Genomic DNA, 57,671 nt, shown 5'->3' with positions numbered 1-57,671 from the left:
ACCACCGCCAGCACCAGGGCCAGGCCCTGGATCAGCCGTGATGCCACGGCGCGGGCGAGGCTCACTTCAGGTACACCTCGTCGTACGGTGACATCGGGCCCCAGATGGTCATCGGCACGTTGCCTACCTTCTTGCTCGTGACGGTGCGCGCCGGCACCGTGTTGATGAAGACGATGGGCGCGTCGTCGGTCACGATCTTCTCGAAGGTCGCGTAGTAGGCCTTGCGCTTGACCGGGTCGAGGATCTGGCCGGCGCTGTTGAGCAGCTCGTCGACCTTGGGGTTGTTGTACGACTGCGTGTTGGTCCAGACGATGGGCTTGATGTTGGTCGACAGGTAGGTGCGGTGCACGCCGATGATCGGGTCGCCCCAGTTGTAGACCTGGTCCATCGACATGTCGAAGTCGTGCGTGGCCATGCGCTTGGCCCAGGACGGGAAGTCGGCCGAGGCGCGCACTTCCACGGTGATGCCGACCTTCTTCAGCGTGGTGCGGATGTACTCGGCCACATTCTTCTGCTGGTCGTCCACGCCCGGCAGGTAGTCGATGGTGAGCTTGAAGCGCTCGCCGCCGTCGTTGACCTTGTAGCCCGCCTCGTCGAGCATCGCGGCGGCCTTCTTCAGGTCGAAGGGATAGAGCGTGACGTCCGCCGAGGCCAGCGGGCTGCTCGCGGAGATGGGGCCGTTGGCCACCTGCGCGAAGCCGCCCATCAATGCCTTGGTGATGAAGTTCTTGTCGATGGCCGTGGCAATGGCCTTGCGCACCTTCACGTCGTTGAGCGGCTTCTTCGTCGTGTTGAAGGCCAGCCAGTTGATCGAGCCGATGCCCTCGAAGCCCTTGGCCGTGACAACAGCGTTCGGGTCCTTCGTGACGCGGGCGATGTCGGTGGGTGCGGACACCTGGATCATCTGCATGTCGCCGCGCTCGAAGGAGAGGATCTGGCTCGCCATGTCGGGCTGGATGCTGAAGATCACCTTGTCGAGGTACGGTTTGTTCGGCATGAAGAATTTGTCGAAGCGCTCCAGCACCACGCGCTGTCCGGGCTTGAACTCGACGAACTTGAAGGGGCCGGAGCCGACCACGTCGGTGCTGTTGCGCGGATGGGTCTTGAGGTCCTGGCCGTCGCCGTAGATGTGCTTGGGCAGGATCGGGCACAGGGCCGGGCTCATCGCCAGCACGATGGCCGGATGCGGCACGCTCATGCGCACGATGGCGGTGTAGGCGTCGGGCGTGTCGACCTTGTCGACCGGGCCCATCATCGTGGTGAACGGGTGGTTGGCCTTGATGGCCATGATCGAGAAGGCCACGTCGGCCGAGGTGACCGGCTTGCCGTCATGGAACACCGCGTTCTTGCGCAGGTTGAGCGTGAGGGACTTGCCGTCTTCGTCGAGCTTCCAGGTCTCGGCGAGGTAGGGCTGCGGCGCCCACTTGTCATCGAAGCGCAACGGGCTCGCGAAGAGCTGCGTCGACGGCTCGGCCGTGGCGAAGCCGGATTGCACGGCACCGTTCAAGTGGCGCGGCGCCTGGGTCAGGCCGACGACGAAGGTGCCGCCCTTCTTGGCCTCCTGCGCCTGCGCCAATGGCAGTCGACCGAGCATGAAGGCACCGGAGCCAGCCAGGCAGAGCGTGCGACGGGTGATGAGACTTGAGTTCAACGAGACCTCCTTGAGTTCGGACGTGATGCACGAGGTTTGCAAGATACGGTCCAGCGCCGCGCGCATCGTGGAGCCAGATGCAAGCGATCGATGGGTCCAAGGGTTTTCACATACTCAGAGCACCTCGTCACGTAGGTAATACCAGCGGTACAGCATGCTCTGTCCGAAGCGGCGGAAGGGCGCGGCCCACTCACCTTGTCGCGGGAATTGCAAGGGGCTGTTGTAGATCGGCAGGTCGAAGGCCGCATCGCCTTCGCCCGCAATGCGTTGCGCCATGCGCCGGCCCGCATGCGCGGAGAAGGACACGCCGTTGCCGCCATAGCCCAGCGCATAGAACACGCTCTGCTTCGGGTCGGGCTGCACCACGCGCGGCATCATGTCGTGGGCCACGTCGACCCAGCCCCACCAGGAGTAGTCGATGGGGATGCCCTTCAACGGCGGGAACTTGCGTGCGAGGCCGTCGACCAACAGCTTGTAGTGCGCGTCGCGGCTCGCATCGGCGCCGGTGATGGCGCTGCGGCTGCCGATCTGCACGCGCTTGTCGGGCAGCAAGCGGTAATAGAAGCGCAGCGTGCGCGTGTCGGTGATGGCTTCGTGCGTGAGGAAGTTGGTGGCCTTCAATTCGGCATCGGTGAGCGTGCGCGTGACGATGGAATTCGACAGCACCGGGAAGTAGCGATTCGTCAACGTCGGGTGCAGGCCGGGCGCTGTGTAGGCGCCTGTTGCGATGCCCACCGTCTTGGCGCGCACCGTGCCGCCGGGTGTCTTCAGGTGGTGCGCGCCGTTCTTCGTTTCCCAACCGATGACAGGGCTCGACGGATGCACGCGCGCACCGCCGGCACGCGCACGCTTCAGGTAGCTGTACGCCAGCTTGAGCGGGTGCACGCAGATGCCTTCGGCCTCGTGCATCGCGCCGGCCGCGTCCTGGTCGTTGCAGTACTCCTCGCGCACCTGCTCGGCCGTGAGGATGCGCGTCGCATAGCCGAAGTGATCGGCCATCACGCGTGCCTCGTTGCGCAGGAAGGCCATCTTCTTCTCGCGGTGCGCGATGTAGAGATGGCCGCCGGGTTGCGGGTCGCAGTCGGCCTCGGCGACGAGTTCCTTGAAGGTGTCGAAGCCGAAGCGGATCTCGGCATCGAGACGCTGTGCGGTGGCCAGGCCCCAGCGGTCGATCCACTGGGAGCGGTAGAGCCGGCCGCTGGCGTTCTGGCCCTGGCCGCCGTTGCGGCTGGTGCAGCCCCAGGCGACGCGGTTGGCTTCCAGTACCACCGCCTTGATGCCGTGTTCCTTGGCGAGGAAGAGCGCCGTCGCAAGGCCGGTGAAGCCGGAGCCGATGATGACCACGTCGGCATCGACGTCGCCTTGCACCGGGCCGTCGTCATCGGGTGCCGGCCCGGCGGTGGCGGCCCAGTAGGTGGGGGCGTAGTCGCGGTTGCGGCCGGGGCCGTCGGACACCAGCGGGTCGTAGGCGGGGTCGTAGGGCGCGAAGAGTTCGCGCGGGGTGGCGATGCTCATCCGGGGGCCCTCGTTCAGACCGCTGGAAGCAGCGGGCGCGCCTTGCGGAACACGTTCTTGACGAGGATCTTGCCGTCCTTGAAGGTGAACAGGTCGACGCCATCGGACTCGCTGCGCTGGCCGTCCGGAGCGGTGCCGGTGAAGGTCCATTCGGACATGCCGCGATCACCCATCACGAGGTGTCTGCCGTTTCGCCACTGCGCATCCGGGAAGTTCGTCCACGCAGCGGCGAAGGCCTTGGCGACCGCTTCATGGCCGGTGTGGCGCGTGCCCCAGGCGTCGTTGCCGGCGGCGGTCTCGAACACGCAGTCGGGGTGCATGAAGGACATCAGCGCGGGCAGGTCGTGGCGGTTCCAGGCGTCGGAAAAGGCTTCGAGTGTGGCGGTGGTGACGGCGGTCAATGGGGCTCCTGCGGCGGGTCGAATCTTGCGCAAAGGTTAAGCTCGCCTCACCCCTCGTCATAGAGCCAGTCGAGCCTTATCGTGAAAGCCAGATGCACATTTGCAGTGCGCCGATGAACGCCACCGTGAACCCCAAGCTCCCCCCGACGACACCTTTGTGGGCGCAACTCTTCGCGCTGGACGACCACACCGGGTTGCCCCTGCAATCGCGCCTGCGACTCAAGGTGGTGCAGGTGATCCTCGATGGCCGGCTGGCGGCGGGCGCGGCTTTGCCATCGTCGCGCGACCTCGCGCAGGCGCTGGGCCTGAGCCGCAACACCGTCACCGCCGTGTACCAGCAACTGGTGGACGAGGGCTACCTGGAATCGCGTCCGCGCTCGGGCGTGTTCGTGAATGCGGGCGCGTTGCCGGCATCGATCGTCTCGGCCGACAAGTTCATCGACCCGTTCAAGGGCGACGGTGCCGGCGCTGGCGCACCGCCGCAATGGGACGCGCGCGTGTTGCGTTCCCTGCGCGAGCAGCCGACGCTGTCGAAGCCCGCGCAATGGCGCAAGTTCCCGTACCCCTTCGTCTACGGCACGCACGATGCGCAGCTCTTTCCGACCGAAGACTTCCGCGAATGCTGCGTGCGCAGCTTGGCCCGCTCGCAACTGCCGAACTGGACGCCGGACTTCGAGACCGACGACATGCCCGACCTGGTCGAGCAGATCCGCATCCGCCTGCTGCCCAAGCGCGGCGTGTTCGCGCGGCCCGAGGAGATCCTGGTGACGGTGGGCGCGCAGCATGCGCTGTACCTCGTGGCCGAGGCGCTGTTCGACCGCGGCACGCGCATCGGCTTCGAGGAGCCCGGCTATCCGCATGCGCGCAATGCCTTCTCGCTGCGCACCTCGGAAATGATCGGCATCCCGGTCGATGACGAAGGCCTGGTGGTCGATGCACTGCCAGCATTGGACTATGTGTTCGTCACGCCCTCGCACCAGAGCCCGACCACGCGCACGCTGAGCCTGGAGCGACGCCAGTGGCTGCTGCGCAAGGCGGCGCTGCAGGACTTCGTGGTCATCGAGGACGACTACGAGGCCGAGAACCTCTATGCCGGCGAACCCACGCCCGCGCTCAAGAGCCTGGACAAGACCGGGCGTGTGATCTACATCGGCTCGCTGTCCAAGAGCCTGGCACCGGCCATGCGGCTCGGCTACATCGTGGCCTCGAAGGAATTGATCAGCGAGTTGCGTGTGCTGCGGCATGCGATGGTGCGGCATCCGAGCGCCTTCCTCCAGCATGCGTATGCGCTGTTCCTGTCGCTGGGGCATCACGACTCGCATGCGCGCCGTGTGAACCAGGTGCTGCGGCAGCGCATGGATGCGGTGATGCAGGCGCTGGCGCGGCACATTCCCGAGTTCGAGGCGACGGTGCCGAACGGCGGTGCCTCGGTGTGGGTGAAGACGCCGGACTGGCTCGATGGCGCGGCGTTGTCCTTGCGTGCGCGTGCGCATGGCGTGCTGATCGAGCCGGGCGATGTGTTCTTCGCGCAGCCGCCGCGGCCTTGTCCTTACTTCCGGCTGCGGCTGTCGTCGATCGACGTGGCGCAGATCGAGCTTGGCATTCTTGCGTTGCGGGATGCGGTGCGGGCGATGGCGGGCGAACGCTGAGCGGCACGCCTTGCTCCTCGCCCGATTGCAAAGTCGTACGAAACCCCGCGAAAGTCCCGCGCCAAGCGCGCGCAAGGCGGCCCCGATATAAAGGCATCGCTGTGCAGGCCGTCCGGGCTTGACGCGCACTTTTGCAGCGATGCCCCAACCTGTCACTTCGCGACCAGGAATCCCATGAGCTCACTCTTCTCCGCCGGCGCGCTCGGCCCGCTCGAATTGCGCAACCGCATCGTCATCGCGCCGATGTGCCAGTACACCGCGCAGGACGGCAATGCGGGCGACTGGCACCTGATGCATCTCGGGCAGTTGGCGCTGTCGGGTGCGGGGCTGCTGATCATCGAGGCGACCGCCGTGGAGGAGATCGGCCGCATCACGCGCGGCTGCCTCGGCCTGTATTCCGATGACAACGAGGCCGCGCTCAAGCGCGTGCTCGACGCGGTGCGCGCGCATTCGAAGATGCCCATCGGCATCCAGCTCGCGCATGCGGGCCGCAAGGCGTCGAGCCACAAGCCGTGGGACGGCGGCCAGAGCCTGCGTCCGGACGAAGGCGCATGGCAGACGGAAGGCCCATCGGCGCTGCCGCATGCCGCCGGCGAGCCGCCGCCCCTTGCGCTCGACGCGGCAGGGCTGGCGCGCGTCAAGTCCGCATTCGTGCGCGCTGCGCAGCGCGCGGTCGCGCTGGGGCTCGACGCCATCGAACTGCATGCGGCCCACGGCTACCTGCTGCACCAGTTCCTGTCGCCGATCGCGAACCAGCGCACCGACGAATACGGCGGCTCGCTCGCCAACCGCATGCGCTATCCGCTGGAAGTGTTCGATGCGGTACGTGCCGCGGTGCCGGCGCACATCGCCGTGGGCATGCGCCTTTCGGCCAGCGACTGGGTCGACGAAGGCGAGACCTGGACGCTGGACCAGAGCGTGCAGTTCGCCAAGGCCCTGGCGGCGCGCGGCGGCAGCTTCATCCATGTGTCCTCGGGCGGCGTCTCGCAGAAGCAGAAGATTCCGCTGGTCGACGGCTACCAGGTCCCGTTCGCCGAACGCATCCGGCGCGAGAGTGGGCTGCCGACGATCGCCGTGGGCCTCATCACCGATGCAAAACAAGCCGACGCCATCATCGCCAACGGTCAGGCCGACTTCGTGGCGATTGCGCGGGCGATCCTGTTCGAGCCGCACTGGCCGTGGCGCGCTGCCGCGGAGTTGGGCGCGACGGTGGAGGCGCCGCAGCAGTACTGGCGCTCGCAGCCGCGCGAGATGAAGGGGTTGTTTGGCGAGGGCGCGAAGATCGGAATGCGCTAGGGGCGCAGCGCCGTCGGCGCACGTGCAGTCGACGGTGTGCCTTGGTAGTCTGGAGAGTGGCTCGCCCTGTACGTCCGCGGTGATGCGGCATGCAGGCCTTGTCCGCTTCAAGCACGGCGAAGTGGCTCAGAATGGAGCGCCATGAAATCCAGACGCCTGTATTGGGTTGCAGCGCTTGTAGCGGTGCTGGTCGCCGCGGCGCTCTACTTCGGCCCGCACTGGACCGTCTATCGCATGCGCAAGGCCATCGAGGCCCGGGATGCCACGGCTCTTGCCAGCCAGGTTGACTTCCCCGCGCTCAAGGAAAGCGTCAAGGCGCAGCTCATGACGAAGATGAGCGGCCTGATGAACTCGAGCGGCTTGAAGGACGGCCCGCTCGCGGGCGTGGGACAAATGCTCGGGACGGGCCTGATCAACCAGACGGTCGACGCACTGGTCACGCCCACGGGTGTCATGCTGCTGATGCAGCAGGGCAAGTTCCCCGCGCCCGGCACGCCCGGCACGCCCGGCACGTCGCCGCCACCGGCGTCGAAGGATCCTTCCACCGCACCAAGGTATGCGCTCGACTTCCTCGACTTCTCGACGGTGGAGATTCGCGCGCGAGACGGATTGCCAGCCAGATTCGTCCTTCGGCGACACGGCGTTTTCTTCTGGAAGCTCTCGGCAGTCGAACTGCCGATGTGAGCAGGAAAGGCAAAGCCAGGCGCCTTGCGCCATTCGCAAAGCTGAAATGAGCGATGTGCGCTTGCAGGTGCGTGACCCGTACCTAGACTTCCTTGCATGAATGTCAACGCACACTTCCATGTATCGCTTGGCGAATGCCCGGTGGCCACGAGCATTGCATACAAGAAATGGGGCGATCTCGGGCACCCGCTGGTCCTGTGCGTGCATGGCCTGAGCCGCAATGCCACCGATTTCGATGAACTCGCCCAGGCGCTGGCCGGGCAGTACTGCGTCGTGTGCATCGACCTGCCCGGCCGCGGCCAGAGCGACTGGCTGTCCAATGCCAGCCTCTACACCAACCGCACCTACCTGAGGGTGCTGGAGGAGCTCATCGCGCACCTGGGCGTGCACGCCGTGCATTGGGTCGGCACCTCGCTGGGCGGCCTGCTCGGATTGCAGATGGCGGCGCGTCATCCGCAGCTCGTGCGCTCGCTGGTGCTCAACGACGTGGGGGCCGAACTGGATGGCGGGGAGCTGCAGCGCCTGCGCGACCAGGCCGCCACGCCGGTGGAGTTCGAGGACCTGCGCGAAGCCGCGCTGTACTTCCGGGCCACGCTCGGCGGCTTCGGCAAGCTGGATGTGGCCCGCTGGGAAGCGCTGGCGCGTTCCAGCGTGGCGGCCGACGTGCGGGGCCGCCTGTGCAGCCGCTTCGATGTGCGCGCCGTGCCGCCGGAGCCGGTGACCAGCCGGGTCTACCTGTGGTCGATCTGGAACGCCGTCGCGTGCCCGGTGCTGATCCTGCGCGGCGAGCATTCCAGGCTCCTGAGCCGGGCGGTGTGCATGCGCATGGAGCACGAGCATGCCGACGCGCGCTGGCTCGAGATTCCCGGTACGGGCCATGCCCCGCTTTTCGTCGATGAGAGGACAATCGGGCCGATCGGCATGTTCCTCCATCGCGCCATGCGACTGGCGCACTACCAGGACGCATTACAGGGTTGAAGTCCAGTCCACTGCTGCTTCTCGTCCTCACTGCCGCGCTCGCGATCCCGCTCCAGGCCCTTGGCGCCGACGAGCTCGCCGCGACGCGCATCGTCGTGGGCTACCCGCCGGGTGGCGGCGCGGACGGCCTGGCCCGCGCGTATGCGCAGGCGATGAGCAAGACGCTGCGCCACCCCGTGATCGTCGAGAACCGGCCCGGCGCCGGCGGCACCCTCGCCGCTGTCGCGGTGAAGACCGCGCCGGCCGATGGCACGGTGCTGCTGCTGGGCAACATCCTGACAAACGTCCTCGCCGAGTTCACCTACGAGAAGCTCCCCTACGACGCCAAGGCCGATTTCGTGCCGGTCGGCCAGGCCGCCCGGCTGGAGATTGCGATGGCGGTGCCGCCCGGCTCCGCCGCCCGGACAGTGGCGGACTACGTGGCCGCCGCGAAAGCCGACCCGGACAACGCCAGCTTCGCGTCACCCGCGGCCGGCAGCCTGCCGCACTTCTTCGGCCTGCTGCTGGGCCGCGCGGCCGGCGTGGCGCTGATGCACGTGCCCTACAAGGGCGGCGCACCGATGAACATGGACCTGATGGCTGGCCGTGTGCCGGCGGCGTTCAGCGCCGCGTCGGAGTTCGTGCAACTCCACCGCACGGGACGCGTGCGCATGCTGGCCACCAGCGGCGACACGCGCGACGCCCAGACACCCGACGTGCCCACCTTCGCCGAGGCCGGCTATCCGACAGTCCACGGCAGCAGCTGGCTCGCCCTGTTCGCGCCCGCCGGGATGCGGCTGGAAACGCTGGCACGGATGGCCGCCGCGGTGGAAGCCGCGTCCGCGGATCCGGAGGTGCGCGGCGCGATCGACAACCTGAACATGGAATATCCGAACGTGTCGCTGGCGGCGTTTGGCCCGCAAATCGAGGAAGAGCGGCGACGCTGGGGCGCGATCGTGAAGGCTTCGGGATTCAAGGCGGACTGACAGGGCGACCCTCCTCGCGTCACGCGCGGCCCGCGTCGGCCATCAGGGCGCCTGCGCACCTTCCTGCGCCGCCCCCGACGCCAGCTCCACCAGCAGCCGTTGCACCACCCGCGCAGCCGCATCGACCGGATGTGCGCTCGTCGTCGCCAGCCATGTGTACTGCACCAGCGTCGGCTCCACGATCTGCGACCAGGCAAAGCGTTCCTCGCCATAGTCGCGCAACGCCACATGCAGCGGCACGATGGTGAACAGGCCGCCGCTCCCCACCGCGCTGCGGATGATCGTGTCGGAGGTGCTCTCGAAAGCGAAGTCCAGCGTGATCTTGCAGCGCTTCGCAGCGCCTTCGAGCAAGGTCAGCAGCGCGTTGGGCTTGTTCGCAATGGCCAGCGGCATGCCATGCAGCTTGCGGAAGGCGGTCGTGGGCGCGGTCTTCACGCTGTTGCGCAGGCCCAGCACGACCAGTGGCGCGCGCAGCAGGGCATCCGCGTTCTTGAGCGGCGCCGGGCTGTAGCGGTTGAACATGCCGATGTCGACCTTGCCATTGGCCAGCCAATCCTCGACCTGCCCGCTGTAGGCCTCGCGCGTGCGCAGCTTGATGCGGGGATGCTTCGCCTGCAGCGCCTTGAACACCTGCACTGCCAGCGGCCGGACCGAAGGAACCGTCGCCAGTTCCACCAGGCCGGCAGGGTCGGCGCGCTCACCGCGCATCTCGGCGACCAGGGCATCGATGCCGCGCAGCAACTGGGCGGCCTGCGGCAGGATACGCAGGCCCAGCTCGGTGGGAGCGACGCCGCGCCCGGTGCGGTGCAGCAGCTTCGCGCCGACATGTGCCTCCAGCGCCGCGATCTGCCGGCTCAGGATGGACTGGGTCACGCCAAGCGCCACCGACCCGCGCGTCAGGCTGCCATGTTCCGCGACGGCGCAAAGCGCCTTCAGGCTGCTCAGGAGGTCCATCGAGCGAGAGGTCGGTTCAGGAAGACGCGATCCTAGCGAGGGTGGGCGGGTTGCGCCAGAAGGCGCGACACCCATGGCCTATCGCACTCCATGCCGCCGGGATTCAAAAACGGAGAACGGATCCTGATGCCGTGGGTACCGGGCCCTGCACGCGGCGCGGCGCTCGGTCAGGTCACGCCAGCAATCGCTTCAGGTACTTGCCCGTATGGCTCGCCTCGTTCGCCGCGATGTCCTCCGGCGTGCCCTCGCCCACCACCGTGCCGCCGCCCGCGCCGCCTTCCGGCCCCATGTCGATGAGCCAGTCAGCCGTCTTGATGACGTCGAGGTTGTGCTCGATCACGACGATGGTGTTGCCCGCGTCGCGCAACTGATGCAAGACCTTCAGCAGCAATTCGATGTCCGCGAAGTGCAGGCCGGTGGTCGGCTCGTCGAGGATGTAGAGGGTGCGGCCGGTGTCGCGTTTGCTCAACTCCAGCGCGAGCTTCACGCGCTGCGCCTCGCCGCCTGAGAGCGTGGTCGCGGCCTGGCCGAGCTTGATGTAGCTCAGGCCCACGTCCAGCAGCGTGTGCAGCTTGCGCTCGATGGTCGGCACAGCCTTGAGGAATTCGTAGGCCGTCTCGACCGTCATCTCGAGGATCTGCGCGATGTTCTTGCCCTTGTACTGGACCTCGAGCGTCTCGCGGTTGTAGCGCTGGCCATGGCAGACCTCGCAGGGCACGTACACGTCGGGCAGGAAGTGCATCTCGACCTTCACGACGCCGTCACCCTGGCAGGCCTCGCAGCGCCCACCTGCCACGTTGAAGCTGAAGCGCCCCGGGCCGTAGCCGCGTTCGCGTGCGGTGTTGGTCTCGGCCATCAGTTCGCGGATCGGCGTGAAGAGACCCGTGTAGGTCGCAGGGTTGCTGCGCGGCGTGCGGCCGATGGGCGACTGGTCGACGTTGATGACCTTGTCGAAGTACTCGATGCCTTCGACCGACTCATGCGCGGCCGGTTCTTCGTGCGCGCGGTAGAGCGTGCGGGCGACGGCGGTGTAGAGCGTGTCGTTGACCAGCGTCGACTTGCCCGAGCCCGACACGCCCGTCACGCAGGTCAGCAGGCCGACCGGGAAGGCAACGCTGACGTTCTTGAGGTTGTTGCCGCTCGCGCCGATGACGCGGATCTCCTGCAAGTCGGTCTGTGTCGCCAGATGCGCGGCCTCGCGTGCCTGCCGCTTCAACGCGGCTGGGCTCGGCGGGAACTTGGGCTTGATCGGCGCCTTCTTCGCTTCGTCCTCCGGCTTGCGCAGCACCGGCAGCCAGGGCGTGCGGCGCTTGGGCACTTCGATCTTCTTGGTGCCGAGCAAATATTGGCCGGTCAGCGATTCGGGGTTGTCGCGCACCTGTTCGAAGGTGCCCTGCGCCATCACGCGTCCGCCATGCACGCCGGCGCCCGGACCCATGTCGATGACGTGGTCAGCCGAGTGGATCATGTCCTCGTCATGCTCGACCACGATCACGCTGTTGCCGATGTCGCGCAGGTGTTTCAGCGTGCCGATGAGGCGGTCGTTGTCGCGCTGGTGCAGGCCGATGCTGGGTTCGTCGAGCACGTACATCACGCCGGTCAAGCCGGAGCCGATCTGCGAGGCCAGGCGGATGCGCTGCGCCTCGCCGCCGGACAGCGTTTCCGCACTGCGGTCCAGGCTCAGGTAGTTGAGCCCTACGTCGTTGAGAAACTTGAGCCGCAGCCCGATCTCGCGGATCACCTTGTCGGCGATCTCCGCCTTCGCGCCGCGCAACTTCAGCGTCTGGAAGTAAGCGAGGCTGTCGCGCAAGGTGACGTGGCTGATCGCGAAGATGCTCATGCGCTTCGATTCGCCGCCCGTCTCGTCGACGAGGAACACGTTGCGCGCCTCGCGCCGCAGCCGCGTGCCGTGGCAATCCGGGCAGGGCTGGTTGTTGCGGTAGCGGGCGAGCTCTTCGCGCACCGGGACCGAATCGGTCTCGCGGTAGCGGCGCTCCATGTTCGGGATGATTCCTTCGAAGGGATGCTTGCGCGTGAGCTTGCGGCCTGCGTTGGCGCCCGACTCCATCACGTAGCTGAACTTGATCTCTTCCTCGCCGGACCCGTGCAGGATCGCGTTGCGTGCGTTCTCCGGCAGGTCCTCGAAGGCCTTGTCGATGTCCACGCCATAGTGCTTCGCCACGCACTCCAGCATGCTGAAGTAATAGCCGTTGCGACGGTCCCAGCCCTTGACCGCGCCGCTCGCGAGCGAGAGCGACGGAAACGCCACCACGCGGGTCCAGTCGAACACCTCGCGGTTGCCCAGGCCGTCGCAGCTCGGGCAGGCACCCACCGGCGAGTTGAAGGAGAACAGCCGCGGCTCCAGTTCGGCCAGCGAGTAGTGGCAGATCGGGCAGGCGAACTTGGCGTTGTAGAGGTGCTCCTTGTCGGGTGCGCCCTCCGCGCCGAGTTGCAGCGCGATCGCGCGGCCATCGGCCAGGCGCAATGCGGTCTCGAAGCTCTCGGCCAGGCGCTGCTGCACGTCGGGACGTGCGCGCAGGCGGTCGATGACGACGTCGATGTCGTGCTTCTCGGTCTTCTTGAGCTTGGGCAGGTCGTTGTATTCGTAGGTCTGCCCGTCGACGCGGAAGCGCACGTAGCCCTGCGCCTGCATCTCGGCGAACAGCTCCAGGAATTCGCCCTTCTTCTCGCGCGCGACGGGTGCCAGGATCATCAGGCGCGGCTCGTCGGGGATGGCCAGCACCGCATCGACCATCTGCGACACGGTCTGCGCCTGCAGCGGCAGGTCATGGTCGGGGCAATACGGCGTGCCGGCGCGCGCATACAGCAGCCGCAGGTAGTCGTGGATCTCGGTCACCGTCCCCACGGTGGAGCGCGGGTTGTGGCTGGTCGCCTTCTGCTCGATGCTGATCGCCGGCGACAGGCCCTCGATCACGTCGACATCGGGCTTGTCCATCAGCTGCAGGAACTGCCGCGCATAGGCCGACAGGCTCTCGACATAGCGGCGCTGGCCTTCGGCATACAGCGTGTCGAAGGCCAGGCTCGACTTGCCCGAGCCCGACAGGCCGGTGATGACCACCAGCTTGTTGCGCGGGATGTCGAGGTCGATGTTCTTGAGGTTGTGCGTGCGCGCGCCACGGATGCTGATCCGCTGCTGCGCGAGCAGGGCGCCGAGGTAGGCGCGATCGATGTGATCGACGTTGTCCGGGGTGGGGAGATTCACTTGGCGGTCGGTTTTGGGCAACCGAGCATCATAAATCCCCGGGGCTTTTCAGCGGGTCGGGCCGGATTCGGGCTCCGGTGGGGGAAGGGTATCGATGCGGGGCGCGTCCGGGCCGACGCCGAGGCTGGGGCTGGGGCTGGGGCTGGGGCCGCGATCGGGATCGGGCGAAGAGGCTGACTCTGACTCGGGCTTCAGCGCAGCGGGGGATTCGGGCGCGGCACTGACCGGCATCGGCGACCCGATCGCCGCCGCCACCATGTGCTCCGCCAGCGTGTCGTACAGCGGCCGGCTGATCATGCGCGACACCAGGCTCGCCAGCATCGCTCCCGCCATCAGGCTCAGCACCATCGCGTGGCCGTCGACCATCTCCATGACGATGATGAAGGAGGTCAGCGGCGCCTGCGTCACGGCGGCCAGGAAGCCGGCCATGCCGATGGCGATCAACGCAGGCGCGAGGTTGGCGCTGGAGACCTGCGACACCACCTGCCCGATGCCCGCGCCGATCGACAGCGATGGCGCAAAGATCCCGCCCGGCACCCCGGCCCAGGCGCTGAGCCAGGTGGCGACGAACTTCAGCAGCGTGTCGATGGCCGGCATGCGGTCATGACCCTCGAGCATCTCCTTGACCGCCTCCGAGCCTGCGCCGAAGGTCGTGCCGCCGGTGGCCACGCCGATGACCGCCACGCCCAGCCCGCAGGCCGCCGCAAAGCGCAGCGGAAAGCGTGCGCGCCATTGGTTGAACCGCCCCGGCACCCCGGTGAGCGAAGCGATGAACAAGCGCCCGAACAGCCCGCCCGCCAGCCCGCTCGCCAGCGTCACCAGCAGCCCGGGCAGCAGCGCCTCCCAGCCGAACGGCGGCACCTTGATCACGCCGAAATAGCTCGTATTGCCGAAGGCCGACACCGCCACCAGCCCGGCCAGCACGATGGCCGTGATGATCAGCCCGCTGGCGCGCGACTCGATGCGCCCCGACAGTTCCTCGATGGCGAACACCACCCCGGCCAGCGGCGCATTGAAGGCCGCCGCGATCCCGGCCGCGCCGCCGGCCATCAGCAGGGCGCGCGAGTCGATCGTGGTGTTGGGCGAGAGCCAGCGGCGCGCATGCTGCATCACACCCGCGGCGATCTGCACCGACGGACCCTCGCGCCCGATCGACAACCCCGCCGCAAAGCCCGCGACCGTGAGCCCCATCTTGCCGGCCGCGAGCCGCAGCGAGACGAACAAGACGCGCCGCTCGGGCGGCAGGGCCGGATTGAGCGCCGCCTTCACCTGCGGAATGCCCGACCCGCCGGCGGCCCCGAAGAAGCGCCGCGTGGCCCACACGATGCCGACCGTGATCAGTGGCGTGGTGATGAGCGGCAGCCACGGATGCAACGCAAAGGTACGCTGGAAGTGGCCGAAGACCCAATCCACCGCCATCGTCAGCGCCACCACCGCCAGCCCCGCCGCGACCGCATAGCCCAGCACGATGGCCCGGTCCAGCCACATCCGGCCGCCGCGCAACTCGTTGCGCAGGTGCTCGAAGAAGTCGGGTTCGTGGTTCATGCGGCGGGAGCCATTCTGACCGTGCGCATTGGTTGTGCCCATCCCCAGAAATAGACGGCCCCGTCGATCGGGCACAATCCTGCCTCGCGTTTTCTCGTTAAAACCTCCTCTTTCATCCATTCATCAGGGGCAGTGCACATGGCATCGGTCAATAAAGTCATCCTCGTCGGCAATCTCGGGCGCGACCCGGAAACCCGTACCTTCCCAAGCGGCGATTCGATCTGCAACGTGACGATCGCAACCACCGACAAGTGGAAAGACAAGCAAAGCGGCGAAATGCGCGAGGCCACCGAGTGGCACCGCCTCGTGTTCAACGGCCGCTTGGCCGAAATCGCCGCGCAATACCTGCGCAAGGGCTCGCAGATCTACGTCGAAGGCTCGATCCGCACCCGCAAGTACCAGGACAAGGACGGCGTCGAGAAGTACGCCACCGACATCCGCGTCGACCAGATGCAGATGCTGGGCAGCCGGCAAGGCCAGGGCGGTCCGTCGTCCGGTGGCGGCGGCGGTGGTGATGACGAATACGGCCAGGGTGGCGGTGGCGGCTACTCCCAAGGTGGCGGCGGTGGTGGCGGCAATTACTCGCGCCCCCCGGCAGCCGCACCGCGCGCACCGGCACCGGCTCCGCGCCAGGCCCCGGCCAAGTCGTCGTCGGGATTCGACGACATGGACGACGACATTCCGTTCTGAAGCCGACTTTCGGTCTTTCTGACTGAGGCCCGCAGCGTTGCCGCTGCGGGCCTTTTTCTCGTGCGGCGCGAGATCGCCAACTTGATGATCCGTTGTGCCGAGAGCGTTGCCGATCTGCATCGTGCGCCGGGGCATCGCCCCGGTCGAGCGCGCCTCAGGGTGCAATCTGACGCGCATTCCCGGCGCTTGTCATCCCCACGCGTGAGTACTGCGATCGGCGGATGACGTCGGGGTTATGGACCATCGCGCTTCGACAGCCCACAGTGCCCCCACGTGCCCTACCGTCGGCACGGAGGAACGACGCTGTGGCGGCTGAATTTCAGATCAAGAGCGAATCGCCTGTTGCATCAGACTTGATGTTCTGGAGCATCGCGGGGCACGAAGGGCTCTCGCGCGCCTCGTTCTACGAATTGACGGTGCTGTCCGAAAACGGTGCCATCACGGCCAAGGACATCCTTGGCCATGCCTTCGACATCGTCATCCAGTTCCAGGACAGCGAGAGCACGGCGCATCAGCGCCATTGCCAGGGCCATGCGACGCGCTTCATCCGCCTGAACAGTGTCGGGCGCTACTTCGAATACCGCATCACGCTGCGCTCCTGGTTCTGGCTGCTGACCAAGCGCACCAACTCGCGCATCCTGCAGGACAAGGCGGTGCTCGCCGTGATGGACGAGGTGATCGAGGACAGCCCCATCAAGCGCCTCAAGAAGCTCAAGTCCAAGGACGTGATCGGCACGCACAAGCCGCACACGTACTGCGTGCAGTACCAGGAGAGCGACCATGCGTTCCTGTCGCGCCTGCTGGAGGAAGAGGGCATCTACTACTGGTTCGACGCGCACGATGCGCCGGGCACCATGTACCTCTCCGACGCGATCGACCTGGCGCACGAAAAGCTGCCGGCTGCGGACACGCTGAAGTTCGATCCGCACGGCGCCAGCGAGTCGCGCTTCAACGAGATCACGCGCTGGGCCAGCATGCGGCAGTTCGACACCGGAAAGTTCGCTTCGCGCGACAACGACTTCACGGTCGTCAGCAAGGAACTCAGCGCCGACAAGGGCGACCCCGATTCGCATGAACTCGCCGACCTGGAGGCCTTCGAATTCCCCGGCGGCTACATCGATGGCGACGACACCGACAGCATCGCAACCGTGCGCGTCGACGAACTGGTGGGCCGCCGCCAGCGGCATTGGGCCTTCACCCACTGGCCCGACGTGGCGGTCGGCAAGCGCTTCGAATACAAGGGCAATGGCGACGGCTCGAACGACGGCGAATACGTCATCGCCGGCTGCACCTTCGTGGCCAGTCACCCGGGCCATGAAGGACTCCAGCCCAACGATGTCGCGCGCTCGCTGGTGGCCGTGCTGCAGGGCGCGCTGGACGACGACGCGGTCAATGCAGATTCACGCCGCGCCTTCGAGGACCTGATCGACGAACTGCCGGAACTGCGCACAGGCATCCAGGGCAGCAGCGCCTTCCTGCTGACGCTGTTGCCCATCGACATGCCCTGGCGCCCGCCGCGCCTCACACCACGCGCGCGCATGCCGGGCCCGCAGTGCGCGATCGTCGTGGGCAAGTCCGGCGAGGAGATCTGGACCGACAAGTACGGCCGCGTGAAGGTGCAGTTCCATTGGGACCGCTACGGCAAGCGCGATGAAAACAGCTCGTGCTGGATCCGCGTCTCGCAACCTTGGGCCGGCAAGGGCTGGGGCTCGGTCAGCATCCCGCGCATCGGGCAGGAGGTGATCGTCGACTTCCTCGAGGGCGACCCCGACCAGCCCATCATCGTCGGGCGCTTCTACAACGGCGAGAGCATGCCGCCCTACAACTTGCCGGGCGATGCGGTGGTCAGCGGCCTCAAGACCAACACGCACAAGGGCAAGGGCTACAACGAGATGTCGATGAACGACACGGCCGGCAAGGAGGGCATCACGATCCACGGGCAGTACGACATGAACACCACCGTGGAGCACGACCAGAGCAGCACGATCAAGAACGACAAGACCAACACCGTCAAGAACAAGTTCACCGAGACCATCACCAGCGACACGAAGATCACCGTCGAGAGCGGCACCTACACCCACGACGTCGCGGGCAACGCGGCCAGCTATCACGTGAAGGGGCCGCTGATGGAGAGCTACGACAACATCCAGACGACGGTCGTCAAGAACAACATCACCACCGTCTCGACGGGCGGCGCCATTGCCATCGCATCGGACACGCAGCACATCTACATCCACGCGGCGACCAGCATCCAGCTGCATGTCGGCGAAAGCATGATCTGGATGGACAGCGGCGGCCAGATCAAGATCAAGGGCGTGAACGTGGCGATCGAGGGCTCGTCGATCGTCACGATTGCAGGCGGCATCGTGCATTCGGAAGCCAAGGACGAGAACCAGACCACCGGTGCGATCGTGCTGTCCAAGGCCACGGGCAGCAACACGATCGTGGGCAACATGGTCATGCTGAACCCCTGAATGGGAAGGCGGCGCAAATGTCCGAAACCTTGCTCAGACCCGATGCCGGCGTGGTGCAGGTCGTCGCCGGCCGCACCCGTTCGGGCGAGTGCACGTTCAGCGTGCTGGTCAAGCGCAGCTACAACATCGTGCATGGCCGCGCCGCCGCGCGCAGCGAACGCGATGCGCCGCTGCGCCTGATCGACCAGTACTACGACGGCGGCGATCCGGAGTGGTCTGTGGTCGAGCACGAGTACGACATGGCGCCGGTCAAGGCGGCCACCGACGTCGTCGTCATCGGCAAGGCGCATGCGCCCGGCGGCCAGCCGGTGCAGGCCATGTCCGTGGGCGTGCGTGTCGGCACGCAGAAGAAGGTGCTGCGCGTGACTGGCGACAGGCGCTGCATCTGGCGCGCCGACGATGTACCGCTGTTCTCCGAGCCCGAGCCGTTCGTGGACATGGAGATCCGCTACGACCGCGCCTACGGAGGGCGGGACACGGTGAGCGATCCCAATTTGCCGTTTTATTACCCGCGCAACGACATGGGCCGCGGCGTCGCGCTGCGCAACGTGCGCGAAGTCGTCGATGGCCTTGCGCTGCCGAACATCGAAGGCCCTGACGACCTGCTCACACCCGAGCGAGTCGTCATCGAAGACCCGCTGCGATGGCCCGAGCAGCCCTTGCCGCAGGGCTTCGGCTGGCGGCAGCGCACCTGGTATCCGCGCAGCGCGCTGCTCGGCTCGCTGCCGGCCTTCCTGCAGCCCGGCACGGTCACGGCGGAAGAGCGCATGAAGATGCTGCCGGCCAACCATGTCGCGCTGGCACGGCGCATGCGGCTGCCGCCGTTCGAGGCGCAGTTCCTCAATGGTGCGTCGATCGGGCTGGTCCTGCCGGGCCTGAAGGATGACGAGACGATCTGCCTGCGCGGCCTCACGCACACCGGCACGCTCGACTTCCAGCTGCCGGGCGAGACACCCCGCATCGGGCTCGACACCGGCGCGGGCGCGCAGGCGCTGGAGACCCGGCTGCATACCGTGAGCATCCGGCCCGACGACCTGGCCCTCGACATGGTGTGGGCCGGTGTCATGACTTTCGGTCCGGCTTCAAGACTCTCGACCCTCCGCACGCTGGAGGCGCACGTGCAATGACTGCCGATACCGCCACCGCCATCGACGGCCGCTACGTCGTGCTTCCCGGACAGACACCGGAGGGCGGCGAGATCCTCAGCGTGCTGCTGAAGCGAACTTTCACCATCGAACATGGCCGTGACTGTGTGCGCGCCGACGAGGACCAGCCGATCACGAGCGGCGAGGTGTTCTGGGACACGCCGATGAACTCGACCGTGCGCTTCGAGAGCGACTTCGCACCCTGGAAGCCGCAGACCGACGTGGTGTTCATTGCCCGCGCCTGGGCGTCGGACGGCGAGCCCGTGCAACGCTGCGACGTCAGCGTGCAGGTCGGCGATCGGCGCAAGGTCATCCAGGTCACCGGCGACCGCCGCGCCTTGTTCACCGGCCCCGACAGCGACCCGGTCTTCACCGACCCCGAGCCCTTCACCGACATGGGTCTGCGCTACGAGCGCGCCTATGGCGGCATCGATGTGTTCAGCGACAAGTCCACGCTCTATCCGTACCCGCGCAATCCGATGGGCAGCGGCTTCGTGCTGCTGAACACGAAGGAATCGGTGGACCAGATGCTGCTGCCCAATCTCGAAGACCCGGCCGACCCGCTCACGCCGCAGCGCCTGTGCATCGGCGAATTCGCCCGCTGGTCCGGCCAGCCGATGCCGATGGGCTTCGGCTGGGTGCCCAAGACCAACCAGCCGCGCAGCCTCCTCGCCGGCATCCTGCCCGCCGACCGCGCCGTCGAACAGCAGATGCGCGCCGCCTACGCCCTGCTCGTGCCCACGGACCAGCGCGAGGCCTACCTGCAGAACGGCCTCCCGGACATGGACTTCCGCTTCTTCAACGGCGCGTCCGAGGGGCTGGCCTTCCCGTACCTGCAAGGCGGCGAAGTGGTGCGCACCGAGAACCTGTCGCCGGAAGGCCGGCTTGCCTTCAGGCTGCCCGCGGACCGGCCGCGCATCGGCCTGCACATCGGCAAGGGCATCGAGTCGCCCGAGGTGGTCCTGCACACCGTGCAGGTCCGCCTGGAGGAGCGCGAGGTCGACCTGGTCTGGCGTGCCGCCGTGCCCTACCCGGGTCGCGACTGGCTGCCGCAGATGCGCAAGTTCGAGGTCTTCGTGGAGTGACGGCGATGACGAATCCCGCCAGCAACAAGCCGATGACGCCCTTCACCGCGAACCCCTTCATCTTCATCTTCAGCGTGGTGCTGCTGGTGGCGGTGCTGGGGTACTACGCATGGGGCGCCGTGGATCATCTCGGCCTGACCCAACAGCAGGCCAGCGCGACCGTGGTCGACAAGCACTACAACCCGCCGGGCGAAACCTACCGCACCACCATCGCGGCGGGCCGGGCCTGGACGCAGGCCGACCCGACCCCCGACACCCATGTCCTCGCGCTGGATGTCGCCGGCCAGGAGCCCACGGTCGCCATCGTCGGCAAGGACCTGTACGACGCGCTGCAACCCGGCGACAAGGTCAATGTGCGCATGCACCGCACGCGCCTGACGCGGCGGCTCGAAGTGACCGACGTCACCCGGTGAAGCAAGGAGACCGCCATGCTCTTCCCCGCCGCCAAGATGAACGACATGGTGATCGGCCTCGACTTCCACGCAGTGATCATCCCGCCCGTGGTGGCGCCGATCCCGATGGTGCCGCACCCCTACTTCGGCCCGATCTACCTGTGGATGACGCCGACCTTCCCGACCTGCAACGTGCTGATCAACGGCCAGCCGGCGGTCACGGCGGGCGGGATGGGGTACTACGTGCACATCCCGATGGGCCTGCCCGCGCCGCCGTCGGTGCTGAACCTGGCCTACTGGACGCGCTATCTCACGAACATTCCGAAGTCGTTGATGCTGGTGGCGCTGACGCTGCTGGCCAACCTCGCGATCTCCGGCATCTCGTCGATGTTCGTCAAGCCGGACTCGGCCACCGGCCAGTTCGTGAAGGACGTGACGGGCGTCGATACCTCGAGCTGGAGCGGAGTGTGGGACACGATCAAGGGCAGCTTCGCGGCGTACACGAAATGGCAGACCTGGGTGAAGCTGCTGATGCCGCCGGTGCCGTACCCGGGCGGACAGGGATCGGCCGCGATCGGCAGTCCCAGCGTCACCGTCAACGGCGGCCCGCTGGGCTTCGTGTGCCCGCTGATGGCGACCTCGTGCAGTGACCTCCCGATCGTGCCGAATGCGGCGACGGTGGGGTTCAGCAATGTGATGGTCGGGGTGAGCCTCGGGGCGATGGTGCGGGCGCTGGCGGTGAATGCGGCGCAGGGGGCGGTGAGCGCCGGGGTCTCGAAAGGGGTGGAGAAGCTGGGCGAGCGTGGCAAGCGGCAGGGCGCAGAGGGTTGCGGTTGCGAACCCCCAGCGTGAGCCAGCCATGCCCATCGACATCGCCTCGGGCAACGTCTCGGGGGAATTCATCGATCTTTCAGTCCCGGGCAAGGTCGCGCTGGTTTGGCAACGTCGATACAGCGGCGCGCTCATCCCCTTCGCGCCAGGAGCGCTGGGTAGAGGCTGGACGCACTCGTACGCGAGTTCGCTGACAAGATTCTCTGGAGGCTTCAGATTCATCACGCCTTCGGGTGCAACCGAATTGCTTGCCGATGCGGACGGTGCGGTGGAACGAGGTGGACGCGTCAGACATCTTGGCGCCTTCTTCGAGATTTTCATGCGGGAGCACCGCTACGTCGTCCAGACCTGGGATGTGGACAACGGTGAAGTGCTTCGATACATCTTCAAGTCCGGGGAGCAAGGCGTCGCCATGCTCCTGGACAGCGTGGAGGATGTCAGCGGCCAGGGACTTGACCTGGAATGGGACGAGTCTCGGCAACTGAGATGCGTGCGTCAACGCCTGGAGCGGCGGGAACTGGACCTGAGCTACAACCGCCAGGGCCTGATCGATGCACTGACCCTTGTCTCGCCGAACGGTGAGCGGCACGGCGTTGCGAAGTACGAATATGACGCTGCGGGGCGGCTGGTTGCCGCATACGATGCGGCCGATTTCGCCGACCGGTTCGCTTACGACGAGAAGCATCGATGGGCCCGGCAGATCATCAAGGACGGCGGTGTCTTCAGCTATCGCTATGACGGCAAGGGCCGATGCGTCCTGCGTACCGGGCTGAACCACTACGATGAGAAGCGGCTGCGCTACCTCGAAGCTGTGCGGATCACCGAGGTCACCAACAGCTATGGCGCAACATCGCGATTCCTGGCCTTGCCTACCGGGCAAATCGTCGGCGAATGGAGCGCCACCGGTGCGCAACGCCGGACAGAGTACGACGAACACGGTCGCATCAGCACCATCACCGACAGCGTTGGAGGCACGACGCGCTACGGCTATGACGAAGACGGCAATAGAGCGGTCGTCGTTGATGCGCTTGAACAGGTTACGCACCAGAACTTCACGCCAGACCACTTGCCGCAGACGCTGACCGATGCCGCGGGTCAGGTCTGGCAGCGCCACTATGACGTCGCAAACCGCCTGGTTGCTTCCGTCGATCCAGACGGGCATCGCTGGGTGTATGAGTACGACGACGAAGGCAACGTGAGCGCGCTCGTCGACCCCTTGGGCGCACGCATATCCCAGACCTTCGACGCCGGAATCCTGAGTGCCGTCACCGATTGGATTGGCAATCGCCGGGAATTCGAATTCGATGCGTTCGGCCGGGTAGTGATGCGTCGTGACGCGATGGGCGAGGTCACGAGGATTCGATACGACGACCTCGGACGCCCGATTCAGATTGCGCATCCGGACGGGTCGTTGATCCATGCCACCTACGACCATGCCGGCAACCTGACGCGGTACATCGATCCGAATGGCAGCGTCACGCGCTGGCGCTACGGCCCCTGCAACCGACTCATGGAACGCGTCGATCCAATCGGAAACAGCGTGCGCTATGTCTGGGGAAGCGAGCAAGGACGACTGGACGAAGTGATCAACTCGAACGGCGACCGCTTCCAGTTCTTTCGCGACGACGGCGGACGTGTCGTGCGCGAAATATCGTTTGACGGGAGGGAGCGCCGGTTCGAGTACAACGGCGAGGACCGCGTCACCCGCTTCGTGAACGGCAACGGTGAAGCGGTGGTACTGGAGCGCGACCTGCTTCATCGCATCGTTGCACAGGTGCTGCCCGATGGCGACACGGTTCAATTCCGGTTCAGCGCGGTTGGCCTGTTGGAGCACGCGCAGACTGCCGACATTGCGATCGGTATTGAGCGCGATGCGGCAGGTCGCGTGACGCGCGAGGTCCAGGGCGACCAATGGGTCCGAAGCCGCTACGACGCCGCGGGCAGGCTGATCCAGACGACAACCAGCCTGGGGCTGGAGGTTGGCTACAAGAACGATGGCAACGGTGGAGTGGTTGGCATCGCAGTCGGCGGGCAGGTCTATCACATCGAACGCAATGCGCATGGCCATGAGACTGCGCGAACGCTCGCCGATGGGTTGTATCTCGAGCAGCGTTTCGACAGTTTGGGCAGGATGGTGGAGCAGGTCGCGGGCGACGCGTCCGTCCAAGAGAGCCTGGTACATCGTCGCTACCTCTATGACCCCGCCGGGCAACTGCGGGCACTGGATGACGCGCGATGGGGCCGTACCGACTACGTCTATGACCCCGCGGAACGTCTGATCCAGACCTTGAAGTCTCGGGGCGGCAGCGAAAGCTTCGAATACGACAGCACCGGCAATATCACTCACATGCGCGCCGCGGGTGCGCATGCCGTGGACGAGGCCAGGCTCTACGCACAAGGCGATCAACTGATCGAGCAGGGTGACACTCGTTTCGAATACGACGCCGAAGGGCGGCTGATCAGGAAGACAGAGCATTCGCAATCCGAGGAGCCACGCCTCTGGACCTACCAATGGAATGCCCTGGATCGACTGAAGAGCCTGACCGACCCGGATGGTCAAACCTGGCGATACGGCTATGACGCGCTCGCGCGCCGGGTTTCAAAGGAACGGGTCGGCGACGCGCCAGCGCTCAGGCGGACCTTCCTGTGGGACAAGGAGCGCGTGATCCATGAGGCGGATGCAGCCCATGGGTCGCGCTCGGCCTGGGTCTATGGCGACGCACGGTATGCGCCGCTGCTGACCGTTCAGAACGGGCAGGTCTTCAGTATCGTGCTCGACCAGATCGGCACGCCCCGCGAGTTGATAAGTCCGGATGGCCGCGTGGCACTCAGCCGCACCTACACCGCCTGGGGAACGATCGACGCCGAGTATGTTTCGACGCAATTCAGCGTGCGTTGTCCCGTGGGCTTTCAGGGACAGTGGCGCGACGAGGAATCAGGCCTTTGCTACAACAAGTTCAGGTACTACGCGCCGGAGAGTGGTCGCTATATCTCGCAGGATCCGCTGGAATTGCTGGGGGGCGCCAACTTCTACGCCTATGGTGCGAATCCAGTCAACTGGCTCGATCCGCTTGGGCTGTGCGCGTCGCACGACAGCGGCAAGCGCGGAACCGATCAGGCCGAGAAGGACTTGATTGCCAATGACCACGAGATCCTGGCCCGCGAAGTGACCATGGTCGTCAACGGTCAGCGCGTGCGGGCCGACTTCGTGACGCGCGGGCCAGACGGCGTCACCATCCACGTGTTCGAGGTCAAGAACGGCACTGGCAGGCTCACGCCGAACCAGGACAACTCCGGGGTCTACAACGCGGGCATGGACCACCCGGCCAACTCGTCTCCCAGTGGGGGAGGAACGATCGATACCAAGGGCCCCGGAAGCAAGGCAGACACCCTGACGGTCGCGACGGGGAACCCTGCCAAGACGACAGCCGCGGGCCTGCCGGCCAAGGGTGGAACGCAGCCGGCCACGTTCTCGGTGTTGAAATACGATGTCTAGACGCCGTCGGGCGGTCCGATTTGTTGAAAGGTCAAAGATGCGGGATCTTGCCGAAACGAAAAAGAAAATGGGCCAGGCCATCAAGTCCCATTTCTCGAGCTTGACGCTTCCTGGCGGCGTGTCGGCGAAAGTCAGCACGAAGATGCTATTGGAGGCCAAGCTGGAGTCGGGCGCCGACCTCCTCATCGCCTGCGCCGACTTCAAGGGTGGACGTGCCCCCGGCTACTACGGTCTGTACTGGATATTCTCAATCGGCGGTGGCGTCATTTTCGACGCGATGGCGGCCTGCGGCCTGAGTGAACATCCCGGATTCCAGCCCCCCATCATCTTCACGTGCACCTCGCACTACCTGGGGGAGAGCGCACATTTCGAGGTCGGCCCCAACGCGGATGTCGATGCCATTGCCTCAGCAATCTGCCAGAGCATCCGCACACATGCCGTCCCGATCATCGAGGCGTTCGACAGCAGACCCAACGATGCGCTCGATTACGTTCTCGCTGGCCGCCCAGGCTCGGTACGCAATCCCTTCACCACCTGCATCATCCTCATGCATCTGGGAAATCGACGCGACCGACTGGAAGAGATCATCAAGGTCGCCTCCACCGCAACAAAGGGCTTTCATGACTTCAAGGGCGCCGCTGATCCGATAGCGCAGATCGTGGAGCCGCTGGCCAAGTGGTTTGAGTCACAGCGCTGAAGCATGGAGCGCGGCGAGGGCGATCGTTCGGCGAGCCTCTACGCCGCCGCCATCGATGCAACACGCGATACGCTGAGGCAGCGCGCCTCCCGCTACCGATGGTTGGTGGTCTCGATCGCGATCCTCTTCGTGACGTCACTCATTGGCGCGGTGGGCTGGCGCGACTGGCGACCGCTTTTTCTTCTCCTGTACCAGCCCAGCGCAGTGCTGCTCTTCTGCGCAATCGACACAATGGCGGTGCAGCGTTGGCGCGCCGATGTCCTTGCCGGCTGGTTCGACGGTCGCCTCGGCTTGAATGTCCTCGTCAGTTTCCTGCGCCAAGTCCCAGGATTGCCGCCGAGAACGCTCGAGGGCATGCTGGCCAGCTTGCCGGCGCAGCACGCGTGTGAAGTCCCGATTCCGGTACGTTTGTCGTTGAAATTCGCGCAAGCCGACATCGCCCGCGGCGCATCCGCGCGACTTGTCGGATCCGCCTTGGGCTGGGCGATCGCTGCAACGGTTCTGGGCGCCGCGTCGATTTGGAGGACCCCGCTTTTGCTGCCACCCATCGTGGTGGCGCTCGCGATTGCAATTGCGATGGCAGTGCGCCATCGTCGGCGGCTGCGCGATGCGAGTGCTACGGTCGAACGGGCATGCCGCGATGCGGGCCTCGACACGACAACCGCCAGCGCATTGTGGGGTCATCCGGATTGGCGCGGCGTTGACAACAGCCGCACGTGATGCGAGGCAAACCGGGTGGCTGGCGCGGCTGGGTCAGAACTTCAAATTCGACTGGGCGAAGCCTCATCGTCGGGCCATACTGAACCCCAACTGCTTGCAAGTGCCGCAAGGGCTTCCCGTGATCGATCTGCTCGCCTGGACCATCGCCGCCGTCATGGTCGCCGTCTCCGTGCTCGTGCACTTCGAGACGATGACGCTCATCTCCGACCGTGTCGTTCCCTGGGGCGTCCGACGCAAACAAGGGCGCCGTACCCTCGTCTTCGCCTTGATGGCCCTCATGCTCGGCCACGTCGTCCAGATCTGGCTGTTTGCCGTGGCGATCCGCGTGATGCTGTGGTTCCCCGCATTCGGCGGCATCGGCGGAGGCTTCGAGGGCAAGGTCGGCGATTACCTGTATTTTTCGGCCGTCAACTACACGTCGCTGGGCTATGGCGAGGTGTTTCCGGTCGGCAGCATCCGCGCACTGGCCGTGACCGAGGCTTTGACCGGCCTGATGATGATCGGCTGGTCCGCCTCCTTCACCTACCTGAAGATGGAGCAGCTCTGGCAGTCGCGCGCTACCCGTCCCAAGGACCATCCCGGACATCGACCGTGACGGGGCGCCGGGCATCGCCGGTGCCGGGGCGACGACCATCGTTGCATGCGGCGATGCGCATGCGGTCGGTGCAGTGAAGGGGCACTGGCCAGCGCGCCGGAACAACGTACGGTGCATGTCGTCGAACAGCCGTCCCGCGCGCCGGCATCCCGATTCGGCTATGGTGCCGGCTTCGTCCGACTTCGTATCAACCTCGCGGAGACCCCATGCCACCTGACCTGCTCCCCCACGAGAAGTTCGACCAGGAACTGCTGACCCTCTTCGACGCCTACGTCCATGGCGACGTCGACCGCCGCGGCTTTCTCGACAAGGCCCGCCGCTTTGCCAAGGCCGGCATGACGGCGGCCGGCCTGCTGGCCGCGTTGAGCCCCGACTTCGCGGCCGGCCAGCAGGTCAAGCCCGACGATGCCCGCCTCAAGATCGAATGGATCAACGTGCCATCGCCCGCGGGCAACGGCACCATCCGCGGCTACCTGGTGCGGCCCGCTTCGGCAGGCACATCGAAGCTGCCCGCCGTGCTGGTCATCCACGAGAACCGCGGCCTGAACCCGCACATCGAGGACATCGCGCGCCGCCTGGCGCTGGACGGATTCATGGCTTTCGCGCCCGATGCATTGACGACTTCAGGCGGCTATCCCGGCGACGAGGACAAGGCGCGCGACGCCTTCGGCAAGCTCGACCAGACCAAGACCCGCGAGGACTTCCTGGCCGCCGCCGGCTGGCTGCGTGGTCGCCCCGATGGCAACGGCAAGATGGGCGCGGTCGGCTTCTGCTGGGGCGGCGGCATGGTGCACTTCCTGTCGACGCGCCTGCCCGACCTCAATGCCGGCGTGCCCTTCTACGGCAACACGCCCGCGCCCTCGGAGGCGGCCAAGGTGAAGGCGCCGCTGCTGGTGCAGCAGGCCGCGATCGACGAGCGCATCAACGCGGCCTGGCCCGAGTACGAAGCCGCGCTGAAGGCCGTCGGCGCGAAGTACACGGCGTACCGCTACCCCGACACGCAGCACGGCTTCAACAACGACACCACGCCGCGCTACGACCCGGGCGCGGCCAAGCTGGCGTGGGAGCGGACAGTCGCCTTCCTGAAGGCCAACCTGGCCTGAGGCCGTCATACGACTTTGCATTCAAGCGCAGAACAAGGCGATCCAACACAGTGATGCGCTTGAAGGCGTAGTCGTTTCACCCATCCACCGGCTGCGCAGGCGTGTCCAGCACCAGCTGGTAGAAGCCCAGGTCCAGCCACCGGCCGAACTTGAACGCGGCCTGCACGATCGTCCCCGCATGCGAGAAGCCCAGCTTCTTGTGCAGCGCGATGCTGCCGGTGTTGGCAACATCGATGGCGCCGACCATGACGTGCACATCCTGCTTGCGGGCCGCCGCGATGAGCTCCTTCATCAGCGCGATGCCGATGCCCTCGCCGCGATGGTCACGGTGCACGTAGACCGAATGCTCGACCGTGTACTTGTAGGCCGGCCACGCGCGAAAGGTGCCGTAGCTCGCGAAGCCCAGCAGCCTTCCGTCCGGCCCGGTCGCGCCGATCACGGGAAAGCGCCCCGACTCCTTCGCCTTGAACCAGCCGACCATGCTTTCCGGCGTACGCGGCTTGTAGTCGTACAGCGCCGTCGAACTGACGATGGCCTCGTTGAAGATCTCCAGGATGTCTGCGGCGTGGGATGCGTAGGTACAGGCGACGATCTGCATGGGTGGGCCTCCGGACGATCGATGGTAATGAGGGATTCCGTGCGATGCCATACCTGGTCAACGGCGCAATCCTTCCGTCGCGTGTGCAAGAAAGGGCATGACCTCGGCGTGCATGGATGCCGGGCAGCGCGATGGACAGGAAGTTGCCGAAGGCATTCGCGAAACCCGCAATTTCGCTGGCCAGGCATTGATGCCGGAGCACGTCTCGTCCCCATAATCCCTGCACATCGCCACAAGGGAGGAATGCAGTGATCGATCTGCTTGCATGGGTCATCTCCATCGCCATGATCGGCGTCTCGGTCGAGGTGCACTACCGGGCCATGACGCTGATCTCGGATCGCTTCATTCCATGGGGCCTCCAGCGCTTCGATGCGCGGCGCACGTTGCTGCTGGCGATGATGGCGCTCATGCTCGGGCACTTCGCCGAGATCGGGTTGTATGGCCTGGCGCTGCACGCGATGTCCCTGTTCCCGCAGTTCGGGAGCCTCGCCGGAACCTTCGATGGCAAGGTCGGCGACTTCGTCTACTACTCCGCCGTCAACTACACCTCGCTCGGCTACGGCGAGGTCTATCCGGTCGGCCCCATCCGCGTGCTCGCGGTGACGGAGTGCCTGACCGGGCTGATGATGATCGGCTGGTCCACCTCCTTCACGTACCTCAAGATGGAGCAGCTCTGGCAGGCGCGCGCCGCCAAGGTCGCGGGCGGGCATGCGGGGCAGGACACGCATTGATGGCCTGGCCCCATCGCCGCGCGCACTACGTTCACACGACTTTGCATTCGAGCGCAGAACAAGGCGGAGCGCCGCAGACAGTGCTGTAGCACGGCAGGGCGATCCAACTCAGCGCTGCGCCTGAGGGCGAAGCCGGATCAAAGTTGCTTCCGGTAGAACACGCGGTCATACCCAGCCTGCGCGCGGCGGTCGTATTCGACGTAGCCGATGCGGGGATAGAACACCTGGTTCTCCGTCATCATCGAATTGGTGCAGAGGTAGAGAGACCCATGGCCTCGCGCACGCGCCTCGGCCTCCGCGAACACCAGCAAGGCGCGGCCCACGCCGGTGCCATGCGTGTGCGGCGAGGCCGCCACGGTGTCGATGTAGAACCCGTCCCCGGTCTCGTACTGCACCAGGACACCCACCACCTCGCCCTCCAGTTCCGCGACCCACACCTGGTGTTGCGCGATGGCGGCCGGGTAGTCCAGCAGCATCGGTGCCGGCGGCCGGCCGATGCGCGGCACGTAGCACTCGAAGGCCGCGTGGACGCAGGCCGCTGCTGCAGCCGCATCGTCTGCGCGTGCCGCGCGAACCTTCACTTCCGGAGATGTCATGAGAAAGCCTCGACCGTTTTCGCAGTTGACCCGGGGATGAAGATACCCCTTCATTCCTCTGGCGCCATCGGCCCGGCCATGGGCGCCCCTTTTTTTTCCGGGCGTCCCCGGTTCGCGCTTGCCGACCCGAGGGTTTACGCAAATCGCCAAAACGCCAAGTTGATGTCTACAATATGGACCAACATCCACAATATGGACAAACAAAATGCCCGTCGATGAATCGGACCCCAATCCCAAGACCCCGTACCAGTACCCGAACCCGCCGGATGCGCTGCCCGAGATCGTGGTGCAGCACGCCATCCCGACGGACGAGCGGCTCTGGGTGCCGCAGGCGGAGAACGTCTGGTTCCGCCCGCTCTGCCTCAACGCGAGCCAGGGCTACTGGATGAACTTGCTGCGCGTGCGCAAGTCGGGGGTGCTGAGCCGTCATCGGCATCCGCAGGCGGTACATGGCTTCGTGCTCAAGGGCCGCTGGCGCTACCTGGAACACGACTGGGAAGCCACCGAGGGCAGCTACGTCTTCGAGCCGCCCGGCGAGACGCACACACTCTATGTGCCGGAAGACGTCGAGGAAATGATCACGTACTTCCAGGTCAACGGCGTCATGTACTACACCGACCCGTGGGGCAAGGGCATGGGCTACGAGGACGTGTTCACCAAGATCGACATGTGCCGCAAGCACTTCGAAGCGGTCGGCCTCGGCGCCGACTACACCAAGCAGTTCATCCGATAGGCTCCAATGACTTACGAGGCAGGACTTTTCACGGGCAAGCGCGCGCTGGTCTCCGGCGCCACGCAGGGCATCGGCGCGGTCATCGCCAACCACCTGGCCGCGCTCGGCGCACAGGTGACGGCCATCGGGTTGGGCCCGGGTGACGGCACGCTGGATTCGGCGGTCGAGGCACGGCAGGCCGATGTGACATCGGAGGCCAGCCTCGCCGGGGCACTGGGCGACATCGACACGCTCGACATCGTCTTCAACTGCGCGGGCATCATCCAGCGCGGCGCGGAGCACGACCTCGCGGTCTTCGAGAAGGTCCTGGCCGTGAACCTCACCGGCACCATGCGCGTGTGCAGCATGACGCGCGAGCGGCTCAAGGCCAGCGGCGGCTGCATCGTCAACACCGCCTCGATGCTGAGCTTCTTCGGTGGCGGGCTGGTGCCGGGGTATTCGGCCAGCAAGGGCGGGGTGGCGCAGCTCACCAAGTCGCTGGCCATCGCCTATGCGCCAGACGGCATCCGCGTGAATGCGGTGGCTCCGGGGTGGATCGCAACGCCTCTGACGAAGCCCCTGCAGGACGACCCTGCGCGCGCCGGTCCGATCCTGGCCCGTACGCCGCTGGCGCGCTGGGGCACGCCGGACGACGTGGCGCGCGCGGCGATGTTCCTGTGCACGCCCGCTGCGTCGTTCATGACGGGGGTGATCCTGCCGGTGGATGGCGGCTACATGGTGTCCTGAAGGCGTTGCACGGGCACGCGAACCGGTGCGCGACGCCGCGTCACCCTCGCGAAACGCGCAGGGATAATCACCGGCCTTCCCCCGTCGCACGCCGGCTTCGCCCCCTCATCCTCCCTCGCCTTGGCTGTCGATCTCACAGCTCCGCCCATGCCCGCACCCGCCACCCCATCGCCCGCCGAGTCGCCCCTGCAAGCGCAGGTTGCGGGCACCGCATCCTTCTCGAAGTTCATGCATGTGCTGCAACTGGTGGCCGATGCCGAGGAACCGGTGAACGTCGCCGCACTGATGCGCGCCAGCGGCTACCCGCGGCCCACCGTGCACCGCATCGTGCAGGCGCTCATCGCCGAGCGAATGCTGGCCGAGAACCAGGGCACCGCGACGCTGGCGCTGGGCCCGCGCCTGATCCAGCTCGCCAGCCGCAGCTGGGGTCGCTCCGAGTTGCGACTGGCCGCCGTCGACGAACTCAAGCGACTGCGCGACCTGACCGGCGAGACCGTGCACCTCGCGGTGCCCAACGGCACCAGCATGGTCTACATCGAGAAGCTCGAAAGCCCGAGCGCCGTGCGCATGGCCTCGCGCATCGGCACCAGCGTGTCGCTGCATTCGACGGCCGTCGGCAAGGCCTACCTTGCCGCGCTCGACGACAAGCACTTCAAGGCGCTGGTCAAGGGACTGCCCCTGCCCCGCCATGCCGCCAACACCGTGACGGACGCCGCGGCGCTGCGCGCGCAGGTCGAGCAGGTGCGCGAACGGGGCTGGTCGGTGGACAACGAAGAAAACGAGGCGGGCATCTTCTGCTTTGGCGCGGCCATCCGCAACGCCGCAGGCCAGCCGGTCGCCGCCATCAGCGTGAGCACCCTGTTGTTCCGCCAGAAGGAAAGCCCCGAGCAAGTCTATGTCGCACCCTTGCTGGAAGCCTGCCGCGTGATATCGGAACGCATTGCGCAGACGCCGTCGCTGCAGGTAGGGGACGTGCTGTAGCGAAAGCGGCCTGCCATCGGGTCGCAGACGATGCAGTCATCAAGCAGCAGCGCGCAGACCTTGGCAAGGCCCGGGTTGAAGCGACGAACTGGAATGCGGGAGAAGTCGCCCGTGTCCTTGCGCAGCACGACAGCCGTGTCCTCGATCACCTGCGAACTGGGGGCAGATTGCGTTCCACCCAGCCGCGCTTGCTCCTTTTCGCGGACACGCCATCCCAGGCCAGGATGGCGGCGACCCCGCTGAACGGGTCGCCAACGGGCGTTGCCATCGCGTTTCGCAAGCCCCGTTGCAGGCGAACCAGTTCCTGGTGATTGCGACCGAAGTCCGCATCGCCATCCGGGCTTAGGCATCGATGGGTCGCAATGGGACAAAGGCGTGGGGTGCATGAAGGGATCGCCATGACGGAACATCGCGCGCGTGCCGCCGCGAACGCTTCCATCACGACAGGCAAACCGTCCCGAGGCTCAATAGCCGCCAAGGTTCTTTTGCACAGGAACCGAAGCGAATACCATGGCGCTCTCGCGTCCGCGAACCCGGCCGCACTGGCTCTTCCAGGAGGTTCCATGTCGAAAAAGGTGCTCTTCGTTGGCGCAATCGATGGCAAGGTCGAACTGGAGTTCCTGACCCGGATGGGGATCGAGAACTGCGAGGTCTACCTCACCTCCTACCTTGCCGGACCGGAGCTGCATACGTTGGCCGAGAAATACGACGGAAAGCACACCTTGCATGTCAAGGAGGGCGTCGACGGCACCAAGCTGGAAACCAGATTCAAGACCCGGCGCTTCGACGCCATCGCTTGGCTGGGCCCGACCAACGACGACGACAAGGGGGCGACGGCCGCGCTGGTCCAGAGCTTCACGCAGAGCGCCGCGCGGGTGTTGAAGCCCGGCGGCGTCGTGTACGTGCTCCAGGACCTCAGGACGCCCAACTTCCGACCCATCGTCAAGATCCCGGGTGCGTACTTTCTCTGCGAAGTGAGCCTGGAAGGCCGCACGGTGACGCAGAGTGCCACCAGCACGTCGAAGAAGGTCATGGAAGGCCGCAAGGATCACCTGTTCGGCTTCAAGTTCGACGAAAGCGCCCAGCCCAAGGACGTCAACAACGTCGGCAACGCGCAGTTCGAGGAAATCCTGTCGATGCTGATGTCGAGCAAGAGCGACATGCTGAAGAAGGGCAGCTACAAGCAGGGCCAGGGCGCGCACAGCAAGAAGGAGATCTCGGACCTGATCTTCGAGTTCGCCAGTCGGTGAACTGAGCACACCCCCGCAGCGCCTGCGGCGCCCGGGCGGCCGCCAGAGGCGGCTGCTCTTGCGGGCCGTCCAGCCATGCGCAGGCAGGCTTGGAGCCGCGGCCCTCAGCCCCTGAATGGGGCGCACCCAGCGACCCGGCAAAGCCGGTTCCGCGGATGCCCACGAACAGGCATCGCCCGCTCTCGCTCATCGCAACAGCCCTGCCGCTGCATCGGCCCGCGTCCTGCGGCATCATGCCGCGATGCTTCCCCTTTCCATCCTCGACCTCTCGCCCATCTGCGAAGGCGGCGACGCCGCGCATTCCTTCCGCAACTCGCTCGCGCTCGCCCAGCATGGCGAAAGGCTCGGCTACCGCCGCTACTGGCTGGCCGAGCACCACGGCATGCCCGGCATCGCCAGCGCGGCGACCGCCGTGCTGCTCGCGTACGTCGGCGCCGGCACCTCGACCATCCGCATCGGCGCCGGCGGCGTGATGCTGCCGAACCATTCGCCACTCGTCATCGCGGAGCAATTCGGCACGCTCGAGTCGCTCTACCCCGGCCGCATCGACCTCGGCCTCGGCCGCGCGCCGGGCTCCGACCAGCGCACCGCGCAGGCGCTGCGGCGCAACCTCGATTCCGACTCGGACCAGTTCCCGCAGGACGTGGTCGAACTGATGGACTTCATGTCGAAGAGCCCGCGGCAGGCCGTGCGCGCGGTGCCGGGGATGGGTCTGGAAGTGCCGGTGTGGATCCTCGGCTCCAGCACCTTCGGCGCGCAACTGGCGGCGCACCTGGGCCTGCCCTATGCCTTTGCCTCGCACTTCGCGCCGCAGCAGATGATGCAGGCCGTCGAGATCTACCGGAAGACCTTCAAGCCCTCGGCGCAATTGCAGAAGCCGTACGTGATGCTGGGCTTCAACGTGTTCGTGGCCGACACCGACGAGCAGGCGCGCTTCCACGCGACGTCCTGGCAGCAGGCCTTCGTGAACTTGCGCAGCGGCCGGCCGGGTCGCCTGCCGGCGCCGGTGGAGGGGTACTACGAGCGCGTCGGTCCTTCCGAGCGGGCCTTGCTCGATTCGGTGCTGGCCTGCTCGGCGGTCGGCGCGCCCGACACGGTGCGCGAGTCGGTCAACGCCTTCATCGCGCGCACCGGCGCCGATGAATTGATGATCACCTCGCAGGTGTTCGACCACCAGGCGCGGCTGCATTCCTATGGGTTGCTCGCGGAAGTGCGGGAGAGTGCGCTGTCGAAGGTGTAGGCCGGATCCGCTGCATCTCTCGCATGGCGCGTACGCCGGCCCGGCCCGCCTGGCGGATTCGTCGTCGTCCTGGCAGCCTGGCGACCGCTGCGTCCCGGTTTGATTTAGCTTCGCGGCATGCCCGCATCCATCCTCGCTGACCTCGCCCTCGGCCTGCGCGACGAGCTTCGAGCGTTCTCGTGGCGCAGTCCGCGCGCGTTGCACGCCGCGCGGCCGGTGCTGTCGGTGCTGATCGCGGTGACCGCGGCCCACGCGCTGGACCTGCACGATGCATGGTGGGCGGCCATCACTGCGTTCATGGTGATGCAGGCCGACTTTGGCGCGTCCCTCTACCGGGGCACCCTGCGCATCGCGGGCACGTTGTTTGGAGCGGCGCTTGGCTTCGTGCTGGGGCCGCTTGGTGCATCGCATCCGTTGCTGTTCGTCGTCCTCATGACGATGGCCGCATGGGGCGGCCTCTATGCCGCGCTGCGCTGGCCCCACAGCTACGCCTGGGTGCTGGCCCTGGTGACCTTCGCGATGGTGATGTGCGAGGCGCTGGCGGGCCCGGCCGGCCTCGGTGCTTTTGCGCTGGAACGCATCGCGAACATCCTGCTCGGCACCCTGGCCTGCATCGTCGTGGCAGTGCTGACCGACCAGCGCGTGTTGTCCACGGTCTTCCGGCGCAGCGCCGCGGTCCCCGCGATCGATCCTGGCTCGCACTGGCTCGCCGGCCGCCTTTCCGAATCGCCGGCGCAGGCGCGCGGCATCGCGCTGCATGCGCTCCACGGCGCCGTCGTCGTGGCGATCCTCTCGGTCATCCTGCTGGTCGAGCACCTCGGCTCATTTGCCCAGGCGCTGGTGACCACCATCGCGGTGCTGGTGGTGCCGCTCGAAGCCGGTGCGGCGATGCCGGATGTGCAGGGCCGCGTCGTGCAGCGCATGGCGCAGCGCGTCTCGGGATGCCTCGCCGCGGGCGCCATCGCCTGGGCCTTGCTACCGCTGCTCGAAGGGCACGCGCTGGGGTGCCTGCTCACCCTGTGCGCGGGCGCCTGGCTCGGTGCGTATCTCCAGGGCGGCGCGCCCGTCGTGCGCTACATGGCAACGCAATTCAGCGTCGCCTTCCTGATGGTGTTCGTGCAGGACAGTGGCTGGACCATCGACAGCCGGCCTGCATTCGAGCGACTGGTGGGCGTGCTCGCCGGCATTGGTGCGCTGGGCGTGGTGTTGCTGCTGTCAGGCGCCGTGAGAAAACTCTGCTGTCGCAACGCCCCGTCAGCCGACGCGTGACCGGCGCCTACCAGACGAACGGCTGCGTCCTGCAAGTCTTGCAGTAGAGCGTTTGCTCGGCTTGCCCATCAAAGGTCAGTGACCCGACGCGAAACTGTGTCACGGACCAGCGCGCCTGCCGTCCATCCGCAAAGCGCACGGTGCCCGCGGCATGGCAGGGCGACCAGTCCAGCGTCGAATGCCCTGCATCGCCGGGAACACGCTTCGCTTGTCGCAGGAAGCGCCGGACCAAGCGCTCCGACACAACGAATCCCGAGCACTTCACCGAGGGATCGCTTTCCAACCTGGACTTCGCGCCGTTCTCCGTGATGACGAGCTGTTGGATGGATGCCAGGGAAAGCGGACACACAGGTGGTTCAGTCTCTGATCCCTGTGTGCAATGCCCATCAGCACAAGCGTCGACAGAAATCGCAGCAAGAAGCGCCGCTGTCAACAAAGTGCGCGTCACCACGTGCCTGTGAACCCGTGGCTCACGCTTCACGCAGAACCTCCTGATGAACATGAGCCCGGTCCATCGCGATCAGCGAACGATCGCGTTGCACAACTCGCCGCTACTCCCCCAACCCCATCACCGCCATCCGCCCTTGCGCAGCCGCCACGTCATGACTCAGCATCACGATGTCGTGCTTGCGCCCGCTGCGGTCGCGCACGTGCGCGGCCAGCAGCGCCTCGGGCCGGAAGCCCATGCTCTCGAACAGCGCGATCGCGCCGCGCTGGTCGGTCGTCATCTGGGCCACGAGCTTCTCCAGGCCGATCGACAGCGCCTGCACGAAGCCTTCCTGGATCAGGTGCCGGCCCAGTCCCAGGCCGCGCGCGTCGGCGCTGACCACCACGCGCAACTCGCCCATGTGCGGCGACCACGAATGGTCGTCGTGCATCAGCGCGGTGCAGCCGATCACCTTGCCGCGGGCGCGTGCGACCAGGCTCGGCATGCGGCGCAGTTCCACGGATTCGCGGATCCAGGCCTTCATCACGCGCGGCTGCCCGATGTCGCGCGACATGAACAGCAGGTCGTGTTCCGGCAGTGCTTGCGCAAAGGCCATCAGCTCGTCCTCGTCGCCGGCGCGCAGCAGGTCGATCTGCACGTCGGTGCCATTGCAGTCCAGGTTGTGCGGGTAGGTGTGCGCCGCGTCTGCCTTGGGGGCGCTTGTCGCCTTCTTCATGTCGATCGTCCTCCGAGCCATTGGTCCAGCTTCGGCCACATGCGCTTGACGGCGTTCGGTCCCGCCACCAGGCTCACGTGTCCTCCCTTCAGAATCACTTCTTCCTTGTCGGTCGAGCCGACCTTTTCCATCAGCGGATGCGCGGCGGCATACGGCACGATGTGGTCGTGCTCGGCCACGATCGACAGCAACGGCAGCTTGATGTTGCCCAGGTCGACCGTCTTGCCGCCGACCTTCAGCGTGCCCTTGTAGAGCTCGTTGCCCCACATCAGCGTCTTGATGGTCTGCGCGAAATACGCGCCCGCCAGCGGCAGCGTCTCGGCACCCCAGCGGTCCATCATGCGGTACTGCCTGACGTACTCGTCGTTCCAGAGGTTGTCCCAGAGGCGGATGTTGCCGGTCAGGCGACCGGTGGGCCGCAATGCATCGAAGCCGCCGGTGATGATCGGCGCCGGCACGATGCCGAACGCGTTGGCCATCTTGTCGACCTTGAAGTGCCGCTTGTCCGACCAGACCTGGAAGTCCGTCATCTTGCTGAAGTCGACCGGCGTGGTGAAGCACACCAGGTTCTTCACCGGCCCGTCCGTGTGCGTCGCCGCGTACATGGTCGCCAGCACGCCCCCCATGCAGTAGCCGATCATGTTGACGTCCTGCACGCCGGAGTCTTCCTGCACCCGGCGCACGCAGTCCGGGATGAAGCGCTGCGTGTAGTCCTCGAAGCGCAAGCCGGCCTCGTCGGGGCGCGGCGGATTCCAGTCCATCACGTAGACGTCATAGCCGGCCTTGAGCAGGAACTCCACCAGGCTCTGCCCCGGCGCCAGGTCGAAGATGTAGGCCTTGTTGGTGGTGGCCATGACCAGCAGCAACGGGATCCGGTAGATCTCGTCGGCCATCGGCCGGTAGTGGTAGAGGCTCAGCGTGCCGCGGCTGTAGATCACGTCCTTGGGGGTGGTGCCGACCGTCGCCGGCTCCGCGGTCAGGAATTGCGCGGCCTTGATGCTGCGCTTGACGGCGCGGTCGATCTCTTCGCGTGCACGCGAGACCCACGATGGGTCCGGCGCCGCTTCCGCCTTGGGACTGCTGGACATGGTCAGGCCTTCTTGCGGGCCGGGCGCTTTGTCGCTGGCGCTGCCTCGGTGGCGCGTTTTGCGACAGCCTTGACCTTGGGCTTGGCCGGGGCCTTGGGCGGCACGCTGGCGACGCTCGTCGTGGTCGCTTCCACCGCAGGCGCTGCGGCAGCCGGGACGGCGGGCGTGGGCGCGGGGGCGGGCGCTGCACCGGCCGTCGGCGGCACGCGTGTGCGCGGCGGCATCGGTGCCGGGGCGGATGCCGCTGGCGACTTGCCGCTCACCTGGCGGCACAGGAACTCCAGCATGTCCTCGATGCGATGCAGACGCTCGCCGATCTCGGTCAGGTCGTCGCGGCTGGCCAGGTTCATTTCCTTGAGCACGGTCTTGTTGGCCTTGGTGAGGGCCTGCTGCATGCTCATCGTCGCGCCCGACACCGAGTGCAGCACCTTCGTGAACTCTTCCGTCTTCAACTGCTTGCCGGCCACCTTGTTGGCCGTGCCTTCCCATTGCGCGAGCGCGTCGCGCCACATCTCCAATGGGTCGAGGATTGATAGTCCGCTCTTGGCCATGTTGCCTTCTCCTTGAGTGTTGTCCCGTCGGGCGATGCTACTCGCTGGATGAGCGCATGCGCAGGGCTTTTGTGCGCGGCGTGTCGCTCACGCGCCCCCGCAGTCGCTTTGCGCTTGGGCTTGTTCAGCCGGCCAGTGCGATGACGCCGCCGCCGAGGCAAACCTCGCCGTCGTACAGAACGGCCGACTGCCCCGGCGTCACGGCCCACTGCGCATGCGGAAAGTCGAGCCGGATGCGGCCGTTGGCGCCGTCGCCCAGCGCGCAATCCGCATCGGCCTGCCGGTAGCGCGACTTGGCCGCGTATTCGCCCGCGACCGGCGCCGGCCCGGCCACCCAGCTCGTGTCGTCGGCTTCCAGCGAATGGCTCAGCAGCCAGGGATGGTCATGGCCTTGCACCACCCACAGCGTGTTCTTCTCGACATCTTTGCGCGCCACGAACCACGGCGAGTGGTCGCCGCTGCCGCGCTGCGCGCCCTTCTCCTTCACGCCGCCGATGCCCAGTCCCTGGCGCTGCCCCAGCGTGTAGAAGCTCAGGCCCTGGTGCTCGCCGATGGTGCGTCCGCGCGCATCCTTGATCGGGCCCGGCGCCTTGCTGATGTAGCGGTTGAGGAACTCGCGGAAGGGCCGTTCGCCGATGAAGCAGATGCCGGTCGAGTCCTTCTTCTTCGCATTCGGCAGGCCGATCTCGTCGGCGATGCGGCGCACCTCGGTCTTGTGCAGTTCGCCGACCGGGAACAGCGTCTTCGACAACTGAGCCTGGTTCAGGCGGTGCAGGAAGTAGCTCTGGTCCTTCGACGGGTCCAGGCCCTTCAGCAGCTCATGCTTCTGCGTGGCCTCGTTGAAGCGCGCCCGGGCGTAGTGGCCCGTCGCGATCTTCCCGGCGCCCAGGCGCATCGCATGGTCGAGGAAGGCCTTGAACTTGATCTCGGCATTGCACAGCACGTCGGGGTTGGGCGTGCGGCCGGCCTGGTACTCGCGCAGGAACTCGGCGAAGACGCGGTCCTTGTAGTCGGCCGCGAAGTTGACGTGCTCGATCTCGATGCCCAGCACGTCGGCCACCGCGGCGGCATCCACGAAGTCGATGTTCGACGAGCAGTATTCGCTGTCGTCATCGTCCTCCCAGTTCTTCATGAAGATGCCGATGACCTCGTGGCCCTGCTGCTTGAGCAGGTGCGCCGTGACCGCGGAGTCGACTCCGCCACTCAGACCGACAACGATGCGCTGCTTTTTTTGCATGACCGCGCGATTGTCCCAGCCTCGGCCAAGGTGGCGCCGCCGTGCGGAGATTGTTGCTCGCCCCCAGGTCACCGCTTCGCGGCTCTCACCCCTACCGGGGGCAACACCAGCGGCCCTGCACAGTCGGTTCCGCCGTGCTTCAGGAAGGGAAACGGTCGCTGCGTCGCTTACGCCGTGAGATTTGGCAGCGTGACGGACGGATCGACATGGATCAGCCCCAGCGGATAGCGCTGGCCGGCCAGGTAGTCCTCGATGCATTGCAGCAGCAGCGGGCTGCGGTGCCGCTCGGTGCTGGCGCGGATTTCGTCGATGGTGAGCCAGAGCGTGCGCACGATGCCGGTGTCGAGCGGGCGCTCGGGTTCGAAGGCGCCCAGATCGCCGCTGAAGGCGAAGCGCATATAGGTCACGTCCTCGCCGCCCGCGACCTTCTGGAAGCGCGCCATGTACACCCCCACCAGCGCGGTCGGCGTGAAGTGATGCGCAGTCTCTTCCAGCGCCTCGCGGGCGCAGCCCTCGGCCGGCGATTCGCCGGGGTCGAGGTGGCCGGCCGGCGTGTTGAGCTTGAGGCCGCCCGCGGTGTGCTCCTCCACCAGCAGGAAGCGCCCGTCGCGCTCGATCACCGCGGCAACGGTCACGTTGGGCTTCCAGCGCACCGGGCTGGCGGGCATCTCGGGGTTGTGCATCGTGCTACCTCAGGAGATAACCGCTGAACCGCCAGATCTTGTCGCGGTCCAGGTGAAAGCTCACCAGCTCGCGCATCGTGGGATTGCTCTTGCCGGCCATGTTGGTGAAGCGGGTCTCGTACTCGACGCTGACGTACTGCCCGGCCACGTCGGCATTGTTGTCGGCCACCACCTGCCGGTTGACCGCGACCCAGGTACGCTGCAGCGGCGCACCCAGCGGCCCACGCGCCTTGGAGATCTGGGTCATGAATTCGCTGCGGGCCACCTGCTTCTTCGCCGCCGCCGTGGCGCCGTCCCACAGCTCGCCGGTCTTGCCCTGGTCGACCATCTGGATCACCTGCATGCCGCCGCGCACCATGTCGCTGGCTTCCACTTCCTGTGCGTGGGCCGGGGCCAGCCAGCCGATGAGCAGCGTCAAGCCGAGCAGCATGGGGATCGTCAGGGGTCGATTCATAGGTCTTCCTTGTCGTCGCCGAGTGCGGCAAGCTCCGCAGCGGTGGGCTTGGGCAGCACCAGCGTCACGGTACAGCCCTCATTCTCCACGCTGTCGATCTCGACAGTGCCGCCGTGGCGCTGCGCCACGGTGCGCACAAGCAACAGTCCCAGGCCGACACCATGCACCTCGGGATGCGACTCGCTGTGCAGGCGGTGGAAGGGCTGGAACAGCTGCGACTGCATCGCCAGCGGAATGCCGGGTCCGTGGTCCTGGATGGCCAGCGCCCAGTGCTCCGGGCGCTCGATGACATGGCAGCGCAGGTCCGCGCCGGAGGGCGAGTACTTCAGCGCATTGCTCAGCACGTTCTTCAGCGCGCGCATCAGCAGGCTGCGGTCGACAAGGCACAGGGCCTCTTCGACGTTGTTGACCAGCACGATCTGCACGTTGCGCTTGCGGGCCTGCGCCCAGGCGTCGTCGACGGTCTGTTCCAGCAGGCTGACGACGTCGAGCATCTCGGGGTGGAAGGGTTGCGCCTCGGCGCGCGCCAGGTTCACGAAGCCGTCGGCCAGTTCCAGGCCGGTCTCCGCATGGCGCCGGATGCGCTGCTGCACCTGCGCGTCGCTCAGCGCACCAGGGTTGGCGCGCAGCAGTTCCAGGATGGTGAGGATCGCCGCGCTCGGCTCGCGGATGTCATGCGAGATGAAACGCAGCGCCTCGTCGCGCTGGCTCTGTATCTGGCGCATGCGCGTGATGTCGACCAGCGCCACCATCCAACCCGCGTGCGAATTGGCGGCGTTGTGGAAGGGCACGCAACGCAGCAGCAAGGAGCGCCCCTGCGAATCCTGCCCCTCGCCGAGGATCGGCTTCGGATCGCGTCCCACCAGCGCGCCCGGCGGCATCATCGGCGCCTCGGTGGTGCGCCAGCGCAGGTCGGCCAACAGTTCGTGGGCGTCGCGGCCGACCAGCCCGTTCGGTCCGGCCTGCCAGTGCCGCGATGCCGCAATGTTGCCGAGGAAGACCATCCCGACGGGGCTCAGGATCATGGTCGCGTCGGGCAGGTGGTCGATGCCGTCGCGGATGAAGCGCTGCAGGTCGCGCATGCGCAGGCCGGCCTGCGAAGTGACGGCCATCTCGCGGTCGAGGAAGTCGCCGCTCAGCGGGCGCAGCGGCCGCGGCGGCAGGCCGCTCATCGCCTGGTTGAGTTGCTCGGTGCCCCAGCGCAGGTAGCGGATGGCGGCCGTCAGCCGCATCAGGCTCCACAAGGGATACACCAGCAGCAGCCCGAAGAATCCCGCCGCCGGCGCGAACTGGATGCCGACCAGCGGCCGCGACGCATGCAGTCCCAGGCGCAACGCCAGCATCGAACAGATCAGGATCACCACGCCGACCGGGCGCAGCCACAGCAGGCCCAGCAGCGCCACCACCAGCGGGCCTAGGTTGAACGCCAGGTCCTGCGCCGTCGTCGCCAGCACCACTTGCCGGTCAGTGATCAGGCCCTGCAGCACGCTGCCGAAGATCGTGACGCCGGGCGTGAGGCCCCGCGCCGAAGTTGCCGAGGTGGCGTAGAGGTCGCCCAGCCCGGCGGCTGTGGTACCGACCAATACGTAGCGGTTGGTGAAAGTGCCCTTGGGCACCGCGCCACGGATCACGTCGACATACGAGACCGTCTTGAAAGGCGGGTCGCCCCGTGTGAACACGACAACCTGATGGTCCTCGCGCAGCCAGGGGCCGGTCGGTTCGCTGGGCTGGGTGTGCGGATTGGGGGCAGGCGGCAAGGGCGTGCCCTTGGCGTAGGCATTGGCCGCTTCCTCGATGGCCTTGGTGAAGTGCGGCCAGAAGCGGCCCGCGAAGCCCTCGTGCATGTAGACCGTGCGAGCCACGCCGTCCTCGTCGATGGACACGTGGCTATGACCCAGGGCCGTCGCCGCGTCGGCCAGCGCCGGCAGCGGAAGCAACTCGTATTGCATGTTGCCACCGCGCACCTGCAGCGCCATCGGCAGCACCACGCAGCCGCTGTCCGAGATGCCGTTGGCCAGCACCCGGTCGTCGCCGGGATGCTCGTTGTCGGGCTCCGTCATCAGCAGGTCGAGGCCGATGCACCGCGGCGAATCGGCGGCGATGCGGCGCAGCAACTCCGCGTGCAGTGCGCGGCGCCAAGGCCAGCGGCCGATCGCCTCGATGCTCTTCTCGTCGATCGCGACGATCACGATGTCGCTGGTGGGGGCCTGGCTGACCTCGGCCCGCGCGTTGTCCTGCAGCATGCGGTCGACGCGCGGCAGCGGCTGCGTGATGACCAGGAACGCGACGAAGCTGAGCATGCCGACCGACAGCAAGAGCCACGGAACCCGCTTGCGGACACTGCGCCACCATCGCTGGCGGAGGCTGGACTCAGAAGGCGCAGGCGGCTGGTACGGCATGGAAGGTGGGCACTGCGCGCAATCTTAGGTCAAGCCGAACAAGTCCCTCATGTGCCGGAACCGCGCTGCGGGCGGCCTCCGGCGTTGCCTTGGCGCGTGCCGGAAAGGCACGGTCTACGGCCGCTCGATGGGCGCGCCGTCGCTCGTCGTCAGTCCGCCGCCAAAGCCGTCGCGCACCACGGCGCCAATGCGCACGCGGCGTGCCGGCGAAAACGGCCCCGCCAGCCCGTCGGCGTCGCGTGCCTGCAGTCGCACGAAATACTGGCCGCGCGGCTGGCCGCTCAGGGTCCACGCGGGCGATGCCAGTTCGACATCGGCCACCACTTGGGTGAAGGCCTCGTCCCGTGCCAACTGGCCGCGGAACTTGTCGCCAGTGCCGGCTTGCCAGCGCAAGGTCGGGCTTTCGCCGCTGTCGTCGATGTCGACGGCGCCGGTCGTCGGCGCCACGGCGATGGTGAAAGCCTGCCCGGCCGCGAACGGGCCGCGCTGCGCTTCCCCGCCGCCCTTCGGCAGCGAAGCCACGCGCCACCAGTAGTTGCCGGGCGGCAGCGCGGCAATGCCGATGCGGCAATCGCCCGAGCGCACGTCGTGCAGTCGCACGTTGCGGAAGTCGGCATCGCTCGCCACCTCGAACAGCACGCCACCGGCGCCCGCCACTTCGGAACAGACCAGTTGGCCGGTTTCACTGGTGACGCGGCCGCCAGGCGCCGGGCTCTGGTAGAGCGGTGGAACCGGGTTGGCATGCACGCGGATCGCACGGTGCGACTCCGGCCCGGCCAGGCCATCGGGATTGATCGTCCGGACGCCGACCGTGTAGTTGCCGTCCTCGAGTGCCGCGAACCTCACCTTCTCGCTCTTGAAGACGCCATTGCGCACGACCTCGTGCAGCCGTTCGTCGCGCGCGATGCGCACTTCGTAGCCACTGCCGGTCACGGTCAGTGGCGCCATCGCCATCGCGAGTGCGTTCGGGTCCTGGAATTCCTGCGGCAGCGGCGAGAGGTCGGGTGCATCCGGCAGCGACTGGCGCGAAGCCAGCTTGCCCTTGCCATCGAACACGGCCCCTTGCCCGGCCGCCACCATCGCCGTCTTGCCGTTCTTGCGCGCCTTGCGCGGCTTCATCAGCACCGTGCCTTCGGTGACCGCGGCGCACATCTGGCCTTCATGGCCGATGGCCACGTCGAACCGGGTGCCGCGCACGCTGGCAACCGCGCCCGGCGCCTGCACCTCGAAGGTCCGGCCCTTGGGCTGCGGCGCCACCTCGGACTCGACCTTGCCCTTGTGCACCTCGATCACCGACTGGTAGGAGGCGCCGGGGCGCTTGCCGCGCAGGCGCTTGAGTTCCACATCGGAATCGGCCAGCACCCGCACCACCGAACCGTCCGCCAGCTTGAGCCGGAGGTAGCCGTCTTCGGGGACGTTGAGCTTGGTGCCCTCGGTGACCGCGTCGCCGGTGGCGAGCGGCGTTGGCGCGACGTCCTTGGCTGCCGGCATGGCTCCCGTGGTCGCGCCCTGCACAAACTCCACCTGCGCAACCGCCAGGCCCGCCGGACGCACCAGCCGACGTGGCAGCTTCACGATGCTGCCCGGCACGAGCTTCTGCGGATCGGCGATGTTGTTGATCGATTGAAGCTCGCGCCAGAGGGTCGGCGTACGGAGGTAGCGCTCGCCGATGGATGCCAGGGTCTCGCCCGCGATCACGCGGTGCTGCACGAAACCCGCGGGGGCGGCCCAAACGCCGGTGCCCCCCAGCACCGTCGTCAGCAGCAACGCTGCAGCCGCGCGTGACCAGCCTGGCGTGGACATGGCGAACTCAGGCGATCGCGCTGAGGGAGCCGGGTTGGCTCGACGGCATCGAGTTGAGCGAATCGACGTCGATGGCTTCGAGGCGATAGCCCAGGCCGTAGACTGCCGATAGCAGGAAGCCGTTGGACGGGCGCAGGTCGAGCTTGGTGCGCAGGCGCGACATGTGCGTGTCCAGCGAGCGGGAGGGCGCGTCCGGACCCATGCCCCAGACCGCTTCACGCAGATGCTCGCGCGACAGCAACCGGCCGATGTTCTGGAACAGGAACAGCGCGAGTTCGTATTCGCGGTGCTTCAGCTCGATCGGTGCGCCGTTGACGTGAAGGGTGCGCGAATTGAGGTGAAAGTGGTAGGGCCCGAACAGGACTTCGGCCTCGTGCTGGCTCGGATATGCGCGACGCAACAGCGCCTTGACGCGCGCTTCGAGTTCGCCCACGCGGATCGGCTTGACCATGAAGTCGTCGGCACCGGCGCTGAGGCCCTCGACCATGTCGGCTTCTTCGCGACGGTTCGTCACGAACAGGATGGGCAGTCGGCTGGCGAGATCCTGGCGGATCCACTTGACGATCGTCGGGCCGGAGACTTCCGGCAGCGTCCAGTCAAGGATGAGGAGGTCGAAGCTTTGCTGTCGTAGATCGCGCAGCAGTGTCTTCCCTTCGGTGTACCCATGGCATTCGTGTCCGATGCCTTCCATCGTGTGCCGTATCAGCTCGAGCTGTGACGGCTCATCATCGAGCGCTGCGATTCGCATTCCAATCCCTTGCGTTTTATTAGAACTTCCGAGTCTAGGGGTTGTCTTTGTGACGCGACACACTCCCGACCGATTTCAACTGTCAACTTCCGCACGAAGCGCGGCTTCAAACGTCAACTACAGTCAGAATTAGTCAAAAGTACCAATTTTCGGTCCCCGACAGCATTAAACCGCAACCGGAACATTCGCTATCAAAAATGTAGCTGGACGTTCAAATGCAGCACAAAGCGTGACAAGAGGGGGTCCTAAGTTAAAGTCTGCGCCGAATGTCATCGAGGTACCGAGGGGCTTGGCCCGAGGAGAAATAACTATGCTGATTGGTGTGCCCGGCGAAACAACCGCCGGCGAGACCCGCGTGGCGGTCACGCCCGAAACGGCGAAAAAACTCACAGCGCAGGGCCATACGGTCCGCGTGCAATCGGGCGCCGGCGTTGCTGCCAGCGTCACTGACGCCGCCTACCAGGCGGCGGGCGCCGAGATCACCGATGCCGATGGCGCCTTCGCCGCCGACATCGTGCTGAAGGTGCGAACGCCGAGCGATGCCGAAGCCGCGCGCATGAAGCCCGGCACCGTCGTTGTCGGCATGCTCAATCCGTTCGATGCCGCTGGGCTGCAACGCCTGGCGAGCGCCGGCCTCACCAGCTTCGCGCTGGAAGCCGCACCCCGCACCACCCGCGCGCAAAGCATGGACGTGCTCTCTTCGCAAGCCAACATCGCTGGCTACAAGGCCGTGATGATCGCGGCGGACCGCTACCAACGCTTCTTCCCGATGCTGATGACGGCGGCCGGTACCGTGAAGGCCGCGCGTGTAGTGATCCTCGGCGTCGGCGTGGCCGGCCTGCAGGCCATTGCCACGGCCAAGCGCCTGGGCGCGGTCATCGAGGCCAGCGACGTGCGCCCGAGCGTGAAGGAACAGATCGAATCCTTGGGCGCCAAGTTCATCGAGGTCTCCTACGACACCGATGAAGAGAAGGAAGCCGCGGTCGGCGTCGGCGGCTATGCAAAGCCGATGCCGCCGAGTTGGCTCGCACGCCAGCAGGTCGAGGTGGCCAAGCGCGTGGCGCTGGCCGACATCGTGATCAGCACCGCGCTGATCCCGGGTCGCGCGGCACCGACGCTGATTTCCGAGGACATGGTCAAGTCGATGAAGGCCGGCTCGGTCATCGTCGACATCGCCGCGGGCAAGGGTCCTGACGGCATCGGCGGCAACTGCCCGCTTTCCGAAGCCGACAAGACGGTGATCAAGCATGGTGTGACGCTGGTGGGTGAGACCAACCTCGCCGCGCTCGTCGCAGCCGACGCCTCGGCCCTCTACGCGCGCAACGTGCTCGACTTCCTGAAGCTGGTCATCACCAAGGAAGGCGCGCTGAAGATCGACCTCGAGGACGACATCGTCGCCGCCTGCCGCATGACGCAGGACGGCCAGGTCACCCGCACATAACGAGGAGGAAGAAGCCATGGATCCCGTCTCCCACACAGTCATCAACCTGATCATCTTCGTGCTGGCCATCTACGTGGGCTACCACGTGGTCTGGACCGTCACGCCCGCGCTGCACACGCCGCTGATGGCCGTGACCAATGCGATTTCCGCGATCGTCATCGTCGGCGCGATGCTGGCGGCCGCGATGACCAGCTCCGTCTTCGGCAAGACCATGGGCGTGCTGGCCGTGGCGCTGGCCGCGGTGAATGTCTTCGGTGGCTTCCTTGTCACGCGGCGAATGCTGGAGATGTTCAAGAAGAAAGAGAAGAAGGCTCCGGCCGCCAAGGAGGCAGCCAAATGAGCATGAACGTCGTCACGCTGCTGTACCTCGTCGCCAGCATCTGCTTCATCCAGGCCTTGAAGGGCCTGTCGCATCCCACGACCTCGATCCGCGGGAACATGTTCGGCATGGTCGGCATGGCCATCGCCATCCTGACCACGGCCGCGCTGGTCCTGCAGCTCTCTGCCGGAAACCTGGTCGGCATGGGCTGGGTGCTGCTGGGCCTGCTGGCCGGCGGCGGCTACGGCGCCTACCGGGCCAAGACGGTCGAGATGACGGCCATGCCCGAACTGGTCGCGTTCTTCCACAGCATGATCGGTATGGCGGCGGTGTTCATCGCCGTGGCCGCGGTGGTCGAGCCCTGGGCCTTCGGCATCACGCCGCTGCCAGTGCAGGCGGCGGGCACGGTCAACACGCCGGAAGGCGCGATGATCGTCGACGGCTTCCTGCGCTTCGCGATTCCCGCCGGCAACCGACTGGAACTGTTCCTGGGTGCGGCCATCGGCGCGATCACCTTCAGCGGCTCGGTCATCGCCTTCGGCAAGCTCTCGGGCAAGTACAAGTTCCGCCTGTTCCAGGGCGCGCCGGTGCAGTTCAAGGGCCAGCACATGGTCAACCTGGTGCTGGGCCTGATCACCATCGGCCTGGGCCTGGTGTTCGTCTTCACCGAAAGCTGGCTGGCCTTCTTCCTGATGGTGCTGCTGTCCTTCGTGATGGGCGTGCTGATCATCATCCCGATCGGCGGCGCGGACATGCCGGTGGTGGTGTCGATGCTCAACAGCTATTCGGGCTGGGCGGCGGCGGGCATCGGCTTCTCGCTGAACAACGCGATGCTGATCGTGGCCGGTTCGCTGGTGGGCTCCTCGGGTGCGATCCTGAGCTACATCATGTGCAAGGCGATGAACCGCTCGTTCTTCAGCGTGATCCTGGGCGGCTTCGGCGGCGAGGCGGTCGCTGCGACCAGCGGCGCCAAGGAGCAGCGCCCGGTCAAGAGCGGCAGCGCCGACGACGCGGCCTACATGCTGTCCAACGCCGAGACCGTGATCATCGTGCCGGGCTACGGCCTTGCGGTGGCGCGGGCGCAGCACGCGGTCAATGAACTGGCCGAGAAGCTGATCCACAAGGGCGTGACCGTGAAGTACGCGATCCACCCGGTGGCCGGCCGCATGCCAGGCCACATGAACGTGCTGCTGGCCGAGGCCGAGGTGCCCTACGACCAGGTCTTCGAGATGGAAGACATCAACGGCGAGTTCGCGCAGGCCGACGTGGCCATCATCCTGGGCGCCAACGACGTGGTGAACCCGGCCGCGCTCACCAAGGGCACGCCGATCTACGGCATGCCGATCCTGGAGGCCTACAAGGCCAAGACGGTGATCGTGAACAAGCGCTCCATGGCCGCCGGTTACGCCGGCTTGGACAACGAGCTGTTCTACATGGACAAGACCATGATGGTCTTCGGCGACGCCAAGAAGGTGGTCGAGGACATGGGCAAGGCGATCGAGTAGGGGCCTGTTCGCGCGATATCCGGAGTCGCGAAGGCATGCCACGGCGTGACCATCAAGGCGCGTGACGCCGCGTGTGCATTGGCACACGCAAGGAGCGCAACGCAGAGGGGCGCGCCGTGGCGTGCCTTCCCTTCGGGTTGCGTGGCCAAGGGGCCGTCTGCGGCGTTGCCCGCGCTTGCAAGGCCGAAGCCTTGCTGCGCACGGGCGCCTTGCATCCAACCCCTTGGCCGCGCAACGCGATCTCCGGATATCGCGCGATCAGGCCCCCGCCCCCTGTCGCCGGGCTGACAATGCCCGGTCGACCCCTTCGCGGCTTTGGTCTAATACCGGCATGCGCACGCCCAGCGGCTGCGCATGCCTTTTCCCGTTTTGGAGATTCAAAAAATGACCGATCGTCCTTGGCTCGCGAGCTATCCCGAAGGCGTGCCTGCCGACATCGATGCCTCGCAATACACCTCCCTGGTGGGATTGATGGAGGAGAGCTTCTCGCGCTACTCCGAGCGCATTGCCTACAGCTTCATGGGCAAGGACTTGAGTTACGCGCAGACCGACAAGATGAGCGCGGCGCTCGCGGCGTATTTCCAGAACCTCGGCCTGGTCAAGGGCGACCGCGTCGCGCTGATGATGCCGAACATCCCGCAGTACCCGATCGCTGTGGCCGCCGTGCTACGCGCGGGCCTGGTGATCGTCAACGTGAATCCGCTCTACACGCCGCGCGAGCTGGAGCACCAGTTGAAGGATTCCGGCGCCAAGGCGATCGTGATCATCGAGAACTTCGCGTCCACGCTGCAGCAGTGCGTTGCGGCGACGCAGGTCAAGCACATCGTCCTGTGCGCGATGGGCGACCAGCTCGGCTTCCCGAAGGGCCTCATCGTCAACTACGTCGTGCGCAACGTGAAGAAGATGGTGCCGTCGTACAGCCTGCCGGGCGCCGTGCGCTTCAACGACGCGGTCGAGAAGGGCAGCGTGCGCAAGCTCGACAAGCATGCGATCGGCCCCGATGACGTGGCCCTGCTGCAGTACACCGGCGGCACCACCGGCGTGTCGAAGGGGGCGGTGCTGCTGCATCGCAACGTGATCGCCAACGTGCTGCAGTCGGAGGCGTGGAACGACCCGGTCATGCGCGCGATCCCGGCCAACGAGCAATCCACCAGCGTCTGCGCGCTGCCGCTGTATCACATCTTCGCCTTCACGGTGAACATGATGCTGGGCATGCGCACCGGCGGAAAGACCATCCTCATTCCCAACCCGCGCGACTTGCCGGCCGTGCTGAAGGAACTGTCGAAGCACACCTTCCACAGCTTTCCCGCGGTCAACACGCTGTTCAACGGCCTGGCCAATCACCCGGACTTCGGCCTGGTCAACTGGCGCAACCTGAAGGTGTCGGTCGGCGGCGGCACGGCGGTGCAGGGCGCTGTCGCCAAGCTGTGGCTCGACAAGACCGGCTGCCCGATCGTCGAGGGCTACGGCCTGTCGGAAACCTCGCCATCGGTCACTTGCAACCCGGTCACCAGCAAGGCGTTCTCCGGCACCATCGGCATGCCGCTGTCCAGCACCTACATCAAGCTGCTCGACGACGACGGCAACGAAGTCCCGCACGGCGAGCGCGGCGAGATTGCCATCAAGGGCCCGCAGGTGATGGCCGGCTACTGGCAGCGCCCCGACGAGACGGCCAAGGTCATGACGCCCGACGGCTACTTCAAGACCGGCGACGTCGGCACCGTGGACGATCGCGGCTACTTCAAGGTGGTCGACCGCAAGAAGGACATGGTGATCGTCAGCGGCTTCAACGTGTTCCCGAACGAGGTCGAGGAAGTGGTCGCGATGATGCCCGGCGTGATGGAATGCGCGGTGGTCGGCGTGCCCGACGACAAGACCGGCGAAGCCGTCAAGCTGGTCATCGTGAAGAAGGCGGAGGAACTCACCGAGCAGCAGGTGCGCGACTTCTGCCGCACCAACCTCACGGGCTACAAGCAGCCGCGCCTGATCGAGTTCCGCACCGACCTGCCGAAGACGCCGGTGGGCAAGATCCTGCGTCGAGAGCTGCGCTGATAACGCCCGGCCCAAGTCCGCGTCACAACGGGGCGCTCATTCCATCTCCCTGACGGAGCAGGGGTTGTCCATCCGAGTGGTTGCGCGATCAAAGCGAGCGCAGCGACGCCGTTCGCGGGCATCCGCGGAACCGGCTTCGCCGGGCCGCTGGATGCGCGCCCGGTAGGGGGTTGGAGGAGCGCACGCAGTGCGCAGATCACGGGGGCGAGCCAGAGTTTGTACAAAGGTCGTAAGGGTTCAGCCGGAGGTCGAGGCCGGCATTGGACTTGCATAGTCACTGCCGAATGCTTCGCTTCATCTTCACGCGCCTGAGCCTGCTCGTGCCGACCTTCATCGGCATGACGATGCTGGCCTTCTTCCTGATCCGGCTGGTGCCGGGCGACCCGATCGAGACGCTCGCCGGCGAGCGCGGCATCGACGCGGCGCGCCATGCCGAATTGCTCAAGGCCTATGGGCTCGACCAGCCGCTGATCACGCAATACGGTATCTACGTGTGGCGCGTGCTGCAGGGCGACCTCGGCAAGTCGATGATCACGCAGGAGCCGGTGATGAGCGAGTTCCTGTCGCTGTTCCCGGCGACGGTGGAACTGGCGGTGTGCGCCATCCTGTTCGCGCTGCTGCTGGGCATTCCGGCCGGCATCATCGCGGCGGTGCGGCGCAACTCGGTGTTCGACCATGGCGTGATGGCCGTGTCGCTGACCGGTTATTCGATGCCGATCTTCTGGTGGGGGCTGCTGCTGATCCTGTTCTTCTCGGTGCAGTTGGGATGGACGCCGGTGTCGGGCCGCATCGCGGTGCAGTACTTCGTCGAGCCGAGCACCGGCTTCCTGCTGATCGACTCGCTCAAGTCGGACGAGCCGGGCGCCTTCTGGTCGGCGCTCAAGCACCTGATCCTGCCGGCCATCGTGCTCGGCACCAATCCGCTGGCGGTGATCGCGCGCATGACGCGATCGGCCATGCTCGAAGTGCTCGGCGAGGACTACATCCGCACGGCGCGCGCCAAGGGCCTGTCGAAGTTCCGCGTGGTGGCGCTGCATGCGCTGCGCAATGCGCTGATCCCGGTGGTGACCGTGATCGGCTTGCAGGTCGGCGTCCTGTTCACCGGCGCGATCCTGACCGAGACGATCTTCTCCTGGCCGGGTGTGGGCAAGTGGCTGATCGAGGCGATCGGGCGGCGCGACTATCCGGTGCTGCAAGGCGGCATGCTGTTGCTGGGCGTGATCGTGATGCTGGTCAACCTGCTCGTCGACGTTGCCTATGGCGTCATCAATCCGAGGATCAGGAAGTGACCGAACTCGCATCCCCCGTTGTCAACGGCGCGTCCGCGCCGCCCGGCCCGCTGCGCGAGTTCTGGACCTCGTTCTCGGCCAACAAGGGCGCAGTCATGGGACTGGCCGTGATCGTGGTGCTGCTGGTCGTGGCCGTGTTCGCGCCGTGGATCGCGCCGCATGCGCCCAACGAGACCGACAGCGCCGCCTTCCTGCGGCCGCCGGCCTGGCAGGAGGGGGGGTCGATGCGGTTCCTTCTCGGCACCGACGCCATCGGCCGCGACATCCTGTCGCGCCTGATGTGGGGCTCGCGGCTCTCGCTGTCGATCGGCGTCGCGGTGGTGGCGCTGTCGATGGCGGTCGGCATTGCGCTGGGCCTGATCGCCGGTTTCTTCCGCGGCATCGTCGAGATCGCGATCATGCGGCTCATGGACATCGTGCTGACGCTGCCGAGCCTGCTGCTGGCCATCGTGATCGTGGCGATCCTTGGCCCCGGACTGATCAACGCGATGCTCGCAGTGGCGGTCGTCGTGCTGCCGCACTACGTGCGCATCACGCGTGCGGCGGTCATCTCGGAAGTCTCGCGCGACTACGTCACGGCCGCGCGCCTGAGCGGCGCCGGCCTGCTGCGGCTGATGTTCCGCGAGGTGCTGCCGAACTGCGCCGCGCCGTTGATCGTGCAGGCGTCGCTCGGCGTGTCGACCGCGATCCTGGACGCTGCCGCATTGGGCTTCCTCGGCCTCGGCGCGCAGCCGCCTTCGCCGGAGTGGGGCACGATGCTGGCGGACGCGCGTGAGTTCGTGTTGCGCGCCTGGTGGGTCGTGACCTTCCCGGGCCTCGCCATCCTGGCCGCGGTGCTGGCCTTCAACCTGGTGGGCGACGGCCTGCGCGATGCGCTGGACCCGAAGCTGAAGCGATAGAACCCATGGCACTTCTGGAAATCCAGGACCTCCACGTCGAGTTCCCCACGCAGGGCGGCATCATGCATGCCGTCGATGGCGTGAGCCTTCAGGTCGACGAGGGCGAGGTGCTCGGCATCGTCGGCGAATCGGGCTCCGGCAAGAGCGTGACGATGATGGCCTTGATGGGACTCATCGGTTCCCCCGGCAAGGTGCGCGCCAAGCACCTGCGCTTTGCCGGCCAGGACCTGCTCGGCCTGTCCGACCGCGCGCGCCGCACGCTGGTCGGCAAGGACGTGGCGATGATCTTCCAGGAGCCGACGACGAGCCTGAATCCGTGCTTCACGATCGGCTTCCAGATCATCGAGACGCTGCGCCTGCACCTGAACCTGGACAAGCGCGCCGCGCACAAGCGAGCGATCGAGTTGCTGGAGCAGGTCGGCATCCCCGCGCCGGCGACGCGCATCAACTCCTTCCCGCACCAGCTGTCCGGCGGCATGAACCAGCGCGTGATGATCGCGATGGCCATCGCCTGCAATCCGCGCCTGCTGATCGCCGACGAGCCGACCACTGCCCTCGACGTCACCATCCAGGCGCAGATCCTCGACCTGTTGCGCAGCCTGCAGAAGGAGCGCGGCATGGCGCTGGTGCTCATCACCCACAACATGGGCGTGGTGGCCGACATGGCACAACGCGTGGCCGTGATGTATGCGGGCCAGGTGGTGGAGCAGCAGCGCGTCGACCGCCTCTTCGCAAGGCCGCAGCATCCGTACACCGAGGCCCTGCTCGCCGCCCTGCCCGAACGTGCCGCGCCCGAGGGCCGACTCGCCACCATCGCCGGTGTCGTGCCCGGGGTGCATGACCGCCCGGCCGGCTGCCTGTTCGCCCCCCGCTGCAGCTACGCCACCGCCCATTCGCGCGCCGTCCGCCCTGAGCTGCGTCCCATTGCCGCAGGCGAAGGCGGCGAGGTGCGCTGCCACTACGCCCTGGGTGACCCGAACCGCGAAGTCCTGATCCAGCGCGATGGTCCGCAACCGGTGGATGCGCTGCAATGACGACGGAACTCGTCGCCGAAGCCAAGGGCCTGCGCAAGGTCTACGACATCAAGCGCGGCCTGTTCAAGGCGCCTGCGCATCTTCAGGCCGTGGGCCAAGTCTCGTTCCGGCTCGAACGGGGCCGCACGCTGGCGGTGGTCGGCGAATCGGGCTGCGGCAAGTCCACGCTGGCGCGCATGGTCACGCTGATCGAGAAGCCGACCGCGGGCCAGCTCAGCATCGTCGGCATGGATGCAGTGAATCCGCCAGCGGAACGCAAGCGCGAGTTGCGGCAGGCGGTGCAACTGGTGTTCCAGAACCCCTACGGCTCGCTCAATCCGCGCAAGAAGATCTCAGCGGTGCTGGAAGATCCGCTGGCCATCAACACCAGCCTCGGCAAGACCGAGCGCGCAGCCAAGGCGCGCGAGATGTTGTCGCGCGTCGGCCTGCGCCCCGAGCATGCCAACCGCTATCCGCACATGTTCTCGGGCGGGCAGCGCCAGCGCATCGCCATCGCGCGTGCATTGATGCTGTCGCCACGCCTGCTGGTGGCGGACGAGCCGGTGTCCGCGCTCGACGTGTCGATCCAGGCGCAAGTGCTGAACCTGCTGGCCGACCTGCAGCATGAACTCGGCCTGGCCTACCTGTTCATCTCGCACGACCTTGGTGTGGTGCGCCACATCGCGCATGACCTGATGGTGATGTACCTCGGCCACGTCGTCGAGCAGGGCGCCAAGTCGCGCATCTTCGCGCGGCCGCTGCATCCGTACACGCAGGCGCTGCTCGCCTCGACGCCGGGTCTCGCCGCGGGCCAGCGCATCGTGCTGCAGGGCGAACTGCCTTCGCCGCTGAACCCGCCCACGGGCTGCGTCTTCAACACGCGCTGCTCCCACGCCACCGAGCGTTGCCGCGCCGAGCGCCCAGTGCTGCGCGCGCTCGACGAACGCATGGTGTCCTGCCATCACGCCGAGAAATTCCTGGATGGCGCCGCGCCTGTCGGTGCCCATAATCCGCAACTTGCGCCGGCCTGATGGTTGGCGTGCAGACCTTTTCCCGTTTCCCGTCTGAAGGAGTTTCCGCAATGAAAGCCAAGTCCCGCGTTGCGCGCCGCATTCGTGCCGCTGCCACCCTGATCGTTCCCGCTGCGTTTGCGCTTGCCTGTGGCGCCGCAGCGGCCAAGACGCTCGTCTATTGCTCCGAGGGCAGCCCGGAGAATTTCTATCCTGGCGTGAACACCACGGGCACTTCCTTCGACGTGACCACGCAGGTCTACAACACCATCGTCGAGTTCGAGCGCGGCGGCACCAAGGTCATACCTGGGCTGGCAGAGAAGTGGGACATCTCGGCCGACGGGACCGAGTACACCTTCCACTTGCGCAAGGGCGTGAAGTGGCACACCACGAGCAAGAGCTTCAAGCCCACGCGCGACTTCAACGCCGACGACTTCATCTTCATGCTCGAGCGCCAATGGAAGGAGAACGACCCCTTCTTCAAGGTCACGAGCCCGAACCATTCGTACTTCAACGACATGGGCATGTCCAAGCTGCTGAAGTCGGTCGACCGCGTTGACGACTACACGGTCAAGATCGTGCTCAACAAGGCCGAGGCGCCGTTCCTGTCGAACCTGGCCATGCAGTACGCGGGCATCCAGTCGAAGGAATACGCCATCGCCATGCTGAAGGCCGGCACGCCCGAGAAGGTGGACCAGGACCCGATCGGCACCGGTCCGTTCTACCTCGTGCAGTACCAGAAGGACGCGATCATCCGCTTCAAGGCCTTCCCGCAATACTGGGGCGGCAAGGCCAAGATCGATGACCTGATCTTCGCCATCACGCCCGATGCGTCGGTGCGCTGGGCCAAGCTGCAAAAGGGCGAGTGCCACGTCATGCCGTACCCCAATCCGGCTGACCTCGATGCGATCCGCAAGGACCCGAACGTGCAGGTGCTCGAGCAACCCGGCCTGAACGTCGGCTACCTCGCCTACAACACCACCAAGAAGCCCTTCGACGACGTGCGCGTGCGCAAGGCCATCAACATGGCCATCAACAAGAAGGCCATCATCGATGGCGTGTACCTCACGGCCGGCGTCGCCGCCAAGAATCCGATCCCGCCGACGATGTGGTCCTACAACGACGCGATCAAGGACGATCCGTACGATCCGGAAGGCGCCAAGAAGCTGCTGGCCGCCGCCGGCCACCCGGACGGCTTCACCACCGACCTGTGGGCCATGCCGGTGCAGCGCCCGTACAACCCGAACGCCAAGCGCATCGCCGAGCTGATGCAGGCCGACCTCGCCAAGGTGGGCGTCAAGGCCGAGATCAAGACCTTCGAATGGGGTGAGTACCGCAAGCGCATGCAGGCCGGCGAACATCAGATGGGCATGCTCGGCTGGACCGGCGACAACGGCGATCCGGACAACTTCATGTACACGCTGCTCGGCTGCGCATCGGCCCAGTCCAACGGCTCGAACGTCGCCAAATTCTGCTACCAGCCTTACGAGGAACTGGTGCTGAAGGCCAAGAACGTGCCCAAGCAGGCCGATCGCGACGCGCTCTACAAGAAGGCGCAGGTGATCTTCAAGGAGCAGGCGCCGTGGTTCACCATCGCGCACGCCGTGCAGTTGAAGCCGGTGCGCAAGGAAGTCATCGACTTCAAGTTGAGCCCGTTCGGCCGCCACACCTTCTATGGCGTGGACATCAAATAAACCTAAAAACGGCAGTTACCCCCGTCCGATAGTGCGGGAATCCAGCACTGGCGGGGAGTTAGGCTGATTTGGCAGACTCACCCGATGGGTGAAGCCAAACGCAAACGACA

General features: G+C 66.3%; 50 protein-coding genes (1 of these 50 running past the window's edge). 32 read left to right on the top strand and 18 right to left on the bottom strand.

What is annotated here, in order from left to right; translation table 11 throughout:
• The 4 genes from WKW82_RS00250 to WKW82_RS00235 all read right to left on the bottom strand — a co-directional run.
• Positions 1–65: the 5' end (the start) of an ABC transporter permease gene (locus tag WKW82_RS00250; protein WP_340340246.1), read on the bottom strand. It extends 910 nt beyond the left edge of the window; the window shows 65 of its 975 coding nt (coding positions 1–65); the start codon lies at positions 63–65; its stop codon lies off the left edge, out of view.
• The gene (locus WKW82_RS00245; protein ID WP_422823381.1) at positions 62–1,651 is read right to left on the bottom strand and encodes an ABC transporter substrate-binding protein; all 1,590 of its coding nucleotides are present in this window, start codon (positions 1,649–1,651) and stop codon (positions 62–64) included. Before WKW82_RS00245 ends, WKW82_RS00250 begins: the two co-directional genes overlap by 4 nt.
• Positions 1,652–1,765: 114 nt before the next feature.
• Complete coding sequence (locus WKW82_RS00240; RefSeq protein WP_340340245.1) at positions 1,766–3,166, bottom strand: NAD(P)/FAD-dependent oxidoreductase; 1,401 nt, start codon at positions 3,164–3,166, stop codon at positions 1,766–1,768.
• Between the two features lie 14 nt (positions 3,167–3,180).
• The gene (locus WKW82_RS00235; protein ID WP_340340244.1) at positions 3,181–3,567 is read right to left on the bottom strand and encodes a nuclear transport factor 2 family protein; all 387 of its coding nucleotides are present in this window, start codon (positions 3,565–3,567) and stop codon (positions 3,181–3,183) included.
• Positions 3,568–3,680: 113 nt separating this feature from the next.
• Here WKW82_RS00235 and pdxR point away from each other — a divergent pair, with 113 nt between their 5' ends.
• The 5 genes from pdxR (at position 3,681) to WKW82_RS00210 (ending at position 9,139) form a co-directional block, all read left to right on the top strand.
• Positions 3,681–5,216, top strand: a complete 1,536-nt coding sequence (pdxR, locus tag WKW82_RS00230; RefSeq protein ID WP_340340243.1) for a MocR-like pyridoxine biosynthesis transcription factor PdxR — start codon at positions 3,681–3,683, stop codon at positions 5,214–5,216.
• A 174-nt stretch (positions 5,217–5,390) separates the two neighbouring features.
• Positions 5,391–6,512 (top strand): NADH:flavin oxidoreductase/NADH oxidase, encoded by a 1,122-nt coding sequence (locus WKW82_RS00225; RefSeq protein ID WP_340340242.1) that lies wholly within the window; start codon positions 5,391–5,393, stop codon positions 6,510–6,512.
• 141 nt (positions 6,513–6,653) lie between these two features.
• Positions 6,654–7,196, top strand: a complete 543-nt coding sequence (locus WKW82_RS00220) for a DUF2939 domain-containing protein (RefSeq protein WP_340340241.1) — start codon at positions 6,654–6,656, stop codon at positions 7,194–7,196.
• 96 nt (positions 7,197–7,292) lie between these two features.
• Positions 7,293–8,174, top strand: coding sequence for an alpha/beta fold hydrolase (locus WKW82_RS00215; protein WP_340340240.1), 882 nt, complete (start codon positions 7,293–7,295; stop codon positions 8,172–8,174).
• Positions 8,171–9,139: a Bug family tripartite tricarboxylate transporter substrate binding protein gene (locus tag WKW82_RS00210; protein ID WP_340340239.1), complete on the top strand. Its 969-nt coding sequence runs from the start codon at positions 8,171–8,173 to the stop codon at positions 9,137–9,139. The genes WKW82_RS00215 and WKW82_RS00210 overlap by 4 nt, the downstream gene beginning before the upstream one ends.
• 42 nt (positions 9,140–9,181) lie before the next feature.
• Here WKW82_RS00210 and WKW82_RS00205 read toward each other — a convergent pair whose 3' ends face one another.
• From WKW82_RS00205 to WKW82_RS00195, 3 genes are all read right to left on the bottom strand, one after another.
• Positions 9,182–10,093: a LysR family transcriptional regulator gene (locus WKW82_RS00205; protein WP_340340238.1), complete on the bottom strand. Its 912-nt coding sequence runs from the start codon at positions 10,091–10,093 to the stop codon at positions 9,182–9,184.
• Positions 10,094–10,265: 172 nt separating this feature from the next.
• A complete protein-coding gene (uvrA, locus tag WKW82_RS00200; protein ID WP_422823380.1) occupies positions 10,266–13,316 on the bottom strand; it encodes an excinuclease ABC subunit UvrA in 3,051 nt (1,016 codons plus the stop codon).
• A 48-nt stretch (positions 13,317–13,364) separates the two neighbouring features.
• On the bottom strand, positions 13,365–14,861 hold the full coding sequence (locus WKW82_RS00195) for a chloride channel protein (protein WP_340340237.1): 1,497 nt from the start codon (positions 14,859–14,861) through the stop codon (positions 13,365–13,367).
• Between the two features lie 138 nt (positions 14,862–14,999).
• Between WKW82_RS00195 and ssb the strand changes: the two genes are divergently transcribed.
• The 11 genes from ssb (at position 15,000) to WKW82_RS00140 (ending at position 28,089) form a co-directional block, all read left to right on the top strand.
• Entirely contained in the window at positions 15,000–15,551 is a 552-nt protein-coding gene (gene ssb / locus WKW82_RS00190) for a single-stranded DNA-binding protein (RefSeq protein WP_340340236.1), read from the top strand.
• Positions 15,552–15,856: 305 nt separating this feature from the next.
• Positions 15,857–18,025, top strand: a complete 2,169-nt coding sequence (locus WKW82_RS00185; protein ID WP_340340235.1) for a type VI secretion system Vgr family protein — start codon at positions 15,857–15,859, stop codon at positions 18,023–18,025.
• Between the two features lie 17 nt (positions 18,026–18,042).
• Positions 18,043–19,152: a DUF2169 family type VI secretion system accessory protein gene (locus tag WKW82_RS00180; protein WP_340340234.1), complete on the top strand. Its 1,110-nt coding sequence runs from the start codon at positions 18,043–18,045 to the stop codon at positions 19,150–19,152.
• Positions 19,149–20,255, top strand: a complete 1,107-nt coding sequence (locus WKW82_RS00175; RefSeq protein WP_340340233.1) for a DUF2169 family type VI secretion system accessory protein — start codon at positions 19,149–19,151, stop codon at positions 20,253–20,255. Before WKW82_RS00180 ends, WKW82_RS00175 begins: the two co-directional genes overlap by 4 nt.
• Before the next feature lie 5 nt (positions 20,256–20,260).
• On the top strand, positions 20,261–20,668 hold the full coding sequence (locus tag WKW82_RS00170) for a hypothetical protein (RefSeq protein WP_340340232.1): 408 nt from the start codon (positions 20,261–20,263) through the stop codon (positions 20,666–20,668).
• 15 nt (positions 20,669–20,683) lie between these two features.
• Positions 20,684–21,499: a PAAR domain-containing protein gene (locus tag WKW82_RS00165; protein ID WP_340340231.1), complete on the top strand. Its 816-nt coding sequence runs from the start codon at positions 20,684–20,686 to the stop codon at positions 21,497–21,499.
• A gap of 7 nt (positions 21,500–21,506) precedes the next feature.
• Entirely contained in the window at positions 21,507–24,974 is a 3,468-nt protein-coding gene (locus WKW82_RS00160; RefSeq protein WP_340340230.1) for an RHS repeat-associated core domain-containing protein, read from the top strand.
• Positions 24,975–25,011: 37 nt separating this feature from the next.
• Positions 25,012–25,671, top strand: coding sequence for a hypothetical protein (locus tag WKW82_RS00155; protein WP_340340229.1), 660 nt, complete (start codon positions 25,012–25,014; stop codon positions 25,669–25,671).
• A gap of 3 nt (positions 25,672–25,674) precedes the next feature.
• The gene (locus WKW82_RS00150) at positions 25,675–26,391 is read left to right on the top strand and encodes a hypothetical protein (RefSeq protein WP_340340228.1); all 717 of its coding nucleotides are present in this window, start codon (positions 25,675–25,677) and stop codon (positions 26,389–26,391) included.
• A gap of 118 nt (positions 26,392–26,509) precedes the next feature.
• On the top strand, positions 26,510–26,986 hold the full coding sequence (locus WKW82_RS00145) for an ion channel (RefSeq protein WP_340340227.1): 477 nt from the start codon (positions 26,510–26,512) through the stop codon (positions 26,984–26,986).
• A 206-nt stretch (positions 26,987–27,192) separates the two neighbouring features.
• Complete coding sequence (locus WKW82_RS00140) at positions 27,193–28,089, top strand: dienelactone hydrolase family protein (protein WP_340340226.1); 897 nt, start codon at positions 27,193–27,195, stop codon at positions 28,087–28,089.
• A 76-nt stretch (positions 28,090–28,165) separates the two neighbouring features.
• Here WKW82_RS00140 and WKW82_RS00135 read toward each other — a convergent pair whose 3' ends face one another.
• A complete protein-coding gene (locus WKW82_RS00135) occupies positions 28,166–28,687 on the bottom strand; it encodes a GNAT family N-acetyltransferase (protein WP_340340225.1) in 522 nt (173 codons plus the stop codon).
• 248 nt (positions 28,688–28,935) lie between these two features.
• Between WKW82_RS00135 and WKW82_RS00130 the strand changes: the two genes are divergently transcribed.
• Positions 28,936–29,418 (top strand): ion channel, encoded by a 483-nt coding sequence (locus tag WKW82_RS00130; RefSeq protein WP_340340224.1) that lies wholly within the window; start codon positions 28,936–28,938, stop codon positions 29,416–29,418.
• A gap of 137 nt (positions 29,419–29,555) precedes the next feature.
• Here WKW82_RS00130 and WKW82_RS00125 read toward each other — a convergent pair whose 3' ends face one another.
• A complete protein-coding gene (locus WKW82_RS00125; protein WP_340340223.1) occupies positions 29,556–30,014 on the bottom strand; it encodes a GNAT family N-acetyltransferase in 459 nt (152 codons plus the stop codon).
• 205 nt (positions 30,015–30,219) lie between these two features.
• Between WKW82_RS00125 and WKW82_RS00120 the strand changes: the two genes are divergently transcribed.
• From WKW82_RS00120 to WKW82_RS00095, 6 genes are all read left to right on the top strand, one after another.
• Positions 30,220–30,747, top strand: a complete 528-nt coding sequence (locus WKW82_RS00120) for a 2,4'-dihydroxyacetophenone dioxygenase family protein (RefSeq protein ID WP_340340222.1) — start codon at positions 30,220–30,222, stop codon at positions 30,745–30,747.
• A 6-nt stretch (positions 30,748–30,753) separates the two neighbouring features.
• Positions 30,754–31,473 carry an SDR family NAD(P)-dependent oxidoreductase gene (locus WKW82_RS00115; protein WP_340340221.1) on the top strand — a complete coding sequence of 240 codons (720 nt, stop codon included), beginning with the start codon at positions 30,754–30,756 and terminating at the stop codon, positions 31,471–31,473.
• Positions 31,474–31,620: 147 nt separating this feature from the next.
• Positions 31,621–32,454 (top strand): IclR family transcriptional regulator, encoded by an 834-nt coding sequence (locus tag WKW82_RS00110; RefSeq protein ID WP_340340220.1) that lies wholly within the window; start codon positions 31,621–31,623, stop codon positions 32,452–32,454.
• 563 nt (positions 32,455–33,017) lie between these two features.
• Positions 33,018–33,704, top strand: coding sequence for a hypothetical protein (locus WKW82_RS00105; RefSeq protein WP_340340219.1), 687 nt, complete (start codon positions 33,018–33,020; stop codon positions 33,702–33,704).
• A 241-nt stretch (positions 33,705–33,945) separates the two neighbouring features.
• Positions 33,946–34,944: an LLM class flavin-dependent oxidoreductase gene (locus tag WKW82_RS00100; RefSeq protein ID WP_340340218.1), complete on the top strand. Its 999-nt coding sequence runs from the start codon at positions 33,946–33,948 to the stop codon at positions 34,942–34,944.
• A gap of 117 nt (positions 34,945–35,061) precedes the next feature.
• On the top strand, positions 35,062–36,213 hold the full coding sequence (locus WKW82_RS00095; RefSeq protein WP_340340217.1) for an FUSC family protein: 1,152 nt from the start codon (positions 35,062–35,064) through the stop codon (positions 36,211–36,213).
• 551 nt (positions 36,214–36,764) lie between these two features.
• On the opposite strand, the gene WKW82_RS00090 is transcribed toward WKW82_RS00095, so the two are convergent.
• The 9 genes from WKW82_RS00090 to WKW82_RS00050 form a co-directional block, all read right to left on the bottom strand.
• A complete protein-coding gene (locus tag WKW82_RS00090; RefSeq protein ID WP_340340216.1) occupies positions 36,765–37,376 on the bottom strand; it encodes a GNAT family N-acetyltransferase in 612 nt (203 codons plus the stop codon).
• Entirely contained in the window at positions 37,373–38,464 is a 1,092-nt protein-coding gene (locus WKW82_RS00085; protein WP_340340215.1) for a PHA/PHB synthase family protein, read from the bottom strand. Before WKW82_RS00085 ends, WKW82_RS00090 begins: the two co-directional genes overlap by 4 nt.
• Before the next feature lie 2 nt (positions 38,465–38,466).
• Positions 38,467–39,015 carry a poly(R)-hydroxyalkanoic acid synthase subunit PhaE gene (locus WKW82_RS00080; protein WP_340340214.1) on the bottom strand — a complete coding sequence of 183 codons (549 nt, stop codon included), beginning with the start codon at positions 39,013–39,015 and terminating at the stop codon, positions 38,467–38,469.
• A gap of 124 nt (positions 39,016–39,139) precedes the next feature.
• Complete coding sequence (gene mnmA, locus WKW82_RS00075; RefSeq protein ID WP_340340213.1) at positions 39,140–40,252, bottom strand: tRNA 2-thiouridine(34) synthase MnmA; 1,113 nt, start codon at positions 40,250–40,252, stop codon at positions 39,140–39,142.
• A gap of 167 nt (positions 40,253–40,419) precedes the next feature.
• Positions 40,420–40,935 (bottom strand): NUDIX hydrolase, encoded by a 516-nt coding sequence (locus tag WKW82_RS00070; RefSeq protein WP_340340212.1) that lies wholly within the window; start codon positions 40,933–40,935, stop codon positions 40,420–40,422.
• A gap of 4 nt (positions 40,936–40,939) precedes the next feature.
• Positions 40,940–41,389, bottom strand: coding sequence for a DUF4019 domain-containing protein (locus WKW82_RS00065; RefSeq protein ID WP_340340211.1), 450 nt, complete (start codon positions 41,387–41,389; stop codon positions 40,940–40,942).
• Entirely contained in the window at positions 41,386–43,689 is a 2,304-nt protein-coding gene (locus WKW82_RS00060; RefSeq protein WP_340340210.1) for a CHASE2 domain-containing protein, read from the bottom strand. Before WKW82_RS00060 ends, WKW82_RS00065 begins: the two co-directional genes overlap by 4 nt.
• 213 nt (positions 43,690–43,902) lie before the next feature.
• A complete protein-coding gene (locus WKW82_RS00055; protein WP_340340209.1) occupies positions 43,903–45,591 on the bottom strand; it encodes a FecR domain-containing protein in 1,689 nt (562 codons plus the stop codon).
• A gap of 7 nt (positions 45,592–45,598) precedes the next feature.
• The gene (locus tag WKW82_RS00050; protein WP_340340208.1) at positions 45,599–46,339 is read right to left on the bottom strand and encodes a response regulator transcription factor; all 741 of its coding nucleotides are present in this window, start codon (positions 46,337–46,339) and stop codon (positions 45,599–45,601) included.
• 310 nt (positions 46,340–46,649) lie between these two features.
• Between WKW82_RS00050 and WKW82_RS00045 the strand changes: the two genes are divergently transcribed.
• The 9 genes from WKW82_RS00045 (at position 46,650) to WKW82_RS00005 (ending at position 57,561) form a co-directional block, all read left to right on the top strand.
• On the top strand, positions 46,650–47,780 hold the full coding sequence (locus WKW82_RS00045; RefSeq protein ID WP_340340207.1) for a Re/Si-specific NAD(P)(+) transhydrogenase subunit alpha: 1,131 nt from the start codon (positions 46,650–46,652) through the stop codon (positions 47,778–47,780).
• Positions 47,781–47,796: 16 nt separating this feature from the next.
• Positions 47,797–48,120, top strand: coding sequence for an NAD(P) transhydrogenase subunit alpha part 2 (locus WKW82_RS00040; protein WP_340340206.1), 324 nt, complete (start codon positions 47,797–47,799; stop codon positions 48,118–48,120).
• Positions 48,117–49,604 carry an NAD(P)(+) transhydrogenase (Re/Si-specific) subunit beta gene (locus WKW82_RS00035; protein ID WP_340340205.1) on the top strand — a complete coding sequence of 496 codons (1,488 nt, stop codon included), beginning with the start codon at positions 48,117–48,119 and terminating at the stop codon, positions 49,602–49,604. Before WKW82_RS00040 ends, WKW82_RS00035 begins: the two co-directional genes overlap by 4 nt.
• 384 nt (positions 49,605–49,988) lie before the next feature.
• Positions 49,989–51,656 carry a long-chain-fatty-acid--CoA ligase gene (locus tag WKW82_RS00030; RefSeq protein ID WP_340340204.1) on the top strand — a complete coding sequence of 556 codons (1,668 nt, stop codon included), beginning with the start codon at positions 49,989–49,991 and terminating at the stop codon, positions 51,654–51,656.
• 284 nt (positions 51,657–51,940) lie between these two features.
• Complete coding sequence (locus WKW82_RS00025; protein WP_340340203.1) at positions 51,941–52,945, top strand: ABC transporter permease subunit; 1,005 nt, start codon at positions 51,941–51,943, stop codon at positions 52,943–52,945.
• Complete coding sequence (locus WKW82_RS00020; RefSeq protein WP_340340202.1) at positions 52,942–53,844, top strand: ABC transporter permease subunit; 903 nt, start codon at positions 52,942–52,944, stop codon at positions 53,842–53,844. Before WKW82_RS00025 ends, WKW82_RS00020 begins: the two co-directional genes overlap by 4 nt.
• Positions 53,845–53,849: 5 nt before the next feature.
• Positions 53,850–54,878 (top strand): ABC transporter ATP-binding protein, encoded by a 1,029-nt coding sequence (locus WKW82_RS00015; RefSeq protein WP_340340201.1) that lies wholly within the window; start codon positions 53,850–53,852, stop codon positions 54,876–54,878.
• Complete coding sequence (locus WKW82_RS00010) at positions 54,875–55,888, top strand: peptide ABC transporter ATP-binding protein (protein WP_340340200.1); 1,014 nt, start codon at positions 54,875–54,877, stop codon at positions 55,886–55,888. The genes WKW82_RS00015 and WKW82_RS00010 overlap by 4 nt, the downstream gene beginning before the upstream one ends.
• A 50-nt stretch (positions 55,889–55,938) precedes the next feature.
• Positions 55,939–57,561, top strand: a complete 1,623-nt coding sequence (locus WKW82_RS00005) for an ABC transporter substrate-binding protein (protein ID WP_340340199.1) — start codon at positions 55,939–55,941, stop codon at positions 57,559–57,561.
• Positions 57,562–57,671 lie beyond the last annotated feature (110 nt).

The sequence above is a fragment of the Variovorax rhizosphaerae genome, from assembly GCF_037889975.1.
GTDB classification, from domain to species: domain Bacteria; phylum Pseudomonadota; class Gammaproteobacteria; order Burkholderiales; family Burkholderiaceae_C; genus Variovorax; species Variovorax rhizosphaerae.
Note: the sequence above shows the minus strand (reverse complement) of the source record. Positions and strands in the feature narration are given on the sequence as shown.

Bases quoted from the DNA above. Each gene is read 5' to 3' on its own strand.
- WKW82_RS00240 (WP_340340245.1), bottom strand. From the start codon at position 3,166: ATGAGCATCGCCACCCCGCGCGAACTCTTCGCGCCCTACGACCCCGCC.
- pdxR (WP_340340243.1), top strand. From the start codon at position 3,681: ATGAACGCCACCGTGAACCCCAAGCTCCCCCCGACGACACCTTTGTGG.
- WKW82_RS00225 (WP_340340242.1), top strand. From the start codon at position 5,391: ATGAGCTCACTCTTCTCCGCCGGCGCGCTCGGCCCGCTCGAATTGCGC.
- WKW82_RS00220 (WP_340340241.1), top strand. From the start codon at position 6,654: ATGAAATCCAGACGCCTGTATTGGGTTGCAGCGCTTGTAGCGGTGCTG.
- WKW82_RS00215 (WP_340340240.1), top strand. From the start codon at position 7,293: ATGAATGTCAACGCACACTTCCATGTATCGCTTGGCGAATGCCCGGTG.
- WKW82_RS00205 (WP_340340238.1), bottom strand. From the start codon at position 10,093: ATGGACCTCCTGAGCAGCCTGAAGGCGCTTTGCGCCGTCGCGGAACAT.
- WKW82_RS00195 (WP_340340237.1), bottom strand. From the start codon at position 14,861: ATGAACCACGAACCCGACTTCTTCGAGCACCTGCGCAACGAGTTGCGC.
- ssb (WP_340340236.1), top strand. From the start codon at position 15,000: ATGGCATCGGTCAATAAAGTCATCCTCGTCGGCAATCTCGGGCGCGAC.
- WKW82_RS00180 (WP_340340234.1), top strand. From the start codon at position 18,043: ATGTCCGAAACCTTGCTCAGACCCGATGCCGGCGTGGTGCAGGTCGTC.
- WKW82_RS00175 (WP_340340233.1), top strand. From the start codon at position 19,149: ATGACTGCCGATACCGCCACCGCCATCGACGGCCGCTACGTCGTGCTT.
- WKW82_RS00170 (WP_340340232.1), top strand. From the start codon at position 20,261: ATGACGAATCCCGCCAGCAACAAGCCGATGACGCCCTTCACCGCGAAC.
- WKW82_RS00165 (WP_340340231.1), top strand. From the start codon at position 20,684: ATGCTCTTCCCCGCCGCCAAGATGAACGACATGGTGATCGGCCTCGAC.
- WKW82_RS00160 (WP_340340230.1), top strand. From the start codon at position 21,507: ATGCCCATCGACATCGCCTCGGGCAACGTCTCGGGGGAATTCATCGAT.
- WKW82_RS00155 (WP_340340229.1), top strand. From the start codon at position 25,012: ATGCGGGATCTTGCCGAAACGAAAAAGAAAATGGGCCAGGCCATCAAG.
- WKW82_RS00150 (WP_340340228.1), top strand. From the start codon at position 25,675: ATGGAGCGCGGCGAGGGCGATCGTTCGGCGAGCCTCTACGCCGCCGCC.
- WKW82_RS00140 (WP_340340226.1), top strand. From the start codon at position 27,193: ATGCCACCTGACCTGCTCCCCCACGAGAAGTTCGACCAGGAACTGCTG.
- WKW82_RS00135 (WP_340340225.1), bottom strand. From the start codon at position 28,687: ATGCAGATCGTCGCCTGTACCTACGCATCCCACGCCGCAGACATCCTG.
- WKW82_RS00125 (WP_340340223.1), bottom strand. From the start codon at position 30,014: ATGACATCTCCGGAAGTGAAGGTTCGCGCGGCACGCGCAGACGATGCG.
- WKW82_RS00120 (WP_340340222.1), top strand. From the start codon at position 30,220: ATGCCCGTCGATGAATCGGACCCCAATCCCAAGACCCCGTACCAGTAC.
- WKW82_RS00115 (WP_340340221.1), top strand. From the start codon at position 30,754: ATGACTTACGAGGCAGGACTTTTCACGGGCAAGCGCGCGCTGGTCTCC.
- WKW82_RS00110 (WP_340340220.1), top strand. From the start codon at position 31,621: ATGCCCGCACCCGCCACCCCATCGCCCGCCGAGTCGCCCCTGCAAGCG.
- WKW82_RS00105 (WP_340340219.1), top strand. From the start codon at position 33,018: ATGTCGAAAAAGGTGCTCTTCGTTGGCGCAATCGATGGCAAGGTCGAA.
- WKW82_RS00100 (WP_340340218.1), top strand. From the start codon at position 33,946: ATGCTTCCCCTTTCCATCCTCGACCTCTCGCCCATCTGCGAAGGCGGC.
- WKW82_RS00095 (WP_340340217.1), top strand. From the start codon at position 35,062: ATGCCCGCATCCATCCTCGCTGACCTCGCCCTCGGCCTGCGCGACGAG.
- WKW82_RS00090 (WP_340340216.1), bottom strand. From the start codon at position 37,376: ATGAAGAAGGCGACAAGCGCCCCCAAGGCAGACGCGGCGCACACCTAC.
- WKW82_RS00085 (WP_340340215.1), bottom strand. From the start codon at position 38,464: ATGTCCAGCAGTCCCAAGGCGGAAGCGGCGCCGGACCCATCGTGGGTC.
- WKW82_RS00080 (WP_340340214.1), bottom strand. From the start codon at position 39,015: ATGGCCAAGAGCGGACTATCAATCCTCGACCCATTGGAGATGTGGCGC.
- mnmA (WP_340340213.1), bottom strand. From the start codon at position 40,252: ATGCAAAAAAAGCAGCGCATCGTTGTCGGTCTGAGTGGCGGAGTCGAC.
- WKW82_RS00070 (WP_340340212.1), bottom strand. From the start codon at position 40,935: ATGCACAACCCCGAGATGCCCGCCAGCCCGGTGCGCTGGAAGCCCAAC.
- WKW82_RS00065 (WP_340340211.1), bottom strand. From the start codon at position 41,389: ATGAATCGACCCCTGACGATCCCCATGCTGCTCGGCTTGACGCTGCTC.
- WKW82_RS00060 (WP_340340210.1), bottom strand. From the start codon at position 43,689: ATGCTCAGCTTCGTCGCGTTCCTGGTCATCACGCAGCCGCTGCCGCGC.
- WKW82_RS00055 (WP_340340209.1), bottom strand. From the start codon at position 45,591: ATGTCCACGCCAGGCTGGTCACGCGCGGCTGCAGCGTTGCTGCTGACG.
- WKW82_RS00050 (WP_340340208.1), bottom strand. From the start codon at position 46,339: ATGCGAATCGCAGCGCTCGATGATGAGCCGTCACAGCTCGAGCTGATA.
- WKW82_RS00045 (WP_340340207.1), top strand. From the start codon at position 46,650: ATGCTGATTGGTGTGCCCGGCGAAACAACCGCCGGCGAGACCCGCGTG.
- WKW82_RS00040 (WP_340340206.1), top strand. From the start codon at position 47,797: ATGGATCCCGTCTCCCACACAGTCATCAACCTGATCATCTTCGTGCTG.
- WKW82_RS00035 (WP_340340205.1), top strand. From the start codon at position 48,117: ATGAGCATGAACGTCGTCACGCTGCTGTACCTCGTCGCCAGCATCTGC.
- WKW82_RS00030 (WP_340340204.1), top strand. From the start codon at position 49,989: ATGACCGATCGTCCTTGGCTCGCGAGCTATCCCGAAGGCGTGCCTGCC.
- WKW82_RS00025 (WP_340340203.1), top strand. From the start codon at position 51,941: ATGCTTCGCTTCATCTTCACGCGCCTGAGCCTGCTCGTGCCGACCTTC.
- WKW82_RS00015 (WP_340340201.1), top strand. From the start codon at position 53,850: ATGGCACTTCTGGAAATCCAGGACCTCCACGTCGAGTTCCCCACGCAG.
- WKW82_RS00010 (WP_340340200.1), top strand. From the start codon at position 54,875: ATGACGACGGAACTCGTCGCCGAAGCCAAGGGCCTGCGCAAGGTCTAC.
- WKW82_RS00005 (WP_340340199.1), top strand. From the start codon at position 55,939: ATGAAAGCCAAGTCCCGCGTTGCGCGCCGCATTCGTGCCGCTGCCACC.